The sequence below is a fragment of the Pedobacter superstes genome (assembly GCF_037622515.1).
In the GTDB taxonomy this organism is placed as follows: domain Bacteria; phylum Bacteroidota; class Bacteroidia; order Sphingobacteriales; family Sphingobacteriaceae; genus Paradesertivirga; species Paradesertivirga superstes.
Map to the genome: position 1 here is coordinate 57,672 of NZ_JBBJCN010000006.1, position 57,671 is coordinate 115,342.

Here is a 57,671-nt window from a genome sequence, read left to right on the forward strand (position 1 = left end):
TTAATGTAACGGAAGAACCTTCGTACACCGTGGTTGGTGCATTGTTGAAAACGATCGTCTGTGTAGTCTTTACAGGAGATACTACGGCCGAATTGGTTATGGATATCAAGGCCGAAGCCGCTTCAAATGTAGTGTTCCCTGCCTGTGTGGCCCGCACACTTACCGTTCCATATCCGGTGAAGCTTAATATATTACCACTGATAGTGCCTGGCCCGGATAGGACTTCGAAGCTTACAGGCAAGCCTGAACTTGCTACAGCATTAAGTGTAATCGGTGTACTTCCATAAGACGTGGCCGGTGTGTTACTGAAGACAATAGTTTGAGACGTCTTCACAGGAGTGATTATAGCCGAATTCGTTATGGATACTAAGGCCGAAGCCGCTTCAAATGTATTGCTCCCTGCCTGTTTGGCCTGTACACTTACTGTTCCATATCCGGTAAAACTTAATATATTACCACTGACTACCCCAGGTCCTGATAGCACTTCGAAGCTTACAGGCAAGCCTGAACTTGCGATTGCTGCAAGCGTGAGAGGAGCACTTGCTGTAACTTGGGTTGCATTGCTAAATGCAATAGTCTGTGGAGATTTCGCGCGGTTTACTATATCGACAGCAGCGGTAGTTGGCTGAAACTTATCGTCACCAGCCTGTGTGCCCAGTACTTTCACTGTTCCATATCCTGTAAAGTTCAATACGTTACCGGAAATACTTGCTGGCCCCGAAACTACCTGCAGACTAACTGGAAGGCCGGAACTTGCAGTTGCGGAGATTGTCAAAATCGTGCCACCGATTACGCTCTCAGGTATATTGTTAAAGACAATCGCTTGTGATGCCTTTGTAATTGAGCCAGAATCTTCATTTTTTTTTGCTATGAAACGCATTTCGGCAATATCTATAGATCGGTCATAATTATCAGCGGCAACTTTTGTAAAAAAGTGAAACCGAAGTTTTGACGGGGATCGCCAATCGGCATTCGCATCGAATGGTGCACAACTTACTGATTTAAAATCAGCATAAGTAAAAGTTACCATACCATTGCTCGTGCTTATATCGATAGGTTGATTTTTTGTCGCCCGTAAATTAAAATCTATACTTGGAAGATTCTTAACCGTCACTCCATTTGCAATAATATTAACACCGGAAATCTTATCTCTCTCCACATAAAACCTGGTTATGATAAGGCCATTTTTATCCAACACTTCCATATACCCGCCGCCATTTCCATGCGGCTCATTTGGAGAATTATTGTCATAATTAATTTTACCCGAAAGTTTCCAACTGGATAAACCGATATTAGTGCCCAGGTCCCTGATAATGTTGGCAGTTCCGGAAGACTTTCGGTAGAGGATAAAAAGATCCGGACTTGTGAAAATGTCATAACTTTTTTCGCCTATTCTCGCACTAAAGCTATTTTCATCATTGATTTTATAATCAGAGGAAGGATCTCTTTGCCAGCCCTGTTCGTTTGTTAAGCTCTTACCCCTTACTAAACCATGCAATAAATCTATCCCCTCTGTTCTGGATGCAGATAACACAAAGTTTGTACCTACAGGAGAAGCATCCTGCTCTTGAATGGTATTAAGTCCGTTGATTTTCCATCTGTGCACTCCACCGTGCACGCTTTCATCGTTGTGATATAAATAGGTATTTTCTCCTATTTTCACAACTGACCCAGTAAACACGTTTCCGGCACCACCTTGAAAAGCTTCAACATTTGGATGGTCGGTTGTTAGTTCGCCAAACTGCCCAACCAGCAGACCATTGTCATATACATGGTTCCATTTATTAGTCTGACTTCCTTTCCAAAATTCTCCATGGTATCCCCAAAAGATGTTTTTTTCACTTATCAAGGCCGTGCCTCCCGCATATACAACCCCATTGCCGCTATCAAATGCTCCGTCCGGCGGAAACGGCCCTGTATAATTAGTCGGTGTACTTTTTGCAGTTTTCCACAGCCATGAATTGCCATTTTTATTTATGGCGCCTAAATGGAAGCCTTCTCCATGTCCGTTTTCGGCTTTAACCGGGTCAAAAATTACTATTTTACCCGAAGAAGTCGAGTGGTCAAATGACAAACCGTTCCATAACGATGGATCAGTACTGGTCACGGTAGGGGTTGTTGCAAGAATTTCGGGTGTATTGCTCCAAATCGGATTATTGCTTGCATCAAAACCTGTAATTGGGTATTTTCTAATAATTACCTGCTTCCCTATCTCAGGATAAGTGGGAATTATTTTTGACCCGTCGCTGCCGATAATAGTGAACTGCGGTAGCGGGCTTTCAATAACTCTTACAACGCTACCTTCTATTAATTCAGCTAAATAATAACTATTTTCTAATCTTAACCGTCCATACGTCCTTCCATTAGGGAAAGTCGTGATGCATTTCATTTTTTCCGGATCGAACTTTTTATTGATAGTTGCACCCCAGTTTTTTGTTAGTTTCCAGGAAGCTTGGTCCGTTAGTGGCTTGCTATAATCAATTTTGAATTCAAAAAAATCGGCAAACAAGCGTGTAACATTGTTTTGATCCAAAGCCGTAGTATACATCGAGGTCTGATACATTATGTTGTCAATATAGGTTCGGCTTTCTGAAAAGTGTTGAACCCTTCTGTTTTGTGGATCGCCGACATATAGAGACCCATCAGGCATATATGATAGGAATGTGTGGTACTCTTTATTTATATCTTTCCAGTAAAATTTATCATCATAAACGGTGGCATCTTCCATATAATTTTTTTCATTTCCTAGTTCCCATAAATAAGAACCTGTTGATACCGAATAAGATTTGACTTTCCCGCTCGCGATATCATTGATACTAACAACCTTATTATCAGGCGAAACTGCGATCGCGTCCGCCTTTGATAATTCAATCACTATGCCGGTAGAAATGATTGTTCCGTTTGAGTTGATGTTAAACTTCTCAACTTTACCATTATAGCTCAGCCATAAATTATCGTCCATATCTATTTTCATAGTTGAAGGCTGTTGCATTGATAATGTTTGTATTAGCTTACCTGTGATCCTGTCTAACACCTGAATCTCATTTAATGCCTTTCTTGACACAAACAGATAGCTTCCTTTAGTCTGAACAGCAAGTCCGGTAATTATTGACGAAATGCTCCTGGATGTTTTTTTAACAGTGATAGCATTAAGATAGGTTGTTCCCAGTTCCATTCTCACCGGGATGCCCTCAGAAAAGGGGACTCTTATATCATCGGAAACATTGGTTGCAAAAACAAAACTTTCATATTCGGTATCGAACGGATCATAACCAGACCAAAAGACCCTTACGCCATCGGTACATACAAATTCTACCACAGCATTACTTTGCTTTAAGGGTTCAATCCAGGTTTTTGAATTAGGGTTGGAGATTGATGTTTTATAGGTAGCCGGCCACCCCTCATTGTATCCGGCAGACCAATATATAGTATTTCCGGCTACAGCCATACCAGTAAGAGGGTCAAACATTCTAAGCTTCGTACTTCCGGTTAAAGCAGTTGATGTATTTCCTATAACCCCCTCCCATTGATAATCCACATTATTAGAGAGAACTTTTGCAGTATATTTGTCTGTTGCAGCAATAACTCCATTATCGTCTTTCCCATCCCATTGAAATTGGTGGGAACCGGCATCATATTTAACGCCGTTCCACAGAGTTCTAACCAAAGTACCATCACTTTTGAAGATGCCCGCGCTAGTACGGGATGCATTTTGTATAGTAAAGGAAAAAACCGTGTCCTTATTCTGAGCGTTAACTGCAGAGAGAGAGAAATTCAGAATTACAATTAAAGTAAAGAGGATTTTTTTGAAACTCATATGCCCTCCTACGGGAAAGGAAGATTCAAAGTTTCAGACTTTTAACGATCGATTTAGAAATCCATCTAGAAACACTTTTAGACCTGCATCTTCAAAGAGAAGTTAAATGTTTCCTCTAACCGATAGCATTAATTATCTAGGAGCAGCTATACACCTCAAATAATTATTATACCTTGAATATAACTCTCAAAAATTCACTAGATAGTTCGTAAATATCAAAAAACAACAAAGTCTCTCATAATGTATATGAAAGACTTTGTTGTTTTAATTCTATAATCTATTCTGCTGTTACAGATGCATAAACTACAACATCATTAAAATCATGATCGCAAGCCGGTTGAGTCCGATCTATATCCTCAAAGCCTATCAGAACTTTATTCTCAGCATTATAATTAGTCAAAACAGCATGTTTTTTCAAACCTGAATCAAACTCGGGATTAAGAACGTCATTTGAACAAAAATGGACAACATCATTATTTATTTTTTTGTCAGATCTATTCCAGCCATTTTTCATTAAAACGAAACCAACAGAGGTGCCCGGTGTAAATGTGCCGATATCGACCTTATCACCGGCTGTAAGCGGTGTCTCGCTGCCTGCGTTGGGAAAAATATAAGTTATCTCTTTTATATCCCTTGCACTGGCTGGAGGACTGTTAGTTGGGTAAGTGTAAAAGGCAATTGTGTTAGAAAACTCAGTAGCCTGGGAGACGAAGGTGATAAATATCTTAGATCTTGATGTTATAGCTATATCTGCAATAGCTTTGGTTGTGAGCAGCTCCGGATTTGACTTTCTTAAATCTGTTCTTTCGGGTAAGGTATTATTTAAAAAAGATAATAAACCATTTGATATAACATCCTTAGTTAGAAGATAATTTGGTTTGCCAGACTGGTCATAGGTCCCCAAAGATTTGTATGTTGTAGACGTAAACTTTACCGGCGAGGTAGCTGGGGGAGTGACATTCTTTTTGCAAGAGAAAGTCAGAAATATAATACTAATAATAATAATAATTGGTGAAAATCTTTTCATGTGTGTTAGTTTAAATAATGCGACAACCTTTCTTAAGATGTATTAGTTAAACGGTTTCTTAACCTATTGGTTTTTTTTAATTTTATTTAACTTGAAGGAAAACCTCCATTAGTATCAATCAGCTAAGTTATTTATAATGGCATTTATTCTATCTTTCAACACACGCACATACGAACGTCGAAGATTCCAGGTTCTTTTCAGATTTCGGAGAGTAAAAGCTTCGTACTTTCGCTCCCATCTTTTTTCCGAATACTTTGTCCAGGTTTTGAAACCTTTGTGAAGCCGCGAACCAAACATATCCCAGGGTTTCGGAGACCCAATAAAATGAAAGATCACATTGTTAGGAATTATTCGCTTGTCATCATTTGCAAACCATTCACAATTATAAGATTCAGGTAATTTCAGAAAGTTGCCGGCAAATACTGCATTTAAGATAGACTGGTCAGCTGACAGCAAATCTTTGGGAAAACGATTGGCAATTTCCATGCATCTGTCCTTCAGTTTATTTAGACGCCACTCGTCGAGGTTAAATACAACAACTCCAGAATTAAATGAATCCAAATCAGGTGACAACAAAGCCTTATTGATGTAAAAATCATACTCATACTCCGTTTTTAATTTCCCTCCCGACACAGCCGCCAGGGCCTTGCCTTTAAAATCGAATTTATCCAGACTCAAAACATCAAGCTCTACCACAAGGTCGGCATCTAAATATAACACTTGAGGCTCCAATATAAAATCTGATAAAAGTAAGATACCGTACGCTGTCCAATCACCGTGAAATGACCTTAAAGAGCCGAAGGTTGCTTCAGGATAAAAATCAATAAAGCGATGCTTCCCGGCAAAACCCTTTGCCTGAAGTAAATCGCTAATCTCATTTTTATCATCCGATGATAAAGATGAGCAAACAAAGTAGAGATTAAGCTCTGCGGGAGCGGAACAGTTTTGAATCATTGAAAGGAGTGTAACTCCCAAGCCTGATAAACCCAAGCGGTTTATGCAAAAAGCTACATTCATATACTAAATATACCTTAAAAACAACTAATTGTTTCTGCTAATAGTTAAAGCACCACGGTCTGTCTGCTGAAGTTATCATCAGTTAATTAAAGAAGTCGAATAACTTTTGCAGTTGTTTACCTAGTTTAAAGATTTACCCCTGCCTTTTCAACTCTTTCATTTTTATCTGGATAAGGAACTCATAGTAAGTCATATTAAGACAATAAGTAAGGCCCGGTCTTCCCTCAAGAAATCCTAACTTCAAAAAATATGAATAAAAAAAACGAAGTAAGGGCCAACCAGGCAACCTGCTCAAGAAAGATTTGAGCGCAGGGTTCCGTATACTGCCATGACGAGAGAATATATTTTTAAAAGGTAAGTTGCTATTTAGCCTGGCAGTTGCTTCCAGGGAAGAATATCTGTTGTGACGTTCAACCCAATGATGCCAGCCTTTTGAAAAACCGTAGTGAATATAAGGCTCTTTAAGATACTTTATTATTCCCTGCATTTCAGCTTCCTTTTGACCATGTCCAAAATCGGTAAACCTGGCCCTGTTTTTTCGCATCAAGCGAAACTGCCATTTTGGGAAATTGTCACAATATCTCAGCCATTTGTCTTCTAAAATCATTTTCCAGCAGCAGTAAAAACCGGCCACTTCCTCCTGACAAGTACTTATCTCTTTCAATAATGCATCACGAAATTTATCAGTAACTATTTCGTCTGCATCCAGGAAGAGAATCCAGTCATTTTTAAGATCTAAATTATCGAGAGCAAAATTCCTTTGTTTTCCAAAGCTTTCGAAGGGGTTTGTTGAAACATGTGCTCCCAGCTGCGTCGAAATCTCAATTGTTCTGTCAGTGCTTCCGGAATCCAGAACATGAACATCGTCAGACCACTCAACAGACATCAAACATTTCCGGATATCCAACTCTTCGTTTTTAGTAAGTATAACTATTGAAATCATGATTCTCTCTCAAACTTTCTATCTTTAATTGGTTTACAGGGATGGCCTGCACAAACCATCCAGGAGGGCATATCCTTAGTGACGACCGATCTTGCCCCTATCACGGCCCCCGCACCAATAGTTATTCCCGGATGAATAAACGCTTCGGCTGCGATCCATACATTATCGCCTATAATAATAGGCATGGTGATAAGTGGAAAACCAGCCTTTGTGTAATCGTGGGTACCTGCAACTAGGTGTGCGCCCTGAGATATGACAGTTCGTTTGCCGATTGTTATTTTGCCTTGCGAATATAGAATTGCGCCGTTTGCAACACCGCACTCGTCGCCAAAATCAATATTCCAGGGAGCCCAGATCTTTACCTTTGGATAAATATGAACTCCCTTTCCGACTGTGGCTCCAAAAACTTTCAACAAAAAACCACGCCATTTATGCAAAGGTCTAGGTGAAAAACTGAAAAACAAAACATATACTATATTCCACAACAATCTGGTACATCTATTTTTAAGTGAGAATGACGGGCCCGAAAAAGCGTCTTGTTCTTTCATTACTTCCAGCTTAAATTAACAACTAAATACATTATAAGTACGATCAGCAACCATCTTTACAATATAAAATGCGTATTTTTCCTTTAATGAATAATCCCAACTATTTATTAAGTGGATTAATCGCGTTTATCAAACGCAACGCTGAAGGCTTTACAGCGAAATTGCTTTCAAAGCAAGCCTTGGCACATACACCCATTAATTTTTTTTCATCCTTCGACAAAGCTATCCATTTCTCCAACATATCCTGAACAGACCACAAGGAATCATCGGACACCAACCCACCTCCCGAATTCAGGATTTCCTTCCAAATATTTACCTGATTAGAGATCAATACTGGTTTGGCACATGCCATTGCTTCAACTACAGCTATGCCAAAGTTTTCCTGATGGCTGGGCAGGACAAATGCTTCGCATTCAAAAAAGGCGCCCCATTTTGCGTTTCCGGTTAGCATTCCTGTAAAATAAATATCAGAACATTCACGCGCCAGTTGCTGAATTGTCTTTCCGAATTCAGTTTCCAGCCCCGGACCTGCAATTACCAAAGCAGGAATACCAGGCTGCATAACTTTTAAATTGGAATACGCCTTTACCAAAAGATCAATACCTTTTTTTTCATGAATCCGGCTAATGAATAACAAGTAAGATCCTATTTCTTCCATTGGAAGTTTAGCTTTAAAAGCTTCAGACATCGCTTCTGAATAGGGTGGGGCAGCCTCAATTCCTAAACCTACAATTAGTTCCTTTTTGGGAAAATATTTTTTAAATGTCTTCCTCGCCAAAATCATTTCCATTTCACAGGTAAATAAGAGCCCATCAGCATCATTAATAATCTTTCGTTCAATGAGGTTCCAAAAGATCCGGTTACGAATTGCTTTAAGCCTTCTACCCGGGGCAAGCTGAAAGTAGGGATCCAGCATTCCATGAGGCATTACAAAAAACTTTGGATTAGCCTGGCCATCTCGTCTTAATAAATCGAGGGATTTTCTTAATGCATAGCCAGGATATAACCAAAGGCCGTGTAAAATAACTATTTCATATTCTTTCAAGTGCTCTGTCAGCCAAACCCGTAACCGACCATTATAGCCCCAGGGACCTTTCCCCTCGCCAATGGCATGAACTACAAAAGGGAGACCAACCAAATACCTTGCATTTGCAGAGTCCAGGCTGATTACTTCATTAATAATATCGTGATCCTTAAGTCCCGAAATTATCATTCTTACAGCCTGGCATACCCCACCAGCCTTGGGGTCCATACCAGCGATCACGTGAAGTACTTTTAGCGATTTCATTAATTCCTAATAAACAAACCCATCCGTCCGTGTGAAATATTTTGCAGTCTTCGGCACCTCTTTCAGTTCCTTTGCAGCAACCCCGCCATACAACATCCATTCCTTGGTAAACTCTTTGTTGAGAAGAGATTTTGCAGCAAGAATAGAATGACCCGGCAATCTGGCACCACCCAGTATCACTACATTTGTGCCAACAAATGTATAGTCGCCTATAAAAATTGGTGCGCTATCCTGGCGGTTTTCATTTACATTAATTGAATGGGTGAGTAGCTGCGAATTATAGCCTGCAATGGTAGAAAAACGACCAATGTGTATTGAGTTTGTACAATCCAAATGATGATTTTTTGTTATCGATGCAGACTCTCCTAAGCTAAGTTCTGCCTTGCGATCTGCCTGATGCTTAAAATGAGGTAGATTTGTGCCTGTTGACATTCCAGTGATCCAGTTCCCCCTGCCTATGGTTGCATCAGCGCTCATAATTATGCTGTCGAGGTGGATGGCCACAGTAAAGTGATCAATTTTAGCCCCGGGGCCCATGCTAAGATTTTTTGGAAATATCCATGCGAGACCAATCTTCGCCTGACGATGTATTTTATAACCAAAAAACAAGTTCAACAGAAACCGTCGGATAAACCAGGGAAATAAGTATGTAATCAATTTCAAAAACATCCTTTAATTTTTATTCATTCTGAATAAATCAAAATATGATTGGATCATTAACCTTTTATCGAAACGCAATCCATTTTCAAAGCCTTCCCTTACAACTTTCTTACGTACATCCGGATTTCGTAACGCTATATAAGCATCAGCAAAAGCCCGGGGATTTAAGGGATCGGCATGTAAAGCTGCACCACCGCTGACCTCGGGCATCGGTTCAATATTGCTTGCTATTACAGGAGCACCGCAAGCTTGCGCTTCAATCACGGGCCAGCCAAACCCTTCCGATAACGAAGGAAATACAAATGCAGAACATGTACTGTACAGTGCAACCAAGGTGGCATGGTCGGGTTTCACAATGCTGATAATCTGCTTGCTCAATCCAAGTGTGCCCGCGTAGTCGATTAACTCTTTGTTTAACTCTTCGCCTGCAAAACAGATATTAATTTTATTGTCACTACCTAAACAGTTCGCCATACCGAGTAAAAGGCTCCTGTTTTTCCGGGGAAGCCCCGAGCCAACGTGTAAAATAAAAGGAGCGGTTACATCAATGTTCAGGGAACTTAATATTTGCTTCGCCTCACCCTCACGCATGGGTTGGAAAGAAGCATTAAAGGAATTATGAATTACCTTCCAATTTTTATTTGATGTCTGGTTATGGTTTGAAAGCTCCTTGAATTGTTTAAGGGTTAGTTCAGAAACAAAAGCTATCGACTTGCCTTTGATGAGATGATATAGTATCCAGTTTTGTAGTATCTTGCCGAACCTTGATGCGGGCTGAGAGAATTCCGTATATCCTAAACCACCCCGTATAGCAATAACATCATGACATGTGATGCTGCTGCGATCAGCAGGAAGATATTTTAAATACGGGGAGTTTGAGTGGTCGCATATATGAAATCTAACTTGAGGATATTTAAATTCGCTCCGCTGCAATCGCCATAGCAGTAAAAGTGGAAAAATTACATATTTATCAATATATCCTAGCCACTTCCCAATACCAGCGGTGGTTGTTTTAAAGCTTTTACCGAATAATGCTTTTGGCGTCCAGATTTCAGATTGCATGCCTTCGCTTTTGAATCCTTCGTCCAGAAGATTGGCAAACCGAATCATGCTTTCCTGTTTGTCGGGAATATAATTACCTATAAGAATTATTCTCATGACCTCAACTAATCAAGTTTTGATAGAAATCTAAAACTATTCAAAATCATTAAATTAAAAACCCTTGTGAGCAGATTTTTTAAAAGATGCAAGCATCAATCCTCCGATCACTACCGAAAAGCCCAATGAAGTGGGTTGCCCCCATTGCCCCTGAGCAATATTGATTAATGCAAAATTCAAAAGCATCCAGGGCAAAAGGTCTTTTATCTGTAGTCTGCGATAAGCTGCTATTAAGAGCTGAATACAAAACAAGACCCTGAGGATTATTACCAATAAGCCCAATAAAGGTCCTTGTTCACCCGTTAACCTGCCCCATTCACCTTCAGAAATTAAAAATACAGACTTGCCTGAAAGGAGCATTGCACCAACGTTTGTCCCCATTCCAAGGCCATAACCAAAAAATGGTTGATCTGAAGATCCCACGATCGCATCAAACATCCCCCCCAGGAACCTATCGCCAGCAACACCTTTAAGACCACCTTCGGCTTCATTAGCACTGGTAAAACGAGTTGTGAAAGCTTCAATCGGAGCCTTAACGGCTGGATTATCACTAAAGGTTAGAAATATTGCAGTACCAACAAATAAGCCAAGAAGCAATTTTCCAAGATACTCCGGCTTTCTCAAAATAGCCATAATGGCAAAAACTAAGGACAGCACTACGCCAAAAAACAATGATCTGCTAATTGAAAGCGGAATTGATGCCATTAAGGAAATTGTTGCGGCAGCAAGCAGAATACGATTAATTCTATTAGCACTCAACCAGAAATAAAAAATAAAACATCCAACCAAAGAGAAGAAGCTAGCCGTCCCTGTGATAAAAGAAAAAGTAGCCGGAGGCCTGAAAAAGCCTAGAGCTCCACTAAATCCACCGCCTTCGGAGCCTTCACCAATCCCACGGTTAACCCAGGCAGATTGCGGGCTGTAGAATTGGATGGCTATAAGAATTGTCATAGGAACAGCTATAGCCAAAATGACTTTGCCCATGAAAATCACGTCCTTTCTTTCAAACACTCGCCCAATAACAAAAATCAGGGGAAAGTGTAGTAAAAAAACCCTTGCTCCGAATAATGCAACATATAGATTACCGTGGCCAATAAAAAGTGTAGTAAAAATACTGATCACAGTAATTATACATATCCCTGTTAAATAAATATTAGGCTTCAACAAAGAATTATGCAAAGCCAGAATGATCAGCCAGGCAGCTACCGGATCACGAATAATCAAAAGCGGTGTAGCTAATCCAGGAAATACCCATTTGCGAAGAGCTCCCTCGAAAATAAGAAGTATAAAATATACCCAGATCCCAACTCTAAGCATTTTATATTTTGCACGCTTATTTGCATCTTCTCTTAATTCTGCTGAAACTACTGCCTCGTCAGGTATTACTTTGTATGAATGTATCATGAAAGTATATACTATTAGTATCTATTACTCATATTGTTATTTGCAAATATTAATAGTGCGCCCATACTACTGAAAAACAGCCCCTTTTGTTTCGAAAAAAAATGGCTGATAAATTAACCGCCAAATTGTTTTGTAAGGGCGGCTCCAATACTGCTTCCATAAGCATCCCAGGTGTAGGTAGCAGAGTGTTGACGCGCAAAGATACCCATTTGTGGTATCTCTGTTCTGTTCTCGAGAAACCAGGTAAGCTTTTCCGCAATAGATTCAGCAGAAGATACCGGTACCAGAAAGCCAGTTTTCCCGGGTATTATAAGATCCTCCCCTCCAGTATTTGGCGTAATTATGATAGGCAAACCCTGGCTCATTGCTTCCTGCATAACTAATGCGCGTCCCTCGACTATTGATGGTAAGCAAAACACATCGCAACTTCTCATTAATGCAAGCACCTGGTCATGAGGTCTGCCTGGCTCATAAGTAAAATCGGCATACTGAGTCCTGTAAAATTCCATTGGCGCTAATAAAGATCCCATAACCACCAGTTCAATTTGACTTGTTTTTAATAGCTTCATTGCTTCAAACAAATCCCCAAGACCCTTACGCTGCCCCATTGAGCCGGCGAACAATACACGAAGCCGCCGGTTCGATTGTTCCTTTTTCGACGTTTCATCTGACGCTGGAGAACCAAAAGGAGAGACATGAACGAATTTCGTTTTAGCCCATTCCGGCAGGGATCTGGTGACAAAGGTTCCTGGAGCAACGATCATATCGGCAAGTTCCATTTCCTTTGTCTTTCTTTCTAATTTCTCCTCAGAATCATTTATGCCACCTCCTAGTGTGCAAGCCCAATCAGGAAGGCGTCTGGCTTCGGCTTCCATTAACTTTCTGCCATATTCCCAATAAGCGATTGGCAGGTCGTAAATACATTTTATACCAAGTTCCTTGGCTTTCTGAAAGGTAGCGAGAGCACCATCCTCATAGGCATAGACAGCATCCACGTTTTTATTTTTCGCTAATGTTGTAAGTCTTTTAGCTGTGTTTTGATCAAAATCCTGATATACTTTATCAATCCCTGCAAAACTATCTTCATATCTTGTAAACTGATGAAGCCCTGCTTTGGGTAATAAGATTCTTAAAACCTCTCTCTGCGGATGAGTAAAAATTTTATGGAACGGGATGTCGAATGCTCGTCTCTGTAATTCTCTTCTTAAGGCCGCAGGAAGTAGTTTTAAGACAAAAGAGTCAGGAGCTACGGCAAGAGTCGTGCAAAATTCAGCGAGCAAATCTGCGGCAAGTAAATTGTCTATGACGGCTCTAACATTTCTATTTCCAGTGGGATGTGAGACAACGACCTGCATCTATAACTTGTTTATATATCTTTGCGGAATAGCTGCCTTAATATATTGCTTAAGATTCCTGTTCATTGTGATCAACGACGAAAATAACGGCCCAAAACGACTGGCATAAACAGATGCGAAAAAAAGTGCTTTTTGAGAAGATGAAAGTTTTTTAAGTTCATGTGATAATTGCTTTTTTTCCGCGGCCGTATAAAAACTCCAGCTCAAACAATCGGCATGGATACATGCGAAAGCTTCTTTACTACTTTCTATTACATTTAAGCCCCATCCCCGAGCTTTGAAAGCAGGCTCAATTACTTCGTCAAACACCCTTCTGATCCCTGAAATCTCATCTAACTTCCGCCTTTGCCTTACTTTTCCGGAATCAACCCAAACCCTGTAAAAGGACAGTATTTCTTCTACATATACATTTCCAAAACCAGCAGCCGAAATGGAAGCAGTTAAATGGTAATCTTCACCAAAATTAGGTCTTCCAGACATATAGTTAACTTTTTCAAGAGCTGTTTTTCTGAACATAATAATATTTGCAGCAACCCGATAGCCTTTGAGGGCGGCTTTCAAAGCATCATCCCCCCCCTGGTATGTCTCTTTTCTAAAAAGCTTTCGCTTATTCAAAAAACCTCCATTTTGATCAACCTCCTGAACTGCCGCGTGTACATATCCCGCATCAGGATACTTGGAAAGTATATCAATTAACGTAGCAACATAACGTGGAGACAAGTAATCATCGGAGTCCAGACGGACAATAATATCCCCTGTAGCCGCACGGATGCAGGCATCTGTGTTTTTGGAAATTCCCAGATTGTATGGCTGATAGATTACATTCAAGACAGGAATTTCAAATGATAGTTTTCTTAATATATCTCTCGTTTGATCCGTACTGCAATCATCCGACACAATAATTTCATATGGCAATTTGGTCTGTTCAAATGCACTTTTAACAGACTTCTCAATGAATAAAGCCTGATTGAACGTAGGGATACAAATTGAAACTTTCATAAATTACCAGCTTTTTCCAGCTCATTAATCAAATCCTTAGCAACTTTCGACAAAGTTCCTCTTTTTTCAGCTATTTCATAGCTCAAACATTTCTGAATACAATCCTCTGAAATATCAAAAATTCCTTCGGGAGCCGCGGGTGCTTCTATATCCCTTGGAGTCCATTTCTGTCCAACGCAAATTACTGGCAAGCCATGTTCTATCATTGCAGCAACTGTACCACTTTTTTCTATCATTGGCAAAGCGCTCGAAGAAATTCCGATATCAGAAGAACTTAAAACTTCCGAAATTACAGCAACCGGCTTCTCACCTAAAATTTGCATAGGCAGGCCCTGTTCTTCCCAAAGGCTTTTCCACCGGTTTGTCTCCCCACCGCAACGGCCAATTAAAACTAATCCTACGACTTTGTTATTTGAATTGCCATACTGTATAACATGTTCAATCAACTGAGCTATCCTTGCTTCAGGGTGGATAGTTCCAAAAACCACCAAAGATACATCATAACTGCGCATTATGTGATGTTTTGGAATCTTTTCAGCTTTCGATTGATTGAGGATATTTGAAAATAAAGGAAGGTGATAAGCATTGATCTCAATTTCTCTCAATAGTGACAAATACAATCTGCATTGAGTGCTTATAAATTTTGGCTTAAGCTGCGAGATCATCGCTTTAATTAAATATCGCTGAGCCAGCCCCCAGATAACGTGTTTGGTTGAAGCAGTCTCAGATATACCCACCCATAGTTCGTGAAACATGATGTGCCATTTTCTACCAATTCCAATACCTTTTAATTTTGTTAAAAACTTTAAAGGAATACCTTTCTTATGAAAAGCGAATATTACAAACTGCAAGCTTATCCAATCTGGGTTCAGAGTATCAATTAACTGCTTTCCAATCTTTAACCTTGTTTCAATATTATAAGATGCTGGTAGTCTCGTTATCTTAACTTCGTCGATTACTGATGAGTGTTCGGGATCAACAACGCTACTTATAAAAGGATCGTTCATCGCAATTATATAAGCCTGATGACCATCCTTTATACATTCTAAAGCAAGCAATTTTGTGTAGTCACCAACACCGTCGTGCCCTGGTTCTACCGACCCGCAGATAAACACAATTTTCAACCTTATAATCTTTTAAGAGTTCAATTTGTAGACTTATTTTCAACTGATTTATTTGTAGCGACTTTTAATACGAGGTCTATGAATTGTTTGGTTAATTTTTCCTTTCCAAACTTTTCGTAAACGATCCCGGAAGTAACTTTGCCAACTTCTTCTAAAGAAGGCCGGTCAAAAGATTCAATTTTATTTTTCAAGTTTCCGGGGCGGGAAAGATCTGTAAGACCAATATAATCCTCGCCAAAAATAAATTTCCCCCCGTTATGAGGATGACAAATAACGGGGAGGCCATGGGCTCCCGCTTCTATAAGCACTATGCCTAAACCTTCATTTATACTTGTCAAAACAAAAAGGTCTGAAGCTGAATATGCTAACGATAAATCAGCGGCGCTTAGTGTGTACCAATCCGCATCTATTCCCAACTCAATTGCAGTTTCTTTCAATGATACGGTTTCCTTTTCCGGCTGCCCGCATAATAGCAGTTTTAAGTTTTTATCTTGGATTTGCGCTACTTCCTGCAATAAATAATTAATCCGTTTATGATGATTATTCCAAGCCGCTACACATATAATGACGAAACTCTCTGGACGGATATTAAAAAAATGTCTGGCATCAGTCTTATTAATATGCTCTGCTGGGAAGTTGGAAATGAGAGGGAGGACTATGGATTTCGATGCACTAATTCCGTCTTTAATTGCCTCTTCATATGCATATTGATGTAGAAACATTATATAATCAAACTTATCTGCAAACTTGTGTCCTACAGGTGCGCCATCACAAAAGAGTATCCGGTATTTAAACCTGAAGATTCTTCTGAAAATGAGCAACATCTGCGCTAAAACACCTTCCTGTAACCAGATGACTTGCGGCCTAAATAAAACGATATGGATCAAAAACCCCACCCCAAATGTAATTTGTTCAGCCTTGCACCCATCGTGAACCAATCTGAGTTTTCTTAGCAGAGATAAAACCAAACCGTCTCTGGAGAAATTAAAAACCCTTGTAGCGTGTTTATACCTTCCACCGGAAAACAATCTTGCATTAAGAAGTTCACAATTTTCTATGGCCTCAAACCAGTTTGCCGTCGAGGTCTCAAATCCACGTGAAACATTGCCTAAGCCAGCAGAAAGAAAAGCTATTTTTACAGACATCAAAAACAGATAATTAAGTAAGAGTCTTTCGACCAAGAAAAATCATGCAGATTCAAGATTTGTACCAGATCATCCGATTACAAATTTTCTAATATTCCCTTTAGTTTCTTCGTATACAGGTCCCAACGTAACTCCTCACTCTTCATGCGTCCCCCTGTCGAGAGCTTTAACCTCAATTCTGTATCATTTATAAGTTTTTCTAAAGCATCCGAAATATTTTCCTCATTAGGAATTTGTAGAACAAGTGCCTCTTTGCCATCAACTAAATCTGCACTATACCCTGTCGGTCCTGTTATTACAGCACATTTACAAAACATTGCTTCGGGCACTACAAGCCCAAAACTCTCAAATAAAGACGGAAATAAAAATATCAATGATTCTTTGTATAAATGTATCAAATATTCTTTGCTTTCAACCAATGGAAAGACTTCAATACGATCGAGTATATCATTTGGAAAGTGATCCTTCAAATGAAATTCGGAACCAACACCAATAATCCTGAAAGTGTATTCGGGATGCTTTCTTAGAATCTCTGGTATCACAGACTCTATTACCTTTACTCCTTTTCTGGGAATCCAAGTTCCGCAATATGTTATTATTTTCTTTTTTGATGATGCTATATCGTCGACCTGATTGAAAAACAAATCTGGCAAACATGGTTCATTAAAATACACTCTCTCATTTGGAATCTTTAAATATTCAATAGTAAAATCTCTATCATATTTAGAGACTGTCATAATTATGTTAACCGTTTTATAACAATAGTTATTGATAAAAGATCTCCGGAAATGATACCATTTTTTTTTTGTAGGCGAAAAACTTTTATTATTATCTAGCTGGTAATTTACGTGTTCTTCTATTCCGTTCGAATGCAATATAATGGGGATATCATTCCTTAAAATTTTGCGAAGTATATAAATTGCGAGAGAACTTTCCGACCCATAGCATATAATAAATTGATAATCCTTAAAGATATTTCTATTTTTTATAACCCAAATTGCCATACCAATAAGTACTCTATAAAACAGTGCCCTTGGTTCGATTAAAGAAAAGAAAGAAAATGAAGAAGGAGGAATAACACGAACTCTATACCCTAACTGTTCTAACGACTTTGCAGTGTTTACAATAACATAACCCGAACCCTGATATTCTACAACAGGACAATTGCTTAATACTAAAACACTTTTACCCATATAACATCAATTTTCAACAGATAAAGTTAAATTCTTCACGATGTTTCGAAATTGTTCCTCTACGTTTTCCCAAGACATATTTGATTTATAAAAATCAAAAGATGATCGACATAACTTGTAATATTGGTCTGTACCTGGTAAATTATTTTTAATGAAATCTGAGCTCATTTCAACAAATTCCGATATTTCAAAATAGTTCCCATTGATATTTTTTTCTATTACAGACGCAATAGCTCCTACATTGGTAGAAATTACAGGCAAAGCAAATGAGTTCGCTTCACTAAACACAACTGGTGTCGTGTCAACCCGGGTAGGCATTATCAGAAATGAGGATTCACGGAACAATCGAACTAACTTTTCCTCCCCTTCGCCAGAATTTTTATTTATAAATCCATAATGAATTATATTTTTGTGTCCCTTATATATTTCGGGCAAATCCGTCCCAACAACATATAGAAAAGCTTTTAAATTTTGCTCATTCAACCTATTTAGAACTGCTATCGCATCAGGACCGCCCTTCCTCTCCCAATCAGCTGTAAGAAAAAGCAATTTTACTATACCCTTCTCTCTGACACTAATAAAATTATCCAGCTCACTTTCCGTTAAATTTATCTTAAAATTTGAAGCGAACAATATTTTTTTAAATTTATTCTTATCTGTTTTATAAAATGTAACAGCGCTGTCAATCGCCCAATCAGAAGAATAAATTACTGTGTCGCTTAGATCCAAAGCCCTCTTTTGAATCAAATGAGCAGCTTTAAAAGAATAGTTCGAAAAGTTTGAATATCCAGAATAGAAATTATGTAAGTTTTCAAAGGTTCCATCGTTCCAATGGATGACCTTATTGTTTTTTGTCTTCAATAAGGGAACTAAATAAAACTCGAAAGTTATTATCAAGTCAAATTCCTGATCTAAAAAATCTCTTACGAAAGAAAGATTATTAGAAATAAAGTTTTCATCCGCCCAGGTGTAATATCGTTTTTTCAGTAACCTATTATAATAGAAGCCCCGTAGATAGCTCAAAAAACCTCTATTCAACTCAGGAAGATTTATATACGCAACCTCTTCTTCAAAAAAAGAATCCAGAAATAATGAAATATGGTAGGGTATCCCTGACCACTTCTTTATATCTTTTGCATTATATGTATTAATTACTGCTACTTTCATCAATCTGGTTTACTAGTAATCATTCTTTTTAGTGTCTCAAACTTAAGCCTGTACGCCTAAGACCGTATTTATTGAAATAACCTTGAATAAACCCCTCCAAAATCAAGATCCCTGCTTCGCTGTCCAATCACTTTTGCTGGCACTCCAGCCACAATAGAGTAGTCCATTACATCCTTAGTCACGACCGCTCCCGCAGCCACTACGGCCCCTTTACCGATGGTGACGCCTGGCAAAATGGTAGCTCTTGTTCCGATCCAGGCGTAGTCCTCAATAACAACCTTCCTCTCTCGCCCTTCGAAAGTTGATGAATTCATAAGATGATCAGCGGTCAAGATTATCACCTCCTGAGAAATAGCAACTCTTTCACCTATTAAAATTCCACCCCTGGGATCTATTCTGCAATTCGGATGTAAAACCGAGTATTTCCCTATTTTTAAGCCTTCTGCACAATCAAAAGTACAGTGCATAAAGATAGAGGATTCTGAATCAATATTAAATTTCATCACACTCCTATAAAACCAGTGCCGAATTCGCCTTGATGGCAATGATGAGATCAGCTCATTGCAAAAATAAAGCCGTAATTCAGAAAGAAATCGCATAATTTTTCCTAACATATCTAATTTCTCAACATAACCTTAAGTTCGCTTATTAAATCGTCCTATAAATGCGGCTACTTTCATTGCAAGCAGTTTAGATCTAATTTCGAAATAACTATGGGCTTTGATTGTCGAATTAGCATACAGCCAGTATGCCCTATCGGTCAGCGAAGGACCAACCCCGCGTAGTGCCGAAGAGATATATTTCTTTTTCCAGGGCTTAGGAGACCCAACCGCATGAGACATTGTAAATCCTCCATGAACAAAATCCATAGCTTCAGGCCCCATTTCACTGATGGGTGACTGGCTGCACATCGCTGCTATATTTAATGTGTCCTGATCTTGCGCATAAAACATATAAGTTCGGTCATAAGAATGGCTCCATTGGTCAGCCGTTAGTCCGAAGTGCTGCATAGCTGTATTAGTTATATCACACCAAGTATTTAAAAACTCTATGTTGGCGCGCGTAACTGCGCAAAAACCCCCATTAATATATGACCTCAAATCTCTTATCGTCACTTTATTAGCCATTTTTATAACTTTCTTCCATTCAAATCGAATCGGATGAGAGCCAGGCATATCATTACTAATAATTTCGTGAACAAGCCCAACGCCATGTGTCATCCAGGTTTCAAAAAAAGTCCAATTACATTTCACTATAATGTCCGGATCGAAATAAGTCACCGAATCAGCATTTATGCCAGAAGTTTGAAATAACTCAAGCATGAAATAAGGTTTGTAGTTAGTGAGGTGAAAATTATTCTTGATCGGCAGAAAATGAAGTCGGACATCATCCGACAAAGACAAGGTGCTGCTGCCCTCCCACTTTAAAGTCGGGTTTTCCTTTACGTTAGAGGCCCAGGGTGGCAAGGAGCCCTTGTATCCGGCATAAATATCGCCCTTAAAATTATTGCGTTCTAAAGAGTTTACCAACCCAGCCAAACCAAAATGATAATGCTTTTCAAAAAGAGTACAAATTATTGAATTCATATTATACTTATAAAACCCTCAGCTCGCTACTAATTATTCTCATTAATGATTTTATTTATAATATATACCAGATACATTATAACTTCCACGGACATTAATAAGATGTTAAACTTTAACACTCCATAAATCGACGTTATATCAAGGGCAAACACACCCAAAATGATAGTGCCAACAGAAAGTGGGATAGAGACGAGGGGATTAATAGCCCAGCCTCTACTGGTTGACAGTGAATAAATTGAGCCTGCAATTAAACCTAAACAACTCGATATAACACTCAATAACAATTCCGTTTCGAGATTCGCATAACTCTTACCTAAAACCCACAAAACTTCTTTCGGATAAATGTATATTATGCATATAATGAGTGCACTCAAAACAAGCAAACCTGATTGAATTGCGAAGTACCTTCTTAGCAACACAGATTTTTTTGATGGTAGTCTTGAAAAGCGAGGCACAACTATTGTCGCAAACATAACACTGAAAAAACTTAACATCATAGATAATCTTCCAAGTGCTCCAATTTGAGCAACAGAATTTGTAGAACCGAACAATGAAATTAACCAAATTGTTATTTGTCCTGACAAGCAAAAATAAATTGCGCCAGGTAGAGTTCGTTTGACAAAACGTAAAATTTCTTTCCTCATAGCTGCGTCGGGGAGCATCCCCCAATCGGCATACTTGGAAGTCATTGTGCGTAACTTATAATTTCCCCATATCTGAGGGACTGCACTAGCTAATATTGCTACAAATGCCCAGGGAGTGATAAATAATGCAGCAATCAATAACAAAAACCGAGATGCATTAACGATAATTTGATTTCTTTGAAGTGGTCTTATATCCTGATTTAAGGTCAAACCGATTTGAAGTAATGAACCGGAAAGAGATGATAAGAAAACGGGAATTATTGATAAAGTGATTAAAACCGATGTAAGTATGCCTGCATCGTGCCGATATAGCAAGTAAAACAAAATGGGGATAGACACAATTAAACTCCCATATGAGAATAGTTTTCTAAGCTCAAACCCGGTTGACAAAACTTTGCCTAATTGTTTTCTATCTGTCCAGACTTTGCCGCCCTGAGCCATAACGGCTGTAGAAATCCCGCCATCAGAAAGCACTGACATTGTTCCAAGCATGGTATTAGCCAGAACGTAGAGGCCATATTGATGTGTGGAGAGCATCCGAATTACAAATATACCGCTCAATAGTCCCATAAGCTGGATAATTGCTTGGGATGAGCCCGTAATAGCTATTAACTTCCCCCACTCAAATATTTTTAAATATGCTGGATTCGAATTAACTTTACGTGCCAGGGCACTTTTCATAAATTTTCTTTTTGAATTCCTAAAATCTAAAATTTATTCTAGGCCTTACCATCTCCGTAATAGCGTTCATAAGCATTTCCACCTTCTGATTTCAAATCGTTATATACTATATTAATATTAGTCAGAGTTTTATTTGACCTAACCTCATTGATGAACTGCATCTGTTTTATCTCCGTATAATCATGTCGGATCACATACATAACAGCATCGCTGAATTTCCCGAGGATAAATGAATCACTTACCAACTGTACCGGTGGTGAATCAATAATAATATAATCATAACTTTCTCTCAGATTTTCGAACAACTTGGTGACCTTGTCCGACAACAACATGTCCCCCGGATTAACTGGAATAGGTCCGCACGGATAAATATGCAAATTCTTAATCTCTTTAAAGGGCTGAGCGATCTTTGAGAGATCCTTTTCCTGACCGCTGAGGTAGGCCGTAAGACCTTTGTCGCTGTTCATCTCCAGGCCGTTTGCTATTACAGGCTTTCTTATATCGAATTCAAGCAATGCTACTTTTTTTCCGGGAAGGGCAAATATGGCTGCAAGGTTTAAACTTACAAATGATTTGCCTTCCCCATTCATAGAAGAAGTGACCAGAATTACTTTTTCATTAGTCCCATTAAGTATAAATGAAAGATTAGTCCTGATGGCCCGGAATTGCTCACTCGTGATATTACGGATCAAAACATCTATCGGGAGCCTTTTCTTCTTGGGAATATGGTTAATATCGCCGAGGACAGGCACAGATGATCTTTTACGTATATCCTGACGTGAAGTTATTTTATCGTTTAGAATTTCGCTAAGGTAAATTCCTCCAAAGGCCAGGGTAAGACCCAAAAGAGTTGTATACAATAAAATATTCCGTTTATTTGGCTCGACGGGACCATAGCCTTTTGCAAGGTCAATCTGCTTATAATTCGGCACATTATTCCCGGTACTGGAAATTGCGGCCTCCTCTCTTTTCTGTAAAAGGTAAAGATATAAGCCCTCTGTAATGCCCTGTTTCCGCTTAATTTCCTGCAAAACGCGTTCATTACGGGGCACAGAAGAAAGAAAGTTTTTATACTGACTATTCTGCCTTTGTATACTCGATTCCTGCATCCGGAGATTTTTCTGGATATTACTAAGACTTTCTATAATACTCCCTTTTAAGCTGGCTATCTGAGTGTTTAAATCCTGCATAACAGTACTATTAGGTGCTACCATAGGAGCAACCCGTTCTCTTTTTAGCTGCAATACATTGTACTGTCCTATAAGGGCGGCTATTCCACCATCACTTACACCAAGAGAAGATGGTATTAATTTATTATTGTTAGCAGGGTCCGAAAAAAACCTCTCCATCATGGTTATTACGCTTTGCTGAACTGCGAGGTCCTTTATCGTCTTTGAAGCATCTGCTGAGTTTTCCAGTGACATAGAGGATTGTCCCTGAATATTTACGATTTGATTACTTCCCTGGTAATTTTCAAGACTACTCTCAACTCCTTTCAGTTCATTTGATATATTAAATAATCTCTCATCGATAAATTTTACCGTATTTGTTGAAAGTTTATTCCTGTCCTCCATGTCAGATAAATTATACTCTGTAAACAAAGCATTCACGATATCTTTTCCTTTTTGAAGATTGGTTGATTTCAGTGTAACATCAATGATATTGGTTTTCGCGTCAAAAGATTTAATTGCGAGATCCTCAGCGATTTTTGCTGCAAAAACAGGTACGGGCTCCCATGTCACTATATATTGTCCTGCGTCTTTACCGATAGTTTGATTGGACATCAAAATAAAACTGTTACCATCGATAATATAGGGAGCATTCCATTTAAAATTATGTTTTTTCTGAGAATCAGCGGAAGCAAGCGAAAAGACACCTCCGTTATTGTCAATATCACTGATATAAAAAGTGAGGCTATTGCTGGTGTCTCTAAGCTTTTTTATAATAAGCTTAAATGGTGCATCTTTGTAGATATCAATGTCCAGCACACGCCCCTTCTTCAAATAGGTTGTGTTGAAACCGTTTTTAGCCATAGTTCTTTCCATTAATTGGGAAGAACCAAACTGAATGATTTCATTATTAAGATTGACCGTTTTCTTGCCGCTCCCGCTTACTGCTGCTTCGATAAGGTCCGTGGAGCTGGATTTTCCCTGATCTTTAACCAGGAAAGAGGTATTTGCTATATATTTGGGTACCGAGTACCGGATATACAGCATTCCGGCGCCCACGCAAATGAATAAACAAATTGCGATTAAGGGCCATTTTGATAAATACTTTAAAAGAAATTCTCTTGTGGAAAGGGTACTTTGCTCTTCGCCAAAAAGCCCTCTGTTTTCGGATGACATACTTAGTTACTGCTATTAAGGAGGGTGACAACAAGCGTAATAACTGAAAATACAATGCCTGTTGCGGTTAAAATAGTGTTTGTCCGGCGCTGTGCATCAGGATCGACACTCAACGTTTTTAGTTTATTAGAATTGGGTTCAACATAGATAATATCATTTTGCTGAAGAATATAAGCGGGAGACTCGAAAAGTCTTTTATCCCGAAGATCCACCCGGTAATATACTTTAGCTTTGTTTTGTTCTCTTATTACGAGGATATTCGACCTGTTGCCAAAGTCAGTTAAGTCCCCCGCGGCACTTAATGCACTGATAATAGTGACCTTATCTCCCTGAAAGTTTTTAATGCCGGGAGCTTTTACTTCTCCAAGAACGTCTACATTAAACCGTAAAAAACGAATGTTAACATTCGGCAATTTAATGTAATTTGAAAGTTTATTAATTAGAGACTCCTTTAGTTGCAGTTTGGTCAATCCTTCTGCTTTAATGCTGCCAATAACAGGCATTTCGATATTTCCATCCGGTCCGACTTCATATCCCTGTCCCGAACTTGCGCCCTGGCTCTCGCCATCTCCGCCGACACCGGCCGATTCCTTGGTTACTGCCATATTAAACACAGCGGCTTGCTCCTGGTTGAGTGTATTACTGAAAACCTGGATGCTGAGCAGGTCATTCTTTTTAATGACTGTTTCCTTCTGCTCTGTCGCAACTCCGTTTTCTCCATTTCTGAAATAAATATAATCTTCTTTTATATTCTTTTTGGTAAAACAGGATGTCTGAAGAATGATTATCGATAGTGCTAGGCTAAAAATTTTAAAGTAATTGTTTTTAATCATATTGTCGTTAAAAAGGGATGCAAAAAGCTGGCTATTAGATCTTGATGAAAAAAATATTTGTGAACTTACATAATTCAATTATAAAAAAGATATTTTTTTTATCTAATACGCATTCTCTTCACCCCGAAATATATTTATCACAGTCAAAAATATTATCCTGACATCGAGCATGGCCGACCAATTTTCCATATACCAGATGTCATGTTCAACCCTTTTTTCCATTAACCACTGCTCTCTGGTTTCTCCTCTAAAACCATTTACCTGAGCCCATCCGCTTATACCTGGTTTTAAAAACTGACGAACCATGTATTTATCTATGAGAGCACGGTACTGTTCTGTATGACTTAACATGTGCGGACGCGGACCAATAACACTCATGTGTCCCATAAGCACATTAAAAAACTGCGGAAGCTCATCAAGGCTGGTACGACGCATAAACTTGCCGATTGATGTAATCCGGTCATCGTTTTTGCTTGCCTGACGTTTATTGCTGTCGGAATTCATCCGCATGCTTCTAAACTTATAGCACCAGAATGGCTTGTTATCTCTGCCGCTTCGTAATTGTTTAAAAAGCACCGGTCCGGGGCTTTGTATTTTAATAATAATAGCCAAAATCGGATACAACCAGCTAAAAATAAACACGATTACGAGGGCGCTGAAAGCAACATCAAAAAAGCGTTTCTTAACTCTGTTTTCAATATCTTCCAAAGGCTCTTTTCTGACACATAATACCGGAAATCCTCCCATGTGCTCAATGCGGAAAGATGCCTGACCAGAGGTGAAATCTGGAACAAACTTAAGCCGTACACAATGTCTCTCGCCTTCTTTTAACAGATGATGAACATCTTCCATCCTGTCTGGAGTAAGGGAAACAAAAACTTCTTTAACACCTTGGGACGAGGCTTTTTTCAATTGCTCTGATGCAGCAGGCAATAGCTGACCGCTTGGATCAACATAAAATCCTTCATCTCCTAAAAAGCCCACAAAATTCACACTGTGTTGTTGCTCCAGAAATGCCGCTAATTTTAAGCCGCCCGGATTCATGCCCAGTACCGCAACCGCCTTTCTGACATTGAAGTTACTAAGAAGCATTTCCTGAAATGCAGTTCCGGTAAACCTGCTAAGTAGAAAACCCAGTACAACAAGACTATAAAATGCAGCTAAAAACTCTCTGGGAAAGCCAATATTGTTGGTAAAAAATAAATAGCTAAGAAAAACAAAAGCATGCAGAGCTATACTCCTCCAGGTTGCTCTGTAAATTAATTCCAATTTATATATAGTATGTTCACCATATAGCCTGAACATACTGGTACATAAAAACCAGATAAGGTTGCAGGTAATAATGTTCTGGCGATAGATGCTCTCGTCGATATTACCACCAAATCTGACGGCTAAATGGAAGCCAACAAAAAAACATATGTTAACTAAAATAAGGTCACTCAATCCCAAAATGAACCTTAATAAATATAGGTATCTCGTCTGCATGATTTCAATAAGTCCTAATAAGACATAATATTAGCAAAAATTGTTTACATTATTTGAGAAAATAATAAGACTTTTTGCAAATAATCATCAAATGTGCAAAAAAATACTCACTTTTTGTAAAACCCGTACACATTGCTGTATACAATAGTGCACACCTAATTTTATTTCATTCAAAAACTGTTATAAATTTTCTCAGAGAATCATTCCATTTCATCAAGTCCTGCACTTTCTAACAAATCCTGAGGCTGAGTAAAATTACTCCGTACAAACGTACACCAATTACAGTCTTCTTTCCCACATCCCGTAAATTCATGATTTAATATTTTTTCGTAAGATTCCTTTATTTGCGAACGCACTATTGTTAAATCCTCTGGCCGGATAAGTATCGGCTGTTTATGATATTCATTCTTCTCAGGCTCTATAAAGTCAAATTCCGTACTTAAAACCTCCCAGTTCTTTCTGCGGTCGTTTTCCACCAGTATCTTATAAAACACTGCCTGCCTCCAGTAATCACCACCATTCGGGTTCTTCTCGTCAGGGGCCTTAAATTTCGCCTTCGCCCGTTCAAAGCTTCCTGTTTTATAATCTACCACGTTTACCAGATTGCCTTTAAACTCCAGCTTATCCAGCACCCCTTTTATCGGCACACCATCAACCTCCACATTTTTTATGGCGTATTCGGTTACAGTAATCTTCTCCCAGCTATCCAGGTATTTATTATAATAGTCCGGTAATATTTTCTCCCCATACTCGATTCTTCTCTTGTACTGCTCATCTGTAAAAGCCTCCCGGTTACGTTTCATGTACCAGTAAAAATCATCCATAAACTTATTCAAGCCATGAAACCCGTTATCGCTCTCTGCCAAGGAGCGGAAGAGTTTATTCAGCGCCCAATGCACCGCCGATCCAAATGTCATGGTTTCATTTTTACCGCTGGGCACCTGTATCAGGTTCTGGAAGTAGAATTTAAGCGGACAATCTAAATAGTTATTCAAATGCGTAACGCTCAAAGAATAATTCTGCAATAGCTGAGTAATGTATTCCTTATCGATCAGGCCGATAGATGGTTTATCGTCTTCAGTAAACTGGAGGATAAAGAAATCCGTCAAAATATCCTCGTCAACTTCCGTACGCTGAATAACATGATCCGTTTTTGAAAGAATCTCACCGATAAATACCGTAGGCTCCAAATCCTTTCCTTTGGCATCCAGCTCAGGGAAAGAAATGGTCAAATGTTTCTTCGCCCGGGTTATAGCAACATAAAACAAGCGGCGCAACTCTTCTTCATTGCTCGAAGAAGGCAGCGAAGAAAACACTGTATCCGGAAGTTTATAGCCCGAACTCATCTTGCGTTTCTTCTCCCACACATTTTTGGTGCTGCCAATCAGGTAAACATGCTGAAACTCCAATCCCTTAGAACCATGGCAGGTTAAAAAGTTCACCCCCTGCTGGTGGAAAATAGTCTGGTGCAGCTCAAGCGATAAATCGTTCTCATCCAGCAAATTCAACAAAGTAATAAAGTCCTTCAGCTGAAGATCAGGTTTTTTACGTGTTTCTTCTTTCAGGAAGTTAAACAAGGAAGATATCACCTGCATCAGCCAGGTTTTTTCAGGCGATTTCAGAATGTATGCCAGAATGCCCCCACGAACCATAATCTTTTCGAACAGGTTCTGAATGGTAAGGTTATTCGATTCCTTTATCCAGAACTCCAGATCCTCACTTAAGCGCTTAATCTGTTTATGGCTATCGGTATCAAATAAGGTAAGTCCGGTTTTTTGCGCGATCTGTTGAATCTTTGAGCGGATAGATATCTTGTCCTTATGATTCCTGTTGTATTCACTAACCTCCACACTAATTTTGGCGGCATCTATTGGCGCAATATCATAAAAATCATAATGCATAATGCGGAACAGCAATTCATCCCCGTTGAACGGGAACTCATTCTCTATGGCCAGATATCGCAGAATGTTCACTATTTTTTGTCCGAAAGGCTCATTCAGAATATTAACCTTCCGTTTTGTATTAATCGGGATGCCTTTCTGATGGAAATACCTGGCCAGCTCCAATCCCGAGCGATGCTCTTTATAAATTACGGCAATCTCTTCCGGCGCAGTGCCATTTTCAATCAGGTCAGCAATTTCAGCAGTTATTGCCGCAAACTCATGAAACTGGCTCGAAAAGGCTTTAATTTCCGGAATCACCTTGCTGTCTAAATGCACTTCATTTTTGGCATTTAAGAACTTGCTCAATCCCGGCAGGTTCACCCGCTCGGTATTGTGTTCAATAAGCACCCGGGCAGTATCCAATATATGCTGACTCGATCGGTAATTATCAGTCAGCATTACACGGTACAGGTCCTTCGCATACCTGCTGTTATAATCCTCTATGTTCTGAACGTTGGCCCCCTGGAAACGGAAAATCGACTGGTCATCATCGCCCACAACAAAAATATTCGGCGTTTCCCAGTAACTGATCAATAAACTGATCAGCTCATTCTGCGCACCGCTGGTATCCTGGTATTCATCCACCAGAATATACTGATACCGCTCCTGGTAATTCAGCAGAAAGTTTTCATCGGCTTTAAAGGCGTCCAGCACCCAAATGATCATGTCGTCATAATCATAGCGGTGAGCATCCTGCATCATTTTCTGGTAACGCGGATACTCATTTACTGCCGCCCGCAGCAGCTCCAGCTTTTCGCACATCTCCGTAAAGGCCGGCTTAAGCGAACCCGCCTCCTTATTTAAGTACTTCTTAGCGTATTTATAGGTTTTATAATAGGCCGAGTCCGGCTCGCAGCATTCCACCAGGTCCTTAAACTCATCAATCTTTTCAGAAATATAGCTAACCGACCAGTCCTCCCGCTTCATAATAGAAAACAGTTCCTGCAAACGGCCAATCTCGTAATACACATCTCCGCGGAAACGCTTTAAAGGATGATCTTTCGAAAAACTGTCTACCAGCCTTCTGAATAAATCAATGCGCTCCAGATCAGAGATGGGGTCGAGCTCTAGCTTGCCGAAATAATCCAGGTTCTCCTGTATAATATCATTACAAAAAGCATGGAAGGTATATATGTTCACCCGGTAAGCCTCCGGACCAATAAAATCAAACAGCCGCTTGCGCATAGCCACGGCCCCGGCATCTGTATAGGTGAGGCAAAGTATATTATGAGGCTGCGTATCGGTATCTAAAAGTATCTTCCCGATACGGGCAGCAAGTATTTGTGTTTTCCCTGTCCCTGGACCAGCAATTACCAGAACCGGCCCCTCTATGCGGTTTACCGCCTTTAGCTGGTTTTCATTTAATCGTGAAAGGGCTTTTTGAAAGGTCTCGTTGTATTTTGAGAGAATTTGCATACGTGTATGAAGGTAGGGAAATGTTTGGGAATTTGGGGAGGGGAATTGAAAAATGGGGGTGGGTGCAGTGGGTGTCACCCTGAGCCCGTCGAAGGGTGGTGCTGAGGATCCACAACAGCTAGGGATTTCCAGTTGACTAATTAACCACGCCTTTTCACGCATTAAAGTAGCCTAGGATATGCCTGGAATACGGCTAGGATATGCGGGGGATATGTGGCTAAAATGCTGAAGTGACAATGTTGTAAAAAGTAGAAATAAAGAGGAATTAAAGAATGTGGAAAGGTGCTGAGGTGCTGCTATGGAAGTGTAGCCCCGTCCTTTGTTCATACTGCACGAGGCATTAGCCACATGGCCGGTATCCACAACGGCCGGGTTTAGGGGCGGAAGGTATTGTCTCCGTGTGGAACAATTGATTTAGGAGTTTGATACAGCATAATTTAAATTGTTGCCGTATGAGAAAAATTATTTAATATCACATTCTAAAGCCTTGTGAGCGAACTACCTAAAATTCTCCTATCATGATTAACTCAATTAAAATCAAAAATATCGCATCTTTCTGTGAAACCGGTGTATCTATAGATAATTTAAAAAAAATCAATTTTATCTATGGTGCTAACGGTTGTGGAAAAACGACTGTATCTAACTTTTTATTTGAGACGGCACACCCTTTTTATTTCAAATCATATATCTCCTGGAAAAATGAATTGCAAATAGATTCACTGGTGTATAATAAAAGGTTTCGCGAAGAAAATTTCGGCAAGGGAGAAATTAGTGGTGTTTTCACCTTAGGGAAAGCAACTAAAGAACAAATTGAAGAGATCGAAAAAAAGAAAGACCATCTTACAAAACGAAAATTATTTGGAGAAGAACGTAGGAAGTCTTTGACAAAGCTTATAGAAGATAAAATAGAGTTAGATCTTCTATTTAAAGAAGATTGCTGGAAACTGATCTATAAGAAATATGAAAAATCGCTAAAAGAGGCATTTAGAGGAAATATAAAAGATAAGGAATCTTTTAAGAACAAGTTAGTGTCTGAATATCAAAGCAATGAATCTGATTTACTATCACAGGAGGTTCTTTTCAACAAAGCTGAAACTATTTTAAATACCGAACCTAAACACATTGACCTCTTATCGAACATTGATTTTCAGAAAATCACACAACTCGAAACTAATAGCATTTGGGAACAAAAAATTATTGGAAAGGCCGACGTTAAAATAGCAAATTTGATAAATCACCTAAATATTAGTGATTGGGTGAATGAAGGAAGGAGTTACATAGACAAACAAAACGATACATGCCCATTTTGCCAAAGCAATACAATCAATGAAATTTTCAGGAAAGATTTAGAAAGCTTTTTCGATCTTTCATATACAACTGATATAGATAGTTTGAAACATACTGCGGAACAGTATCGAAGCGGAATCGAATCTCTTATAAATCAATTAATTTTCACTGAAGACACTCAAAAACAACTAGGTCGCTCTAAGTTAAGCTTAGAACTCTATTCTCCATTCTTACGGACAATAATTTCTAAGTTCCAGACTAACCTTGAAAAGATTAATTCCAAATTAAAAGAACCGAGTCGTTCAGTAGAACTCGGCTCATTGAACGGTGAATTTGAAGACATCAAGGAGGTTATAGAACGAGCTAATACCTTAATTAGAGAAAACAACTCCTTAGTTGTAAACTACATCACAGAAAGAGATAAGTTAACCAGTGAAGCGTGGAAATTTGTTTGCAACGAATTTGAACCAAATATTCAAACCTACCTTGGTAAAGATAAAGGCCTTAGTCAGGGAATTCAGAAGCTTGATGAAGATATCGCTAATCTAATTGCAGAATATAAAGAGCTTAGGAAAGAAATCATTACGCTTGGCAAAACTGTAACGAGTGTCCAACCAACTATTGATGAAATCAATCGAATCTTAAGGGGTTATGGCTTTTCCAATTTCCAAATAATTCCCTCACAACAAAATGAGAATCAATATCAGATCATCAGAGAAGATGGCAATTTAGCTGAATCGACTTTGAGCGAAGGGGAAGTAACTTTCATTACATTCTTGTATTATCTACAATTAACCAAGGGTGGTACTTCCGAGGAAAATGTATCAAATGAAAGGATTTTAGTAATTGACGATCCCATCTCAAGCCTAGATAGTAATGTACTTTATGTTATAAGTTCTTTGATAAAAGAAATAATTAAGGATATTAAAGCTGACAGAAGTAACATCAAGCAACTAATACTACTGACACATAATGTATACTTCCATAAAGAAGTGTCCTTCGTTGATGGGAGGAAGGATAAGTCAAATTCAATCAATTATTATATTTTAAGAAAGAGAGATAACATCACTCAAATACAAGACTTTGGGTCTGAAAACCCAATTCATTCATCTTATGAATTGCTATGGAATGAGTTGAAAAATCATGAAAAGAATTGTGGGATAACTATCCAAAATACAATGAGGCGAATTATTGAGAATTATTTTAGAATACTCGGAAAATATGGTGATGACTATTTAATATCAAGATTTCAAAGTCAAGAAGAAAGAGAGATATGCCGCTCCTTAATTTGCTGGATTAATGATGGTTCTCATACACTTCCGGATGATTTATTTATAGAGCATCAAGACGCTGTGATAGATAAATATTTTAATGTGTTTAAAGGCATATTTGAACACTCTAACCACATAGAACATTATAATATGATGATGGGAGTTAGAGAAGAAGAAATTTCCCTTGTTATTAGTTAGTTTGGAGATATTATTATAAAGCTAGTTTTATTGAAGTAACCTGCGGAAACGTCGAAATTAAGAAAGGATTTTTGAGTAGTCTCTTGAATTCTATTGTTGGTGTTTAAGTGTACTAGACAAGTGTCTAGATTTTCTCTTTGAACTAGATTGACAAATCTCTTTGACCTATTGCTATTGTCTAAGTATACTAGACAAGTGTCTAGATTCTCTTTGAACTAGATTGACAATCTCTTTGACCTATTGCTATTGTCTAAGTATACTAGATAAGTGTCTAGATTCTCTTTGAACTAGATTAACAATCTCTTTGACCTATTGCTATTGTCTAAGTTTACTAGACAAGTGTCTAGATTCTCTTTGAACTAGATTGACAATCTCTTTGACCTATTGCTATTGTCTAAGTATACTAGACAAGTGTCTAGATTCTCTTTGAACTAGATTGACAATCTCTTTGACCTATTGCTATTGTCTAAGTATACTAGACAAGTGTCTAGATTGTCATCTTGAGTTTGATATTTAGATAATAATCTAAATATCTTGGCTAGTCTTATCGAATTCCTTTCTTAACTTCCACATAGGTCTAGTATCAGAACCATCGTTAGAAATTTTGCCTTTTTTTCTTAGCGTGGTTAACACGTGTGTAATCTTATTCTCTTTTTGCTTAGTATTTAAGATGTTAGGAAGTTTATCCAATAATAAATCTCTAATTTCTTGCCTAGAAGCAACCTTATTCGACTGTAGAAACTCTATTACTAGACTGCAGTACCACTTCATATCAAAACCTCTATTTTTGATATAAGTAGCTACTTGATCTGTCTTTTGAGCAATCTTTTCTGCTAATATGTAATTAGGTTTTCTACCTTCAATTAACTTTTTTCCCTTTAAATATTTGATATCTTCCTCTGTTAGCTTTTCTAAACTTTGCTTTTGAATCTTGTCAAGAAGAATTATATCATTTAAAGATAAGTCTGGATTTTTTGCTAATGTCTTAGCAAAATGGGGGTCAAGAACCTTCCCTATTATTGTAACTTCCACTTTATTATTCGCAATCTCAAACTCAGGCATTGGAAAAAAACGTTGCTTTTGGAAAGTAAACATCCTTCTTATACCACTTCCAATAGTATCAACCATTTTTAAGTTAAACATAGCAGTAACAAGAAATGGATTTCTATATTGCTCTTCCGGTGAATTATTTTGAATCACTTTTTCAACAGATCCAGGGATAAAAGTACCTTTATTACTAAATATTAATCTATCATCAGCTTCAACCACATTTATACGCCCCGATAGTTCATAATCTTGATGGGCTATACAATTATTTAATGCTTCGCGTATTATATATGGTTCATATTGAAGTATCTCTTCTGGAAATAAAGAACTATCGTTTATATATCTATATTTAAGATTTCTAATTTTATGATAGACTTCATCGACAGCTAATATAAATGGACAGGTTACAATTTGATAATCCTTTTCTGATCCATCTCTATCTTTCAATATCCATCTAATTTTAACTTCAGAAGGGTTAATGAAATGTTCGCTTTCAGTTTTTCCAAGCAATATTATAGCCGTCCTAGTGATTTTACCGTTAATTGTAAGTTTTGCCTTGTTAAGAAAAGTAGTATCATCCCAAGTATCAACCTCGCCAGACAAGTTTGGAAATTTAGACTTAAAGTTAGTACGGGCTAGTAATAGTGCATTGATATCTAAATCATTAATGCTTGCTAATGGAATCACCTGGGCACTCCAATCATGGATTTTATGTAAGGGCTCATTTAGAATCGAATCTAATCTTTCGGACTTTATTCGTGTTAAATTATCCCCTATACGTTGCCAACCAGTCTTATGGGCATATACTGGCTTTCTTGGCTGATGTTTGGGTATATGAATTATCCATATTGTTTTTCCGGTATCAGACGTCGTATAGCTTTCTACCATTAAGCCCACTTCTGGAAGGTTCGTACAATTTCCTATTAATCGGAAAGGAAGGTTCTCGGGTGTAAAATCATGAAAGTCTTGAATTCCAATTATTTTTAAAGAGGTATCTTCAACCCCTAGAATCAACCATCCGCCATTTATATTCGATATTGCAGATACATAAGAAATAACATCTTCACCTTTATGGCCTGATACATTTAGTTTTAAAGACTTAAACTCCTTCCATTCACAACTTTCGTTTTCTTTTGGGTATTGTAATTGCAAAAATTCTTGAAGTTCCAGTTCTGTCATTGATTCATAAAAAAATAAAAATAAGAGATTGTTTAACAAAAGACTTAACTAATCTGATAAATAAGCAATATTATAATTTACATGCTGGCCGTCAATGGGCCGATGTATTTACAAGAAAGGAATACATATACCCCCCAGTTTGGCGCAAGTATGCAACTGAGCCATTGAGCGCAGAGTACTTGTGCCTTCATCCCCAATCGCCCTTGTCTGCTAAAGGCTGGGGATGCTTTTGAGCCTCTGTAACTTATGCTTTGCAGTAAATTAAAGTTTGTAACTTTCGTCCAAAACATGATCATGGTGTAAGAAGCCAATCATATCGCTATAGTATAAGTTTAATTTTGAGCAAACTGCCTTTCATACCACACCAGATTTACAAGCGATCGATAATACACGATCGGTTTGGAGGGACGCGGCAGGGTGGTATTGCTCCTTCTGCGCAATTTCCTTACATATTCATTTTTTCTGGTAGTCAAGGCAAGGCCCATGGGTACGAAGATGCATGGGATAATTCCCAAGTCTACACATATACCGGTGAGGGACAAGTCGGTGATATGCAGTTTATAAAAGGGAATCTTGCTCTGAGGGATCACTTAGCAACCGGAAAACGAGTATTCTTATTTGAATATGTGCAAAAAGCCTACGTCAGATTTGTAACCGAATTAGAGGTGTTTGATTTTGGATATTTTGAAGCTTTAGATTCTGGAAAGAACTTAAGACAAGCAATTCGTTTTTTCTTCAAAAGACCGGAGGAAACATTGCCAAAAGCCTATCAGCTTTTTGAGCAACAAACATATGCAGCGGACGAACTTTCTATTTATCGAGTCCCAGAATTCACTGAGCGGGTGAGCCTTGGGAAATCAAGAATCGGACAAGATGCTTTTAGAAAGCGCATCATTCATCGGTGGGAATACAAGTGTGCTGTGACAGGTTTTGACAAGCCGAATATTCTTATTGCTTCTCATATTCATCCTTGGAAACATGCTTCAGATCATGAAAGATTAGACGTCAATAACGGCATTCTTCTCTCTCCGACTTATGATGCTTTGTTTGATACCCATTTAATAAGCTTTGAAAATACTGGTAAAATAATCTTGTCTGATACTATCGAATTTGAAGCTTATAACAAGATCGGCGTAACTGGCAAGGAAGCGATCAAAGCATTTCATACAGAAAATCTATATTACATAGAAAAGCATCGGTCGAACTTGCGTTAGGTTACTCTCGCTGTTCGACCTTTCTGGTTTAAGTCTTCCGCAGGGCGACTTACATCTTTACCATGAAAACCAGGACTCCGTCCGGCTTGCCACCTACAAAAGCTCAACCTTCAGCAAACTGGGACTTTCCTTAACTAAACTGTCTTAGCACAACAGGAGCACTAACCTTCACCACTTACTTTATAACTTGGATTACTTTCATAATGCATTCTATGCTTTTAAAGCTTAATCCACCCCCGTTATATTCTGGAGCTGGGTTAAAGGATCTCAATTTAACATAGCCCGAACCTGCATTTATGAAACTAATAGTTTTACATATTTTGAATCATCTCATTTGTGCTTAATTCTATCGGAAGGTTATCCTGCTGCCAAAACTGATAAACTTTATTATTGCTGTTGGCAGCACCTGCCCGCTTAAAAATCCTAGCTTCCCCGCCTGTAATTCGGGCAGGCAGTCTTTCCTGCTTTCCTATGTATTAGATTCAATACTTTCAATGACCATCCGGCTGGTGAACTTTTTAAAGTCCCTTATAATAGCTGCAAGCTCAAATCCTTCTTTAGCTGAAGCAATTAAATCAACATTATTGCTCATGATAATCCAGGCATGAAGTATTAGACCTTTCTCTTTAATGCAGAAGTTCAGACTTTCTATTAGGATCTGCTTATAGCATTCACGATTAAATACATCAATCCAATTCACAACAGAAAAGGTAATAACCCTTCGACTTCGCTCAGGAGGGGTTTGGTGTTATCTCCAAAACGATATCGGGTAGCCATAGATTTATGATAAAGGTTAGCTAAAATAGAGATTTTTCTACATCGCCGGACTGAGTCCTGATTTTCAAGAATGATTAAAGAGCGCTGCGCTGAACTCTTAAACCAGAAAAGGGGCTCGACTTGATCGGTAATCCTAAAACCACCCCTTTATCCCCTCCTTGAAGATAAGGAGGGGAGTATAGCGCTTTAGGCAGGCTGCTCGAACCGCAGTCAGGTATAAAAATGGATTTCCATAGCATGATAACAAATGCACTTTTTTGCATACGTCCAGGCAAACGTCATTAAGCACATCAATCATCAAATTACCAGAATCTAGCGCCGGCCCGAGCAGAACGGCGGGCCGGGAGTTTGCCCTGTGCGGCTGAAGCTTCGTTCTGTTCTTGATTTTTTCGTTCTTTTTTATCAAGAAAAAAGAACTAGGCCTCCCCGCGGCCATGAGCGGGAAAGAATACTGCTTTTATTGAGATTATAAAACCGGAATAACGCTCCTATACTATCATTTTAACCTGTGGTTTTTTTGCACCCGCCAGTCAAACGGCATTAAGCACGGCAATCATCATTTTCTACGCCTCGTCCGACTTGATCGGAAATCGTAAAGCACCATACCGGTATCAGGTTTATCGTGCTCTGTATTAGGATTCCTGCCTGCGCAGGAATGACGGGGATTAAGGTGTCACTTCCTAAAAAAGCTATACACAAAAGCCAGTGTATGGAACACCAGGAAAACGAGATTAAAATTGTCATTACCTTTTTTGATTAGTTAATAAGTGAATACCTTCCTTCATCTTTTCTCCTGGGTGGATATTCTGAATATATAGCCATGGCTATATATCTTACATTCTGTTCAGACTCTAAAAGGCAAAGGAACGTGAGGCAGTATCCCTTATAAAATAAACTTTACCTTTGTTTTTTGCTCGTAATTATTGTTTATTACCTATTAGTTAATAAATAATACAGTATTACTATGGCTGTATTGAAGGGCAATATGAACAACATCAGCCTAACCTCATTCAACCATCTAAAAGCCTGTCGTGGCAAAGGTTGTTTAAATGCAAAAGAAATTTATGGATTAAACCAATGCAGTACATCTTAGTTAAATACATAGACACTACGATTATGAAAATAACAATTGCAGCTTTAGGAATCTTTTTCTTTTTGAATGTGATGCAGGTTGCTGCTCAGACAAATAAAACGACCACCGAAAAATTAGTTACCTCTAAAAATTTCGTATTCATTGCAACGAGAGCAAATCCAATATCTGAACCTTCGCTTAACCAGATAATGGGACCGAATGCAATGAATAACGTGCTGGATCTTTCAAATGGCAGGTATCACTTGCGGGTTACAAAAGACAGTATTGTAACTGATCTGCCTTTTTTTGGCAGGTCGTACAGCGCTCCAATGAATACGGATAATACCGGTACAAGATTTACTTCAAAAGATTTTACGTATTCAAGTACCAAAAAGAAAAAGACCTGGATCATTACTATCGAACCAAAAGATGTTCAGGACAGCCAGAAGCTTATTATCAGAGTTTATGAATCTGGCTCTGCTATATTAAATGTTAATAATTATAACAGGCAAGCTATTTCTTTCGACGGCTACATCAGTAAGATTTCCACTGCAAATAAAAATTAAATTCCTGGAGGGTGTTTCAGATCTCCTGGCCGACAGCATGTCTGGCAGAACATGTAGAACAGCGAGGAGGGCCATAGTTAAGGCGAAAGTCCGGCACAGGGCTGCCTTTCTCTCCCTCCGGGAGAGATGCCGAAGGCAGAGAGGGTTTACAGGATTTTTCGTTTACTATTCTTAACTTCAGAGCATCAGACATGTTCCGCAGGGGATGTCGAACAGCAATTTTTATTTTTATTCTAAACCAACACAAAAGATCTCATGAAACTTGATATGTATGTCAACTACAAAGGGAATTGCCTTCAGGCATTTCACTTTTATGAGCAATACCTTGGAGGTAAGATCACTTCTGTGGCGACCTTCGGTGAATTGCCTGAAAAAGCTAATATTCCTGAAGAAAGAAAAGACCAGATCATGCATGCACGGATCGAGATAGGTGGCACAGTGATCATGGGAGCTGACATACCAAACGCCGAACCCATGCGAAGCGCCTATCTTACTCTCACGCTTGATAGTGCCGAAGAAGCAGAAAAAATTTATTACTTGTTGTCTGAAGGAGGTGAAATCTTCATGAAGATGGAGGAGACCTCCTTTGCATCTCGCTTTGCTATGCTGCGGGACAGGTTCGGAGCGTCATGGATGTTACTTTACCAAAAATAAACGCCTCCGTTTAGTACAAGTAGCCAAACCTTTTTGAGGAGGACCTGGGCCTTCCTGGCATTAACCCATCATATCTGACCGAAATTCGAATCAGGATACTCACCGGTTAGCCCCGGAAACAGCCAGATACTGCCTGAAAAAACCGTAAAGCCTGTTCAGCGAATCATCCCTCTGCGGAACCGAATGCCCCTTCCCATAATCCACCATCATCAAGGCCGGCACCCCAATCGAATCGAGCTTAGCCTTAAAATGCGCCACCTGATCCCGGTAGTAAGCCTCATCATCACTATTGTAAAAAAACAGCACCGGCGCCGTAGCCGATGTTTGAGCCAGATAAGCAGCCCCCATCAGCTGCCACCGATCATAATTACTCTCAAGCGGCCCCCACGCCCAGGGGCAACGCGTTTCCAGGTTCGAATCTCCGTCACCGGCAACATGATAGATCTTCGTATAATCAAACACTCCCGGACCAAGCACTGCGGCCTGTACGTCATCCGAAACACCGATATTAAAACCTGCATTCTCTAAGTCAGGTACAGAACGGTCGCCTACAGCGAGAGAACCCGCAGTAGAACCCCGCGAGAAACCATAAATGCCAATCTTGCCGGTAAGATTCAAGCGGCCAGCCATCGCCCGCAGGCTCCGCACCGCCGACTTCACCTTCCTCCCGGCGTCAGGGTTTGTCTGGTACGACTTATATGTATCGTTCCGCCCATCCACTGGTTTGCCTTTTCCCCAGGGAGCGTATTTCGGGTGATCGGCTATAGCCCAGGCAATTCCCAAAGCAGCTGCACCTTCCAGAAACGAATCGTTAAAACCGGCAAGCGTATTTCCCAGGTTCAAACGCTGGTCGGTATTAGCTGCCGTCAGCATCTTTTTCTCCGTATCCCAGGTAGCATAGCTATTGCTATAAGAGAACGACAAAATAACCGGTACAGGCACCGAAGCCTTAGCGGGATAGATGATATCCATATGCAGCGTATCACCAACCGTGTATTCCGCAGGAGTGTTGTAAACTGCAGGATCATCAACAAAATAAGGCACATCGCGCATAATCCGGTACCCTTCAAACAGCACATAAGATCTATAACGCGAACAATTGCTCAATCCGGCAAACCTGCCCGCTGCAATAGCATCGTTGATTGCAATAATATCCTGATTAATCGCCGGCGAAACCGCCTTAACATCATGCCTGTAGTTTAGCTCAATAACACGGTACCCCTGCCCCAGTAACCATTTCACATCAGCCTTTTTCGTGTTACCGCCAATCTTCTTAAAGCCCGGGTTCACCAGGTAAACAACCGTCAGATAATTGCCCTCATAATCTTTCAGCGGCCGGGCAGATTCGCTTGTTCTATAAGTAATTACACCTCCCGTAACCTGGCTGTGCCATTTTCCTTTTGCGGCAAGCGCAGGGCCAGACAAGCCGACGAGGAGAAGGATTAATATTGATCTGCAAAAACCGTTGAGCATTGAAAGCTTTTGAGGTAAAATTGCCGAAACGAAAAATGTGAGAGAGCTTAATGGTTGCCTTAATATATATGTCATGCCTTGGACGACAAATTTAGTTATTCGTGGCCAGACGACCAGATTTGACAGGAGGTAAACACAATATATTGAAGCAGCTCTTGTCTCCTCTTACTGGCCCCTTGCTTGCGCAGGCGTATTCGATCAAATGCACCAGCGAATCAAGAGTGCAAATGACAGAAGAATGATGACCATACGCGTGCGCCAGCACCGGGGGATAATGGATGAGATCGGGAATTAAAGCTTCAAATCAACAAAGAACAATAAAATTGCTAGCAGAGTCTGCTACCCTCTCTGCCTCCGGCATCTCTCCCAGAGGGAGAGAAAGGCTGTCCCGCACAAAGCGCTTTAGCTTATGGCGCTTTAATCAGAACTTAAGGAACAAACTTTCTTAAGTTGACGGCTATGGTGGGAACTCCAACAAAAGGAAAATGCATTGCCGATAGAATTTAAGCAAGGAAATGCATGAACAGAAATGATTATTATTATTCATGCTCATTTTATGAAAGAAATGACTGTGAGTTTAACCGGCTGACGGATTATCGTGAGGACTTTTAACATGGGGGTTTTGTTAGTGCGGACACCAACAAAGCGAAATTGGTGTCCCCACAATAGCCGTTAACTCTGTATGAATGGACATCTTGTGTGGGTTAGCCTTTCTCCGCCTCGGGGAGAGATGCCGTAAGGCAGAGAGGGTTGGCGCTTTACATGATTTTTCCTCCATTCAATTCATGGGCGTTTTGTTGGTGATTACACAAACAAAGGGAAAACTCTTTATGAATGGGCGTCGTGTGTGGGTTAGCCTTTCTCTCCCTCGGGGAGAGATGCCGTAAGGCAGAGAGGGTTGGCGCTTTACAGGATTTTTCCTCCATTCAATTCATGGGCGTTTTGTTGGTGATTACACCAACAAAGGGAAAACTCTGTATGAATGGGCGTCGTGTGTGGGTTAGCCTTTCTCTCCCTCGGGGAGAGATGCCGTAAGGCAGAGAGGGTTGGCGCTTTACAGGATTTTTCCTAGATTCAATTCATGGAACCTAAACCTAAAGAATTCCGAAGATACTTAAGAAAGGAATCCACTACTGCAGAAAAGATTTTATGGTTTCATTTCAGGAATCGGAAATTTCTGGGTTTGAAAATCCGACGGCAGCATACTATTGAAAATTTTGTAGTAGATTTCTATATCGATGAATTAAAGCTTATAATCGAAGTAGATGGGAGTGTGCACGATAACCAGGGACAGTTAAACTATGATCACTTTCGTAATCGGGTGCTAGAGTCCAAAGGCTACAGCGTGGTTAGAATTGATAATGTCTCTGTAATTGATTATACAGAGGCTGCATTGGAATGAATAAAGGATGAGATCGGGAAATTAAATTTTCAAATCAACAAAGAACAATAAGATGCTAGCAGAGTCTGCTACCCTCTCTGCCTCCGGCATCTCTCCCAGAGGGAGAGAAAGGCTGTCCCGCACAAAGCGCTTTAGCTTTATGGCGCTTTAATCAGAACTTAAGGAACAAACTTTCTTAAGTTGACGGCTATGGTGGGAACTCCAACAAAAGGAAAATGCATTGCCGATAGAATTTAAGCAAGGAAAGCATGAACAGAAATGATTATTATTATTCATGCTCATTTTATGAAAGAAATGACTGTGAGTTTAACCGGCTGACGGATTATCGTGAGGACTTTTAACATGGGGGTTTTGTTAGTGCGGACACCAACAAAGCGAAATTGGTGTCCCCACAATAGCCGTTAACTCTGTATGAATGGACATCTTGTGTGGGTTAGCCTTTCTCTCCCTCGGGGAGAGATGCCGTAAGGCAGAGAGGGTTGGCGCTTTACAGGATTTTTCCTCCATTAAATTCATGGGCGTTTTGTTGGTGATTACACAAACAAAGGGAAAACTCTTTATGAATGGGCGTCGTGTGTGGGTTAGCCTTTCTCTCCCTCGGGGAGAGATGCCGTAAGGCAGAGAGGGTTGGCGCTTTACAGGATTTTTCCTTCCCCACCGGGGTGGGTTGCCTCACCAAACCCTTTCAACTCTGTGGATGACACCGCGGTACTTCTATTTAAAACTATAGCCTATCGCCAATCCCGGAAAAGGCACGAATATCGATCTGTTCAGATAAACTGCGGAGCCGCTTGCACGAAGCATTAACCCATTATGCGATTGAAAACGGTACCCCATATTCAATAATGTGGCTACTCTGAAGGCAGACTCATTATAACCATTTCTACGAAGGTTTATCATCGGGGTAAGGCCAAGCCCCATTTCAATTCCACTTCTCCTTTTGCCGACGATATAATTTACACCAACTGGAAGAGTGAATTCAGAGTTCCCTGCCATACCTGCACCTGCACTAACACCAAAACCGTCGTTTCGGTCGGGCTTAAGGCGGATATCAAAATTACCTGTTAGCCCAAGACCATTGCCGAGTCCTTCGAAAAAAAGTGATTTGCGATATTTTCCCGTCAATTCGTCGGGTGCTTTAGAAACAATTGATTTCGTCTTTTTAGAGTTAAGATTTAATCCGTACTCCACTCTCAATGCAATCTGGCCAGGCCTTTTAATTTCATTCAGGTAATCATGAATCCGGCCTGTCATCTTTTCATATCTAAGGCTAACATCAAATCCTTTTTTGGTCTCCATCCCCAGGCCTGCGGCGTAGATAAAAGGATAAGTATAAACTTCACTCTTTGTACCTACAGCTATACCGGCCTCCGAAGAGAGATAATACCTGTTAAGGGGAAACACTTTTACGCCGAGCTTAAGTGGAAAATAGGCGATATTAGTTTCCTCCACGCCGTTCCTTAGCGAATAGTGATTATAGCCTGCCGAAAGCGTCCCGGCAATGCTGCTGCTAAAATTCTTTTGAATCCGCAGATCTGCGCCACCCACTACATCGTATCCGCTGGTGGTTGCTGCCGCTGTGCTCAATCCCACTCTCAGTCGCATTGGTCCAAGTTTATCTGCACGGGGTTGAGCCTTAGAAAAATTCACACCCAGACCCAGCCTCAAAGTATTCCTTTTTCCATTATAAAAGTCAAAAAAGTCACTGTTAATCTGCGGGGTTAAGCTCCTTGCATAACGTAATTCAGCAAAAAAGAGCCTGTTAATTTTGTATTGAGATCCTACTTCGGCAGAGAGCCCCCATTTTTTGAAACGGTAATCAATTCCATTTGCATCAACTATGTAATCAAGCTTAGGCCCAAGCAATACATTCCAATTGTTTATAAGATTGTACTTCAGATTAACGGGTAATTCAATTAAATGATAATTATCAGTAAAGGAAAACAGCAGTTCACTGCCCATGCTGATTTTGGATGTCAGTTTAGTATCTGCAAAAAAACCCGCATACAATTCTGTACCAACATATCCGCTGTTGCCGCCATTAGCATCAGTTGCATCAACATCACTTTTATTAAGGCCAACTTTAGCCCCAAACGTGGTTTTCCTTTCCTGCCCATAAAGTGTGAGGCCGTTGATTGTCAGGATCAGTATGAGAGCTATTTTATGCGGGTGGTACTTGTTCATATTTCTATATTAATATGGCTCATAAATCTGGGTTAATGAATTATCTGTTGAGATAAAATTCCTGGTCTTAGATTGAATAATTGTTCTGTAAGATATGTTAAATCTCAGATAAAAAGATTTCTGATCCGGCGCCACAGACACCGCTGTTCAAGTTGTTGCAGAATGTGTTTACTGGTATCAGGTTAAGGGTTTGAAGGCTGTGAAAGCTGTTCGACATGTTCCGCAGGGCATGTCGATCTCCAGATAAAAAGGGATTTGTAATCCCGCTATAAAATTTCATATTCGAATATGGGATCTACTTATACCATCAAAAACCAGCATACCCAGCACTTCATTACGTGTACCGTTCATCAATGGACCGATGTATTTACAAGAAATGAATATATAGAAATCTTACTGGACAGCATCAGATTTTGCCAATCATCAAAAGGCCTGCAAGTATACACCTGGGTTATTATGAGCAATCATATTCATATGATCGTGAATAGCAACAAGAAAATCTCAGTGATAACGTGCAGGGATCGTGGAAAAAGAAGAAGAATATTTGTATAGCAGCTGTGGAGATGTTTATGGTGTAAGGAATGCCTGCCCGAATTACAGGCGGGGATTATTAGAATTGGTAGTTTAGAGGATTACAAATCCTCCTTATCTGTTATTCGACATGCCTTGCAGAACATGTCGAACAGCGAGTTTAAAGCTGGCTAATTCTCTCACAGATAAAACAAACCTGGCGAAAAATATTGACAGATTGAAAAAGCCTGGCTGAACCCCATGATTTAATAAGATAAATTGATTTATCATTTCTTCCGCTTGTTCTTGTAATCGATATTTTACTATTGGCCAATTGTATTGTTTGTTTCTAAACACCAACTTTACTGTCTGCTGAAAACGCAGGCGCAGGGTGCACATCATAAAGCTCCGGCGATAACCAAATTGAAATTAATTGAACCCTTATTACTCTGAAATAATGAAGAAACAAGTTCTGTACCTGCTGTTTATTTTGTTAAGCACCTCACTTTACGGCCAGCGTATCATGGAAAACCTTGACCGCGGGGTGATAGCCGTTCGACACAAGCCTGATTCTGTTTTTATTAGCTGGCGCCTTCTGGGTACCGAACCCGCGAACCTGCCATTTAATATCTACCGTACAACAGGCAGCAGCCAGGCTGTAAAGCTCAACTCGCAGCCTATAAGCGCAGGCACTAACTTTACAGACACCAAAGCAGACCTGACACAAGTCACAGCCTATACAGTGAAAGCACTTGTAAACGGCAAGGAAACTTCCGGGAGCAAGCCTTTTATTATCCCGGCCAATGCTCCTTTGCGTCAATATCTTTCCATTCCGCTTCAAACACCTACGGGCTACAGGCCACACGATGCCTCGGCCGGCGACCTGGATGGCGATGGCCAGTACGAACTGGTTTTGCATCAGACAGGTAAAGGCTTCGATAACTCTTTTAATGGTTTGACCGACAAGCCCGTTCTACAGGCATATAAGTTAGACGGAACCTTACTCTGGACCATCAATCTCGGCAGAAACATCCGTGAGGGCGAACACTATACGCAGTTTATCGTCATCGATATGGACGGCGATGGGAAAGCTGAAGTGGCCATGAAAACTGCCGATGGAACTATTGACGGTAAAGGAAAAGTGATTGGCGACTCTGCTAAAGATTACAGAAGTAAGGACGCCAGAACACTGGGCAAAGTACTTGACGGACCGGAATTCTTTACGATTTTCAACGGTGAAACGGGTGCAGCCCTTGCCACCACAGACTATATCCCCTCCCGCTATCCTACCGATGGCTGGGGCGGGCCCGGAGGCAATGGAGGCAATGACAATACAGGAAACCGCGTGGACCGTTTCCTGGCCTGTGCGGCTTATCTCGATGGTAAGTTACCAAGCGTTGTGATGTGTCGTGGTTATTATGGCAGAACCGTGCTGGCTGCATGGGATTACAGAAACGGAAAACTAACATCACGATGGGTATTTGACACTAAAGATGGCAAGAATCCTTTTTCCGGACAGGGCAACCACAACCTAACGGTTGCTGATGTGGATGATGACGGAAAGGACGAAATTGTATATGGCGCCATGGTGGTAGACGATAATGGAAAGGGCTTGTTTTCTACCGGCTTCCGGCATGGTGATGCTTTGCATGTAAGCGACCTTGATCCAACAAAACCAGGACTAGAAGTTTTTGGCCCTCATGAAATAGAAGACCACTCGAAAGGAGACTCAGGATATGTTAAAGATGCGGGTCCCGGGGTGGCGGTTTATAGTGCCCGTACAGGAAAAGTATATTTTACAGGGGCGATTGACACGGATGTTGGAGGAGGGGTGGCTGAAAATATAGACCCCGATAACGCTGGCGCCGAAATGTGGTGGTCAAACTCCGGCGGATTGCATTCGATGAAAGGAGAAAAAATCGGTCCTACCCCTACAGGCAACTGGCCTATCTGGTGGGATGGAGATTTTACCCGCGAGCTGATGGGTGGCAGCAGGATCAATAAATACAAAGGGGGCACTATTTGGAGCCCGCCAAGCGGGGAAAGGGGCAACGGCAGGGGAAATGCAAATCTGGCCGCCGACCTGTTCGGCGACTGGAGAGAAGAGATGGTTTTGAGCGCCGGCCCCAACGAGCTCCGCATTTATACTACGGTCATTCCAACAAGCCACCGCCTTTATACTTTAATGCACGATCCTCAGTACAGACTGAGCATTGCCTGGCAAAACGTTTCTTACAATCAGCCGCCGCATTTAAGTTTTTACCTTGGTGAAGATATGAAGAAAGCTCCTAAGCCTAATATTGTGCTCGCAAAATCAAGCAAGGTACTCAGGTAAAGCCCTAAGGGAATAATGATCCTTTATCATGTCTTGCTGAACACTCAATAATGTTAATTAAAAAGGGTTGGTGCGTTCACCAACCCTTTTTAATTTCATATCTTGATAGTCGTCAATTTTTTAAACGCACATATATCTATGGATTTATTCAGTAAAGAAGAAGGCGAACCGCGAAATTTATTACCAAAGGACGGATCGGTAAACTACTACGGAAAACTGTTTTCGACAAAGCAGGCCGATCAGTATTTTGAAAGCTTACTGAAGCTGACAGAGTGGAGAAATGACGAGGCTATCATCTTTGGAAAATTGATTGTTACTAAACGGAAAGTGGCGTGGTACGGGGATCTGCCTTTTGAATATACTTATTCCAATACCACGAAGAAAGCCCTGCCATGGACAGGGGACTTATTGGAATTAAAGGCTATAGTAGAAGAACAGACACAAGAAACTTTTAATTCATGCTTGCTGAATTTATATCATAACGGCGATGAAGGAATGGCATGGCACAGCGACGGCGAAAAAGATTTAAAAAAGAATGGCGCCATCGCATCATTGTCTTTCGGCGCCGAACGTAAATTCTCGTTCAGGCATAAGGAAGAAAAAACAAACGTTTCGCTAATCCTGGAACATGGCAGCTTATTGCTAATGAAAGGGATTACACAAAGGCATTGGCTGCACCGATTGCCACCTACTAAAAAGGTGTCAAAGCCACGCATTAATCTTACGTTCAGAACAATTGAGAATTATTAAAACCGGAGGTGTTTGACACCTTCTCTACTTTCGTTTAGATGAAAACGTGCTTTAGTCCTGATGACTTTTTATGATAAAGCATTTTGTCATTTCGGAGTGCAGCGAGACCTGCGCAGCAAGCATGAATGCCTTAGAAAATAATTCATAATTATGAATAAATCTTATCCAAGACTCAACAGATCCCCCCTTTCGTCCAGATGACAAAGCGCTTTAGTTTTGAATGATTTTTTATACCCCGTGATCCTTCGCTTGTTCCGGGAATCCTACTTATTTTAACTTTTCCCTGAAAAAATCAATTGTACGTTTCCAGGCCAGTTCGGCTGCTGCCTTATCGTACCGGGGCGTAGTGTCGTTATGAAATCCATGATTCACATTAGCGTACATGTGAGCACTGTACTCCTTTTTATTTTCCTTTAAAGCAGCTTCGTAAGCCGGCCATCCCTCATTAACTCGGGTATCGAGCCCCGCATAATGTAGGAGAAGAGGTGCCTTTATTTTGGGGACATCCTGAATGGGAGGCTGACCACCATAGAACGGCACTGCGGCCGCTAAGCCTGGAATGCGCACGGCCATCAAATTTGCGATCCCGCCGCCAAAGCAAAAACCTACGACACCAATTTTTCCGTTACAGTCCTTGTGACTTTTCAGATAATCGTATGCAGCTATAAAGTCCTCTAACATTTCATCCCTGTTGCGCGCAGCTTGCAGAGCACGGCCACTGTCATCATTCCCTGGATACCCCCCTAATGGGCTTAAAGCATCAGGAGCAATCGAAATAAATCCTGCCAGAGCGGCTCTCCTTGCCACATCCTCGATATGCGGATTCAGACCACGGTTTTCATGAACAACTACAATACCCCCCAGTTTCTTTTTTGCATCCGCCGGCATCGACAACAAGGCTTTCATGTTTCCGCCACCTTTTACAGACTGATAATTGATATAATCGGATTTTAAACGGGGATCATCTCCTTTAATCTGAATCGCGCCCTGGTAATCGGGCGAAAGGAAACCCAATAATGATGTGACGGTAAGTCCTCCCACAGCATAGGTGGATAGCTTTTGCACAAACTCTCGTCTGTTAACGCGATTGTGCGCATAGTCGTCATAAAGATCAAACACTTCCTGTTTGATGTCTTCTTTTTTGATTCCGTTCATATCGTCTGTATAGATATTACCAAATTAAAAAATCTGAGATAATAGTTGTGGTTTGTAACAAGGATGGCACAAAAAAGTATAGACAGCACTTTTGATACCGATCTACAGGAAACACAATACCTTAAGCATCGTCTTGCCAAAAACGCAAAGGCATATTCAGGTCAAATAGTTAATCCCTGAAAATCTATAGCCATGTCTCGTTTCATTGTAAGCTTTCGTAAAGTTATTATTAAACAACTACAACTTATGGAACAGATCCGCAGAGCCAGTTTTTACTGCATTTTATTTAGTTTGCTATTTTTCTCCTGTAAGAAGAAAGATAATTTAGATGTCCCCCAACCAATAAAGGAATTAATACAAACTAATCAGAGCTGCACTTGTCAGCCTTTCATTGATCAATATTTATGGAAGAACCAGACAATTTATTTGTCATCATGCAAAGGACCGGCCTGTGATTGCATCACCTTTTATTATGATGAACAGGGGAACAAATTCAATATGCCTGCAGGCTATATGCCAGACACTTTCAAAAAAGAAAGTAAACTTATAAGGAATATTTGGACGTGTAATTAGGTGGTAAATCAATCGACAGTCTGAAAGGCGGATTTTGGATACCAGTACACCTGGACTCTTGGCATCCTCCTCTTTTTCTTTGTGATTTTCCGCCCTTGTTGGTGTTGTCACCAACAAGCCGACAAACGTCAATAAATGCTGGTTAAATTCTATGAATCTCAAACGGTTCTCGTTCAGTTCTCGTTCAGCTAAACAACCTTTTGAGCGTAGGAACACTGAACCAGAACTGAAGAAAGGCTCTATCTGGTTTTGCTCATATATTCCGCAATTGCTGCATTAAAGACTTTTTTTCCTTTAGGTATTCGGGCTTCATATTCCTCTTTCTTTTTTGCATTTCTTACAATTGATTTTGCATATTGAACAGCATCAGAAAATCGCTTCTGCTCTGCTTTTTGTTTTTCGTTGTAAACTACTTTACTCATGTCAGGATAAGCAGTTAATATAGTTTTACACCCCTGCTGTTTCACAACTATAACTTTGTCAATATTTCCGCGGAACCCTGTGAGAGAATTTTTTAAAATGGCCATCTGTTTTAAGTAACGACAATTAAATTTACGAAAATAGTTGAAAAGTCAGTTGAGGCAAGTTTCACAATCTGCCCTGTTTATTTAAATGGGGTTGATGAATTAATTTGGCAAGTCATTACAACGGATAGTGGTTTTGTTGGCGACAACACGATCAAAGAAAATTTCGGTGCGGATTATCCAACGTGTCGAATCCGGAACTGTTCCTAAAGACTATACGCTAAAAGCACTGGTGTCACCCACAGGGTTTGAAAAGGTTTGGTGAGGACACCAACCCCGGGGGAACCTAAGCGTGTAAGTTGCTGTTAATCAATCGACAGTCTGAAAGGCGGATTTGGATACCAGTACACCTGAACTTTTGGCATTCAGCCTCTTTTTCTTTGTGATTTTAGCTGCAATTCCTGCAATCATGGGAGGTAAAGTCGTAATCACTGATATAGCTGCGGTACACAGTGCGAAGTTCTCTTTAACGATGGTCAGATTTCCGAACAGGTAGCCTAAAGCCAGAAATCCGGCTATCCAAAAAAAGGCTCCTACAAAGTTATAAATTGAGAACATTCTGGGGCACATCTTTCCAACACCCGCAACAAAGGGTACAAAAGTTCGCAACAGCGGGAAGAACCGACTGAATATTACTGCTTTTCCTCCGTGTTTTCTAAAGAAGAGCCTGGTTTTAGCATAGCTTGAAGGCTTTAATATCTTGTTTCCGGGTTTAAATACTCTTAAGCCGGTATACCTTCCAATCATGTAATTAACCTGATTGCCAGTTATAGCGGCAATAAATAATACGAAGCACAATATATATATATTTATTCCGCTTTCACCCGAAGCTACTACAGCTCCTGCAGCAAATAAGAGCGGGTCGCCCGGTAAAAAAGGGAATAATACCAATCCGGTTTCAGCGAAGATTATAAGAAAAAGAATAAGATAGGTCCAAACCTGGTAGGTTTTACTTATATCAGCAATTTGTGTATCAATGTGAAGCAGAAAATCTAAAATGGGTTGAATATATTCCATAGAGTTTGCCTGAGAAACCGGCCATATTAATATTAGAAAACGAGCGAAAGTGTATAGAAGTATAAAATGGTGAAAATTAACAATGTAGATGGCGCTTGCGTCATCTAAACACTATAAGCAAAATTTCTTCTGCCCAAAATAACAGGGTGAGAATAATTTTCCCTGGCAGCCAGTAAATAAACGCTTGGGAAAGGCCGTGATTTTGATCTGCGGCCCGGCAACCTATTGAGTAAGGAGACGCTTCTCTGTTCCCGTGATTAATGCTGAAAAATAATTATTAAATGCGCCCCGAAGCTCTTAATATTCCGATGACACCAACAATTACCCAGAATGTGTTCAGCAGAATATAAGCGGGGTCTTTCCTTAATAGAGCGCACCATGATAATAACAGCGCATCTGCAGTGTTAAAAATCCATACAAAAAGAAAGGGACTGGCCGGGCCCAGCCAGCTGACCAGCGTAAAACTGATAATTCGCATAATCACTCCAATCATTTCAAAATACCTGAGATTTTTGAAAATGAAAAGATTGATATTATTCATTCAGCAATAATGCTAAAATTTTCCAAATATTAAAATCAAGACCAATGAGTTTAAAATAATTTTACCAGCGTTCTTAAGCTAAGAAAAATCAATACTACTCCTACTAAAACCGTCATGGGCTTCCTTGGTATCTTATTTACAAAATAGGCCCCGAATGGCGCAGCAATTACCCCTCCTATGATTAAGCCCAAAATTACCGGCCATCCACTTATTCCGTCAAAGAGAATAAAGGTTATTCCACTGGCAAATGCAATTGCAAATTCCGCGGTATTTACAGAACCAATTGTATAACGCGGATCCCTTCCTTTTCCCATTAGCGTTGACGTAACAATTGGTCCCCAACCTCCTCCGCCAATAGAGTCCATAAAGCCCCCGAATATCGCTAAGACACCAAGGCGTTTGGTTTTTTTCTTCTGAATATTTCTGCGTAAGCCCTTGATAATAATAAGGACAGCTAAAATTATCATATACCCTGCGATATACGGTTTTATCACATCTCCATCTATCACATCGGCCAATAAATAAGCGCCTGCAATTGAACCGGCAACGCCGGGAATAACAAGATTCAAAACAAGTTTTTTATTGATGTTTTTGAACCGGTAATGAGATATAGCTGATGCTCCTGTTGTAAACATTTCAGCTACGTGAACTCCCATGCTGCTTGTAGCCGGGTTTACTCCGAATGAAAGCAGGAAAGTGGTAGATGTGGCACCATAACCCATGCCCAAGGTACCGTCAACCAGCTGGGCAAATACGCCAATGAGTAAAAATATTAAGAAATCAGAATTTAAACCCTTTTTAATATTACCAATTGAAAAGCTATCGTGATAATTGAAAACCAAAATCAACATCAGGGAAACCAATAATACTATTGGGACAATATACCATAGATTGAATTTTGCGCGTCCCTTTATAGCTTGAACCCGTTCCAGATTTTCTGTAGTCATTTTCTTAAATTTTTATTTTTTGATATGCTGCGAAGCGTATAATGTTACGATTGAAATAGTCGTCGGCCGGACGTTTCTGAAACCAGTTCAGATATCCCACATCAAATGTCAGATTAGGTTTTGCATCCACACTTACTCCGGCGTAGATTCGGTTTTGGTCAAAAATATTTCTATTTGTCTTACTTTTTGAGGTTAGATGAATCTCATCGCCCGCTTTAAGCTTAAAGGCCCTTTTATCATCTATCTTCCAGACAGGAATGGTTGCCTGAAGATTATAGCGGAATCTGAAATTTCCAAAATCATATCCATCTGCTAATTCTGTCCTTGTGGTATTGGTATTATGGTAAAATCTTGCCTCCGTTCTATATCGGTGATCGAGCGTGAGTACTTTAAATTTTTGTTTATACGCAACCTCAACATGAGGCCTTAGTTCGGGCACGGTGAGTTTGGATGTTGAGTTGGGATCGTTCGGATTTTGAAGAAAAGCACAAAAGCCCGTAGAGACCTCCAGGCCGCTGCTTCCTAAAGTCCTGTGTATATGGCTTCTGACAAGAAACTGATGCTGGGCTACCGGATCTATAAAATGCCGCTCCTGTATTTCAGTTTGCAAATACCACTTTTCATTGAATTGTAATGTAAGAAAATAACCATACCAGACTAGCTTCTGGTGGGTGACACTTCTTTGTGATTTAGCGCCCGAACTCAGAAAAAACAGTACTATTAATATCGTTATTTTTTTTGCAGTCATTCTGTTTCGAAGAATCAAGGTCACAAATATAGGGAAAACTACTAAGTCTACCATACTTATAGACTTCTTATTTAAAGATAATTAGATGGTTACCATTCACCGGCCGAAACCCTTCATTTACCTGTTAATTCATCCAGCCTGCCTAAATCATATTTTCTATATTGCATTTCCTTCCTAATTTGAATCAACAATCGGAAAAAACAAGAAAAATATCCCTTGTCAAACCAATCATGGATCAGAACCCACTCTACAATTTAAAGGGAATAACACCCGATGAATATTCATTTGTTAAACAATTAATAACAGGTATGACCGACCAGCAGGCTCAGCAATTTGCAATGTTTTACTCGGGAAAGCGACAAAGTCCAGGCGATTTTCTTCTTTTCACTTTAATAGGATTAGTGCTTCTGGCCGGATTGCAACGTTTTATAATCGGCCAATATGGGATGGGAATTCTATATTTTTTTACCGGTGGATTATGCTTTATAGGAACAATTGTTGACGCTATAAATCACAAAAGCCTTGCAACAGAGTATAATCAAAAAATAGCATTGGAATGCGCTCAGCTGGTGAAAATACAGATGATCTAAGTTTATATTTCTACCAATGGCGTTTTTACAACAGAGGGGTCTGGTTCGATAAGAAAGACTTTTCCGCCAGAGCCTTCCCATTTCCCCTTCTCCTCCTTTATATTACAATTATTTCACGAACTTGTAATTTTCCTTCATTACCTGCGACTAACTCTTCAAATTACAATAAGATGGAAAAAGCATTTATCGAAATGATAAATAAGCATCGCGGAATCTTGTACAAGGTTTCCAATTTGTATTGCCACCAGGAAGAGGATAAAAAAGATCTTTTCCAGGAAATGGTGCTGCAGCTCTGGAGATCGTATGCAAATTTCAGGAACGAATCGCAAAGTTCTACCTGGATGTACCGCGTAGCACTTAACACAGCCATTTCTAATTTCCGTAAAGAACGCAGAAAACCTGAGCGAAGGTCGATTTTAGAAACAGATTTTGAAATCCCTGATTTTAGTGATTCTGCCGAAAAAAACGAAAATCTGAACATGCTTAAACTGGCCATTGATCAGCTTACACAAATAGAAAAAGCGATTATCCTGCTTTACCTCGAAGAGAAAAGCTATGACGAAATCTCAGAAATAATCGGCATTAGCAAAAACAATGCTGGTGTAAAGATTAACAGGATTAAAATCAAATTGGAGAAAATTATTAAAGAGAGAAATCATGAATATAGATGAAATAAAAACCGCCTGGAAAGCTTACGGTACCCGGCTGCAATTAACCCATGAACTGAGCGACAAATTAATAATCAGTATGATTAAAGAAAAATCGCACTCCCGCCTGACTAAAGTTAAAAGGCACTATTTGATAGGCCTGTTTTACATGCTGACACTCCTTGGATTTGGTGTAGCGGTGCTTATTGGCAATCCGTTCGACTATACATACACTTTAGAGTATTTACCCATCGCTTTATACTGTATCTGTTTAAGCATCCTCATTGTAGTTATGATTAATACCAACTACAAACTGCAACGGGTAGAAATTAATCATAACAATCTCGAAACCTCATTAAATCGAATAGCGGGCATCTTTGAGAAATATCAAAAACCAGGAAGATTTTTAGGTATAACCCTGAAATTAATTCTAGGTTCCACCATCTTGTTTCCATTATCCTTTTTACCAAGGAAGATAGACCGGCTGGGATTGTGGGGAGGTTTTGCAGAGACACTAATACCCATTATAATCGCAGCAACAATGATATACATCGCCTTTAAACTTGGCGCGTTTAAAGAACGGAACGGCAAAAAATTCGAAGAATATAATCAGGAACTGAAGGAATTAAGGGGGCTTTCGGAGGAACTGGGAAGGGATCTTTAAACCAGGCCGGCTTATTAAACTTATTTAGCAAGGGCCTCCATCGATCAATGGAGTCCCTTATTATTCTGAATCACCTCACGGATTAACTTAAAATGCCTCTTTAACAATTAAATTTTCGCCCACCTGCAAATTGGTCAGGTATTTCTCTACTGCGTCCATCATAGGAGGCGGACCGCATATGTAAAATATTTTATTCAGGTCACCACTGTTTTCCTTGATAAAATCCTGTGTCAAATAACCAAAGGCAAATCCATCAATCTTTTCATCCGATAAAATATTAACGAAATTCTCGCCTAACAATTCTCTGAATTCCTGTTCAAGAATGATGTCGGCTTTGGTTTTATTGGCAAAGATGAGCTTGTTATTCCCTATTTCATTTTTTGATTTAAGATGTCTAAAAATCGAAATAAACGGAGTTACGCCGGCACCACCTGCAATAAATACCCCTTCTCCTTTGTAATTGATAGTGCCAAACACGTCATGCAAAATCAATTCATCATTTGTTTTCAAATGAAGCAATTCATTTGTTACACCTTTATGCGAGGGGTAGGTCTTGATGGTAAATTCCAGATAATCATTCTCCGGAAGGCAGGTAAACGTAAAAGGCCTTTTTTCATTTTGCCAGCCTTCTTTGTTTATGGAAAGCTCGGTAGCCTGTCCAGGAAGAAAATGAAATTCCTGAGGTTTTTCAGCCACGATTCGCACTACATCATGGGTGACGTGCTGAATATCTTTAATTTTTACAATATGATTTGACATGACGATAATACTTTTAATAAACACTTCAGGAAATTAAAAATTTATATACTGCGTACTTCCTTATTTTTAATTAAGGCAATAAGTCCCAGTACAGGCCCCACCGCAAGTAGCATATAAGTATACTGATTATTTATAATTTTTGACAACTGACTTATTAGCTGAATACTGATAATTGTAATTGAAAATCCGATACAATTCACAATAGTGAGTGAAGTTCCTCGTATTTCTTCGGGGGCATTCTGTGCGATTAATGTTGAGAATAATGGAGAGTCGGCAATAACTACCAGTCCCCAAAAAAACAGAAAAATAATCAGCGCCGAAATGGAACTGCTGAGCAAGAAAAGCGGTGAAAGCAAACAACACAAGCAAGATAATAACAAGGAAATGGCAGCTATTTTCTTTGCCCCGATGTATTGAGAAAGTAAACCGCTAAAAACACAAGCAAGCCCGCCGGAAGCAATGATGAGAAATGATAAAAAAGAAATATCCAGTTCTACCTTGTTATGTTTATTAAAGGAAGACAGTATTACCGGTACAAAGGCCCAAAACGCGTACAGTTCCCACATGTGTCCGAAATATCCGATAGAAGCAGCTCTGAAATTTTTATTCCTGAATCCTGAAAGGCATGCTGTAAGATTAAACTTTTGCATCGGTTTACGATAGGGCCCATTGGGAACAAATAACAGTATAATAAATCCTCCTGATACCGACAGAGCAGAAGTGAAAAAGATAACATTTTGCCAATGGAGTTGGGCCGTGATGCTTTTTATCAGATGAGGGAAAGCCGTTCCAATAACTAAGGCACCAACTAAAAAACCCAGTGACTTTCCCAAACCTTTCAGGTAATAGTCAGAAGCGATCTTCATTCCCACAGGATAAATTCCTGCAAGAAAAAAGCCAGTTAAAAACCTGAACAAAAGCAATTCGATCGGGCTGTTGCCTTCGAGACTTATGCCCAAATTAAACAGGCCGGCAACAATTGAACTTATGAAGAAAACCAAGGAGGGAGAAAAACGGTCTGAAATAGTTAACACTGCAAAGCTTAATGTTCCCGCAACAAAACCAAATTGTACGGCACTGGTCAAATGCGCCAGAAAGCCCGGGTCGAGGTGAAACTTGCTAATGATGTCGGGCATAATTGCGTTTCCTGCAAACCATAAGGAAGTGCAAAAAAATTGTGAGATAACTATGAACGGCAAAACCCACTTCATGGTAAGAGGAATTGAGCTGTGAGACTCTAAGTTTTGGAGAGGCAGGCTTTTCATAAATGTCAGAATTATACCTATTTAAAATCAGTCACTCCCAGACCTGCCGTTTCTCCTAACACCCATTTTCCATTCTCAAATTCCGGCATCTCAAAGGGATTATTAGTCGTTAAAAACGGACCGTCAATATCTGCCCAGTCGCAAAGCGGGGCCAGGGACGCTGCGGCTAAAGTAGCAACACTGGTTTCACTCATGCAACCGATCAACACTTTCATATTAAGTTCACGTGCCTTCTTAATCATCAGCCAGGCCTCATGCATCCCTCCGCTTTTCATAAGCTTTACATTTATCCCGTGATAGGCCTCTTTAACAGCGGTAAGGTCGGCCAGGCGCTGGACAGCTTCATCAGCTATAATTGGAATCGGACTCCTCTCGGTTAACCAGGCATTGGAGCCAAAATCGCTTTTCGACATTGGTTGTTCAATCAGTTCAACACCCATTTCCTCCAGCCAGTAAATTAAATCCAGTGCCTTTTCTTTATCGGTCCAGCCCTGGTTGGCATCAACATATAAAGGCTTGCTGCTTATAGTCCGGATAGTTTTTA

46 protein-coding genes (2 of these 46 cut by a window edge) are annotated in these 57,671 nt (G+C 39.8%); 11 read left to right on the forward strand and 35 right to left on the reverse strand.

What is annotated here, in order from left to right; translation table 11 throughout:
- The 22 genes from WG906_RS16010 to WG906_RS16115 all read right to left on the reverse strand — a co-directional run.
- Nucleotides 1–3,817, reverse strand: the 5' portion of a protein-coding gene (locus WG906_RS16010) for a T9SS type A sorting domain-containing protein (RefSeq protein ID WP_339993851.1). The gene continues 674 nt to the left of window position 1, outside the view; 3,817 of the gene's 4,491 nt are visible here — the first part of the coding sequence; its start codon is at nucleotides 3,815–3,817; its stop codon lies off the left edge, out of view.
- Nucleotides 3,818–4,094: 277 nt separating this feature from the next.
- Entirely contained in the window at nucleotides 4,095–4,844 is a 750-nt protein-coding gene (locus tag WG906_RS16015; RefSeq protein WP_339993852.1) for a DUF4114 domain-containing protein, read from the reverse strand.
- Between the two features lie 114 nt (nucleotides 4,845–4,958).
- Nucleotides 4,959–5,861 carry a glycosyltransferase family 8 protein gene (locus tag WG906_RS16020; RefSeq protein WP_339993853.1) on the reverse strand — a complete coding sequence of 301 codons (903 nt, stop codon included), beginning with the start codon at nucleotides 5,859–5,861 and terminating at the stop codon, nucleotides 4,959–4,961.
- Nucleotides 5,862–5,994: 133 nt separating this feature from the next.
- Complete coding sequence (locus WG906_RS16025) at nucleotides 5,995–6,804, reverse strand: glycosyltransferase family 2 protein (protein WP_339993854.1); 810 nt, start codon at nucleotides 6,802–6,804, stop codon at nucleotides 5,995–5,997.
- On the reverse strand, nucleotides 6,801–7,352 hold the full coding sequence (locus WG906_RS16030; RefSeq protein ID WP_339993855.1) for a WcaF family extracellular polysaccharide biosynthesis acetyltransferase: 552 nt from the start codon (nucleotides 7,350–7,352) through the stop codon (nucleotides 6,801–6,803). Before WG906_RS16030 ends, WG906_RS16025 begins: the two co-directional genes overlap by 4 nt.
- A gap of 100 nt (nucleotides 7,353–7,452) precedes the next feature.
- On the reverse strand, nucleotides 7,453–8,640 hold the full coding sequence (locus tag WG906_RS16035; RefSeq protein WP_339993856.1) for a glycosyltransferase: 1,188 nt from the start codon (nucleotides 8,638–8,640) through the stop codon (nucleotides 7,453–7,455).
- 6 nt (nucleotides 8,641–8,646) lie between these two features.
- Nucleotides 8,647–9,297 carry an acyltransferase gene (locus WG906_RS16040; RefSeq protein ID WP_339993857.1) on the reverse strand — a complete coding sequence of 217 codons (651 nt, stop codon included), beginning with the start codon at nucleotides 9,295–9,297 and terminating at the stop codon, nucleotides 8,647–8,649.
- A 15-nt stretch (nucleotides 9,298–9,312) separates the two neighbouring features.
- Nucleotides 9,313–10,458: a glycosyltransferase gene (locus tag WG906_RS16045; protein WP_339993858.1), complete on the reverse strand. Its 1,146-nt coding sequence runs from the start codon at nucleotides 10,456–10,458 to the stop codon at nucleotides 9,313–9,315.
- 54 nt (nucleotides 10,459–10,512) lie between these two features.
- Nucleotides 10,513–11,862 carry a hypothetical protein gene (locus WG906_RS16050; RefSeq protein ID WP_339993859.1) on the reverse strand — a complete coding sequence of 450 codons (1,350 nt, stop codon included), beginning with the start codon at nucleotides 11,860–11,862 and terminating at the stop codon, nucleotides 10,513–10,515.
- Nucleotides 11,863–11,975: 113 nt separating this feature from the next.
- On the reverse strand, nucleotides 11,976–13,217 hold the full coding sequence (locus WG906_RS16055) for a glycosyltransferase family 4 protein (RefSeq protein ID WP_339993860.1): 1,242 nt from the start codon (nucleotides 13,215–13,217) through the stop codon (nucleotides 11,976–11,978).
- Nucleotides 13,218–14,216, reverse strand: a complete 999-nt coding sequence (locus WG906_RS16060; RefSeq protein ID WP_339993861.1) for a glycosyltransferase family 2 protein — start codon at nucleotides 14,214–14,216, stop codon at nucleotides 13,218–13,220. It abuts the gene before it with no gap.
- Complete coding sequence (locus tag WG906_RS16065; RefSeq protein WP_339993862.1) at nucleotides 14,213–15,340, reverse strand: glycosyltransferase family protein; 1,128 nt, start codon at nucleotides 15,338–15,340, stop codon at nucleotides 14,213–14,215. The genes WG906_RS16060 and WG906_RS16065 overlap by 4 nt, the downstream gene beginning before the upstream one ends.
- A gap of 20 nt (nucleotides 15,341–15,360) precedes the next feature.
- Nucleotides 15,361–16,485 carry a glycosyltransferase family 4 protein gene (locus tag WG906_RS16070; RefSeq protein WP_339993863.1) on the reverse strand — a complete coding sequence of 375 codons (1,125 nt, stop codon included), beginning with the start codon at nucleotides 16,483–16,485 and terminating at the stop codon, nucleotides 15,361–15,363.
- A gap of 77 nt (nucleotides 16,486–16,562) precedes the next feature.
- Complete coding sequence (locus WG906_RS16075) at nucleotides 16,563–17,678, reverse strand: glycosyltransferase family 4 protein (RefSeq protein ID WP_339993864.1); 1,116 nt, start codon at nucleotides 17,676–17,678, stop codon at nucleotides 16,563–16,565.
- A 6-nt stretch (nucleotides 17,679–17,684) separates the two neighbouring features.
- Nucleotides 17,685–18,845 (reverse strand): glycosyltransferase family 4 protein, encoded by a 1,161-nt coding sequence (locus tag WG906_RS16080; RefSeq protein WP_339993865.1) that lies wholly within the window; start codon nucleotides 18,843–18,845, stop codon nucleotides 17,685–17,687.
- A gap of 68 nt (nucleotides 18,846–18,913) precedes the next feature.
- Nucleotides 18,914–19,312, reverse strand: coding sequence for an acyltransferase (locus tag WG906_RS16085; RefSeq protein WP_339993866.1), 399 nt, complete (start codon nucleotides 19,310–19,312; stop codon nucleotides 18,914–18,916).
- Between the two features lie 168 nt (nucleotides 19,313–19,480).
- Nucleotides 19,481–20,431 (reverse strand): hypothetical protein, encoded by a 951-nt coding sequence (locus WG906_RS16090; protein ID WP_339993867.1) that lies wholly within the window; start codon nucleotides 20,429–20,431, stop codon nucleotides 19,481–19,483.
- A gap of 29 nt (nucleotides 20,432–20,460) precedes the next feature.
- Entirely contained in the window at nucleotides 20,461–21,756 is a 1,296-nt protein-coding gene (locus WG906_RS16095; RefSeq protein WP_339993868.1) for an MATE family efflux transporter, read from the reverse strand.
- Between the two features lie 38 nt (nucleotides 21,757–21,794).
- On the reverse strand, nucleotides 21,795–24,101 hold the full coding sequence (locus tag WG906_RS16100) for a GumC family protein (protein WP_339993869.1): 2,307 nt from the start codon (nucleotides 24,099–24,101) through the stop codon (nucleotides 21,795–21,797).
- Between the two features lie 2 nt (nucleotides 24,102–24,103).
- Nucleotides 24,104–24,934: a polysaccharide biosynthesis/export family protein gene (locus tag WG906_RS16105; RefSeq protein ID WP_339993870.1), complete on the reverse strand. Its 831-nt coding sequence runs from the start codon at nucleotides 24,932–24,934 to the stop codon at nucleotides 24,104–24,106.
- Between the two features lie 102 nt (nucleotides 24,935–25,036).
- Entirely contained in the window at nucleotides 25,037–26,419 is a 1,383-nt protein-coding gene (locus WG906_RS16110) for an undecaprenyl-phosphate glucose phosphotransferase (RefSeq protein WP_339993871.1), read from the reverse strand.
- 200 nt (nucleotides 26,420–26,619) lie between these two features.
- Nucleotides 26,620–29,778, reverse strand: a complete 3,159-nt coding sequence (locus WG906_RS16115) for an ATP-dependent helicase (protein WP_339993872.1) — start codon at nucleotides 29,776–29,778, stop codon at nucleotides 26,620–26,622.
- A gap of 518 nt (nucleotides 29,779–30,296) precedes the next feature.
- Here WG906_RS16115 and WG906_RS16120 point away from each other — a divergent pair.
- On the forward strand, nucleotides 30,297–32,534 hold the full coding sequence (locus tag WG906_RS16120) for an AAA family ATPase (protein ID WP_339993873.1): 2,238 nt from the start codon (nucleotides 30,297–30,299) through the stop codon (nucleotides 32,532–32,534).
- Between the two features lie 525 nt (nucleotides 32,535–33,059).
- Here WG906_RS16120 and WG906_RS16125 read toward each other — a convergent pair.
- Entirely contained in the window at nucleotides 33,060–34,760 is a 1,701-nt protein-coding gene (locus tag WG906_RS16125) for an RNA/DNA-binding domain-containing protein (protein WP_339993874.1), read from the reverse strand.
- A gap of 338 nt (nucleotides 34,761–35,098) precedes the next feature.
- Between WG906_RS16125 and WG906_RS16130 the strand changes: the two genes are divergently transcribed.
- Complete coding sequence (locus WG906_RS16130) at nucleotides 35,099–35,974, forward strand: SRA domain-containing endonuclease (RefSeq protein ID WP_339993875.1); 876 nt, start codon at nucleotides 35,099–35,101, stop codon at nucleotides 35,972–35,974.
- Between the two features lie 469 nt (nucleotides 35,975–36,443).
- On the opposite strand, the gene WG906_RS16135 is transcribed toward WG906_RS16130, so the two are convergent.
- Nucleotides 36,444–36,674, reverse strand: a complete 231-nt coding sequence (locus tag WG906_RS16135) for a transposase (protein WP_339993876.1) — start codon at nucleotides 36,672–36,674, stop codon at nucleotides 36,444–36,446.
- A 1,154-nt stretch (nucleotides 36,675–37,828) separates the two neighbouring features.
- On the opposite strand from WG906_RS16135, the gene WG906_RS16140 reads away from it, so the two are divergent.
- Both WG906_RS16140 and WG906_RS16145 read left to right on the forward strand, forming a co-directional pair.
- The gene (locus WG906_RS16140) at nucleotides 37,829–38,389 is read left to right on the forward strand and encodes a DUF4251 domain-containing protein (protein WP_339993877.1); all 561 of its coding nucleotides are present in this window, start codon (nucleotides 37,829–37,831) and stop codon (nucleotides 38,387–38,389) included.
- Nucleotides 38,390–38,656: 267 nt separating this feature from the next.
- Nucleotides 38,657–39,043 (forward strand): VOC family protein, encoded by a 387-nt coding sequence (locus tag WG906_RS16145; RefSeq protein ID WP_339993878.1) that lies wholly within the window; start codon nucleotides 38,657–38,659, stop codon nucleotides 39,041–39,043.
- 99 nt (nucleotides 39,044–39,142) lie between these two features.
- On the opposite strand, the gene WG906_RS16150 is transcribed toward WG906_RS16145, so the two are convergent.
- Nucleotides 39,143–40,591 (reverse strand): alpha/beta hydrolase family protein, encoded by a 1,449-nt coding sequence (locus WG906_RS16150; protein WP_339993879.1) that lies wholly within the window; start codon nucleotides 40,589–40,591, stop codon nucleotides 39,143–39,145.
- 1,006 nt (nucleotides 40,592–41,597) lie between these two features.
- On the opposite strand from WG906_RS16150, the gene WG906_RS16155 reads away from it, so the two are divergent.
- Complete coding sequence (locus WG906_RS16155) at nucleotides 41,598–41,918, forward strand: endonuclease domain-containing protein (RefSeq protein WP_339993880.1); 321 nt, start codon at nucleotides 41,598–41,600, stop codon at nucleotides 41,916–41,918.
- Between the two features lie 714 nt (nucleotides 41,919–42,632).
- Here WG906_RS16155 and WG906_RS16160 read toward each other — a convergent pair.
- Complete coding sequence (locus WG906_RS16160; protein ID WP_339993881.1) at nucleotides 42,633–44,102, reverse strand: outer membrane beta-barrel protein; 1,470 nt, start codon at nucleotides 44,100–44,102, stop codon at nucleotides 42,633–42,635.
- Nucleotides 44,103–44,390: 288 nt separating this feature from the next.
- Here WG906_RS16160 and WG906_RS19495 point away from each other — a divergent pair, with 288 nt between their 5' ends.
- From WG906_RS19495 to WG906_RS16170, 3 genes are all read left to right on the forward strand, one after another.
- The gene (locus WG906_RS19495; RefSeq protein WP_431844486.1) at nucleotides 44,391–44,654 is read left to right on the forward strand and encodes a transposase; all 264 of its coding nucleotides are present in this window, start codon (nucleotides 44,391–44,393) and stop codon (nucleotides 44,652–44,654) included.
- Nucleotides 44,655–45,069: 415 nt separating this feature from the next.
- Nucleotides 45,070–46,947 (forward strand): rhamnogalacturonan lyase, encoded by a 1,878-nt coding sequence (locus tag WG906_RS16165; RefSeq protein ID WP_339993882.1) that lies wholly within the window; start codon nucleotides 45,070–45,072, stop codon nucleotides 46,945–46,947.
- Nucleotides 46,948–47,085: 138 nt separating this feature from the next.
- On the forward strand, nucleotides 47,086–47,697 hold the full coding sequence (locus tag WG906_RS16170) for an alpha-ketoglutarate-dependent dioxygenase AlkB family protein (RefSeq protein ID WP_339993883.1): 612 nt from the start codon (nucleotides 47,086–47,088) through the stop codon (nucleotides 47,695–47,697).
- Nucleotides 47,698–47,964: 267 nt separating this feature from the next.
- Here the strand turns inward: WG906_RS16170 and WG906_RS16175 are convergent, their stop codons facing one another.
- The 6 genes from WG906_RS16175 to WG906_RS16200 form a co-directional block, all read right to left on the reverse strand.
- On the reverse strand, nucleotides 47,965–48,852 hold the full coding sequence (locus tag WG906_RS16175; RefSeq protein ID WP_339993884.1) for a dienelactone hydrolase family protein: 888 nt from the start codon (nucleotides 48,850–48,852) through the stop codon (nucleotides 47,965–47,967).
- 812 nt (nucleotides 48,853–49,664) lie between these two features.
- Nucleotides 49,665–49,952, reverse strand: a complete 288-nt coding sequence (locus WG906_RS16180) for a hypothetical protein (protein ID WP_339993885.1) — start codon at nucleotides 49,950–49,952, stop codon at nucleotides 49,665–49,667.
- Nucleotides 49,953–50,258: 306 nt separating this feature from the next.
- Nucleotides 50,259–50,966 carry a VTT domain-containing protein gene (locus WG906_RS16185; RefSeq protein WP_339993886.1) on the reverse strand — a complete coding sequence of 236 codons (708 nt, stop codon included), beginning with the start codon at nucleotides 50,964–50,966 and terminating at the stop codon, nucleotides 50,259–50,261.
- A gap of 277 nt (nucleotides 50,967–51,243) precedes the next feature.
- Nucleotides 51,244–51,507: a CBU_0592 family membrane protein gene (locus WG906_RS16190; RefSeq protein ID WP_339993887.1), complete on the reverse strand. Its 264-nt coding sequence runs from the start codon at nucleotides 51,505–51,507 to the stop codon at nucleotides 51,244–51,246.
- Between the two features lie 50 nt (nucleotides 51,508–51,557).
- On the reverse strand, nucleotides 51,558–52,454 hold the full coding sequence (locus WG906_RS16195) for a sulfite exporter TauE/SafE family protein (protein WP_339993888.1): 897 nt from the start codon (nucleotides 52,452–52,454) through the stop codon (nucleotides 51,558–51,560).
- A gap of 4 nt (nucleotides 52,455–52,458) precedes the next feature.
- On the reverse strand, nucleotides 52,459–53,256 hold the full coding sequence (locus tag WG906_RS16200) for a DUF2490 domain-containing protein (protein ID WP_339993889.1): 798 nt from the start codon (nucleotides 53,254–53,256) through the stop codon (nucleotides 52,459–52,461).
- A 176-nt stretch (nucleotides 53,257–53,432) separates the two neighbouring features.
- Between WG906_RS16200 and WG906_RS16205 the strand changes: the two genes are divergently transcribed.
- The 3 genes from WG906_RS16205 (at nucleotide 53,433) to WG906_RS16215 (ending at nucleotide 55,103) form a co-directional block, all read left to right on the forward strand.
- The gene (locus WG906_RS16205) at nucleotides 53,433–53,792 is read left to right on the forward strand and encodes a TM2 domain-containing protein (RefSeq protein WP_339993890.1); all 360 of its coding nucleotides are present in this window, start codon (nucleotides 53,433–53,435) and stop codon (nucleotides 53,790–53,792) included.
- 170 nt (nucleotides 53,793–53,962) lie between these two features.
- Nucleotides 53,963–54,463: an RNA polymerase sigma factor gene (locus tag WG906_RS16210; RefSeq protein WP_339993891.1), complete on the forward strand. Its 501-nt coding sequence runs from the start codon at nucleotides 53,963–53,965 to the stop codon at nucleotides 54,461–54,463.
- Entirely contained in the window at nucleotides 54,450–55,103 is a 654-nt protein-coding gene (locus WG906_RS16215) for a hypothetical protein (protein WP_339993892.1), read from the forward strand. Before WG906_RS16210 ends, WG906_RS16215 begins: the two co-directional genes overlap by 14 nt.
- A gap of 87 nt (nucleotides 55,104–55,190) precedes the next feature.
- Here WG906_RS16215 and WG906_RS16220 read toward each other — a convergent pair whose 3' ends face one another.
- The 3 genes in view from WG906_RS16220 to WG906_RS16230 are tightly spaced (at most 41 nt apart) and all read right to left on the reverse strand, a layout consistent with a single transcriptional unit that may run on beyond the window.
- The gene (locus WG906_RS16220; RefSeq protein WP_339993893.1) at nucleotides 55,191–55,862 is read right to left on the reverse strand and encodes a ferredoxin reductase domain-containing protein; all 672 of its coding nucleotides are present in this window, start codon (nucleotides 55,860–55,862) and stop codon (nucleotides 55,191–55,193) included.
- A gap of 41 nt (nucleotides 55,863–55,903) precedes the next feature.
- On the reverse strand, nucleotides 55,904–57,127 hold the full coding sequence (locus WG906_RS16225) for an MFS transporter (RefSeq protein ID WP_339993894.1): 1,224 nt from the start codon (nucleotides 57,125–57,127) through the stop codon (nucleotides 55,904–55,906).
- A gap of 17 nt (nucleotides 57,128–57,144) precedes the next feature.
- Nucleotides 57,145–57,671, reverse strand: the 3' portion of a protein-coding gene (locus WG906_RS16230) for a dipeptide epimerase (RefSeq protein WP_339993895.1). It continues 490 nt past the right edge of the window; the window shows 527 of its 1,017 coding nt (coding positions 491–1,017); the start codon falls outside the window, past its right edge — the gene reads right to left on this strand; it ends in the stop codon at nucleotides 57,145–57,147.

Excerpts from the sequence above, each read along its gene's own strand:
- WG906_RS16050 (WP_339993859.1), bottom strand. The coding sequence starts at position 11,862 with ATGATACATTCATACAAAGTAATACCTGACGAGGCAGTAGTTTCAGCA.
- WG906_RS16100 (WP_339993869.1), bottom strand. The coding sequence starts at position 24,101 with ATGTCATCCGAAAACAGAGGGCTTTTTGGCGAAGAGCAAAGTACCCTT.
- WG906_RS16170 (WP_339993883.1), top strand. The coding sequence starts at position 47,086 with ATGGATTTATTCAGTAAAGAAGAAGGCGAACCGCGAAATTTATTACCA.
- WG906_RS16150 (WP_339993879.1), bottom strand. The coding sequence starts at position 40,591 with ATGACATATATATTAAGGCAACCATTAAGCTCTCTCACATTTTTCGTT.
- WG906_RS16035 (WP_339993856.1), bottom strand. The coding sequence starts at position 8,640 with ATGAAATCGCTAAAAGTACTTCACGTGATCGCTGGTATGGACCCCAAG.
- WG906_RS16105 (WP_339993870.1), bottom strand. The coding sequence starts at position 24,934 with ATGATTAAAAACAATTACTTTAAAATTTTTAGCCTAGCACTATCGATA.
- WG906_RS16175 (WP_339993884.1), bottom strand. The coding sequence starts at position 48,852 with ATGAACGGAATCAAAAAAGAAGACATCAAACAGGAAGTGTTTGATCTT.
- WG906_RS16080 (WP_339993865.1), bottom strand. The coding sequence starts at position 18,845 with ATGAAAGTAGCAGTAATTAATACATATAATGCAAAAGATATAAAGAAG.
- WG906_RS16205 (WP_339993890.1), top strand. The coding sequence starts at position 53,433 with ATGGATCAGAACCCACTCTACAATTTAAAGGGAATAACACCCGATGAA.
- WG906_RS16030 (WP_339993855.1), bottom strand. The coding sequence starts at position 7,352 with ATGAAAGAACAAGACGCTTTTTCGGGCCCGTCATTCTCACTTAAAAAT.
- WG906_RS16045 (WP_339993858.1), bottom strand. The coding sequence starts at position 10,458 with ATGAGAATAATTCTTATAGGTAATTATATTCCCGACAAACAGGAAAGC.
- WG906_RS16085 (WP_339993866.1), bottom strand. The coding sequence starts at position 19,312 with ATGCACTGTACTTTTGATTGTGCAGAAGGCTTAAAAATAGGGAAATAC.
- WG906_RS16015 (WP_339993852.1), bottom strand. The coding sequence starts at position 4,844 with ATGAAAAGATTTTCACCAATTATTATTATTATTAGTATTATATTTCTG.
- WG906_RS16190 (WP_339993887.1), bottom strand. The coding sequence starts at position 51,507 with ATGAATAATATCAATCTTTTCATTTTCAAAAATCTCAGGTATTTTGAA.
- WG906_RS16025 (WP_339993854.1), bottom strand. The coding sequence starts at position 6,804 with ATGATTTCAATAGTTATACTTACTAAAAACGAAGAGTTGGATATCCGG.
- WG906_RS16115 (WP_339993872.1), bottom strand. The coding sequence starts at position 29,778 with ATGCAAATTCTCTCAAAATACAACGAGACCTTTCAAAAAGCCCTTTCA.
- WG906_RS16020 (WP_339993853.1), bottom strand. The coding sequence starts at position 5,861 with ATGAATGTAGCTTTTTGCATAAACCGCTTGGGTTTATCAGGCTTGGGA.
- WG906_RS16220 (WP_339993893.1), bottom strand. The coding sequence starts at position 55,862 with ATGTCAAATCATATTGTAAAAATTAAAGATATTCAGCACGTCACCCAT.
- WG906_RS16195 (WP_339993888.1), bottom strand. The coding sequence starts at position 52,454 with ATGACTACAGAAAATCTGGAACGGGTTCAAGCTATAAAGGGACGCGCA.
- WG906_RS16055 (WP_339993860.1), bottom strand. The coding sequence starts at position 13,217 with ATGCAGGTCGTTGTCTCACATCCCACTGGAAATAGAAATGTTAGAGCC.
- WG906_RS16210 (WP_339993891.1), top strand. The coding sequence starts at position 53,963 with ATGGAAAAAGCATTTATCGAAATGATAAATAAGCATCGCGGAATCTTG.
- WG906_RS16095 (WP_339993868.1), bottom strand. The coding sequence starts at position 21,756 with ATGAAAAGTGCCCTGGCACGTAAAGTTAATTCGAATCCAGCATATTTA.
- WG906_RS16075 (WP_339993864.1), bottom strand. The coding sequence starts at position 17,678 with ATGGGTAAAAGTGTTTTAGTATTAAGCAATTGTCCTGTTGTAGAATAT.
- WG906_RS16145 (WP_339993878.1), top strand. The coding sequence starts at position 38,657 with ATGTATGTCAACTACAAAGGGAATTGCCTTCAGGCATTTCACTTTTAT.
- WG906_RS16155 (WP_339993880.1), top strand. The coding sequence starts at position 41,598 with ATGGAACCTAAACCTAAAGAATTCCGAAGATACTTAAGAAAGGAATCC.
- WG906_RS16185 (WP_339993886.1), bottom strand. The coding sequence starts at position 50,966 with ATGGAATATATTCAACCCATTTTAGATTTTCTGCTTCACATTGATACA.
- WG906_RS16120 (WP_339993873.1), top strand. The coding sequence starts at position 30,297 with ATGATTAACTCAATTAAAATCAAAAATATCGCATCTTTCTGTGAAACC.
- WG906_RS16165 (WP_339993882.1), top strand. The coding sequence starts at position 45,070 with ATGAAGAAACAAGTTCTGTACCTGCTGTTTATTTTGTTAAGCACCTCA.
- WG906_RS16140 (WP_339993877.1), top strand. The coding sequence starts at position 37,829 with ATGCAGTACATCTTAGTTAAATACATAGACACTACGATTATGAAAATA.
- WG906_RS16090 (WP_339993867.1), bottom strand. The coding sequence starts at position 20,431 with ATGAATTCAATAATTTGTACTCTTTTTGAAAAGCATTATCATTTTGGT.
- WG906_RS16225 (WP_339993894.1), bottom strand. The coding sequence starts at position 57,127 with ATGAAAAGCCTGCCTCTCCAAAACTTAGAGTCTCACAGCTCAATTCCT.
- WG906_RS16180 (WP_339993885.1), bottom strand. The coding sequence starts at position 49,952 with ATGGCCATTTTAAAAAATTCTCTCACAGGGTTCCGCGGAAATATTGAC.
- WG906_RS16060 (WP_339993861.1), bottom strand. The coding sequence starts at position 14,216 with ATGAAAGTTTCAATTTGTATCCCTACGTTCAATCAGGCTTTATTCATT.
- WG906_RS16125 (WP_339993874.1), bottom strand. The coding sequence starts at position 34,760 with ATGACAGAACTGGAACTTCAAGAATTTTTGCAATTACAATACCCAAAA.
- WG906_RS19495 (WP_431844486.1), top strand. The coding sequence starts at position 44,391 with ATGGGATCTACTTATACCATCAAAAACCAGCATACCCAGCACTTCATT.
- WG906_RS16160 (WP_339993881.1), bottom strand. The coding sequence starts at position 44,102 with ATGAACAAGTACCACCCGCATAAAATAGCTCTCATACTGATCCTGACA.
- WG906_RS16110 (WP_339993871.1), bottom strand. The coding sequence starts at position 26,419 with ATGCAGACGAGATACCTATATTTATTAAGGTTCATTTTGGGATTGAGT.
- WG906_RS16215 (WP_339993892.1), top strand. The coding sequence starts at position 54,450 with ATGAATATAGATGAAATAAAAACCGCCTGGAAAGCTTACGGTACCCGG.
- WG906_RS16070 (WP_339993863.1), bottom strand. The coding sequence starts at position 16,485 with ATGTCTGTAAAAATAGCTTTTCTTTCTGCTGGCTTAGGCAATGTTTCA.
- WG906_RS16200 (WP_339993889.1), bottom strand. The coding sequence starts at position 53,256 with ATGGTAGACTTAGTAGTTTTCCCTATATTTGTGACCTTGATTCTTCGA.